The following is a 51595-nucleotide window of genomic DNA, read 5'->3' as shown; positions in this document are numbered from 1 at the left end:
GGGAGGCGAGGACACCGCCATGTTTCGTACACCACAAGCCGTTTTGAGAGTTGGAAAACTTAAATCGATCGAATGTTTGAGAACAGCGGCCAGACATAACAGCCGAACCACAACCGTACCCAATGCTGACGAAAACAAGACTGTTGAAATCTTGCAAGGTCAGACTTCGCCCGAAGCTGTCATAGAACTAGCGCAAGTAAAAATTGGCTCTCAAAAAATCAGAAAAAATGCAGTAATTGCCGGAGATATCCTGCTAGGGGCTTCCCCCAGCTACTTCAGACCCTCTTGCCCGGAAAACTACGGGTACTGGCAGCAAAAACAATTGGTTCTATGGACAGAAGCTTCAACTAACTGGCTCGAAGAACATATAGGGAGTAACATTCTTCAAACCGCCCTGCACCTCGATGAAGCCACACCCCACATCCACTGTCTCTGGGTGCCAATCAACAATGAGGGAAAACTGAGCTACAGAAGTACGGAGTTTGGAGGAACAAGAAGTAGCTTGAGCAAACTTCAAGACAGCTATGCCGCAGCCGTTGCCGACTTGGGCATCGAACGTGGCATCAAATTCTCGCCGGCACGGCATCAAAAAATCCGACAGTATTACACTGCTGTGAACTCGCAAGAAACTGTATTGGATTTAAACTTGTGGCTGTCCTCACCAGAACCATTCGAGACTGCCACCAATTACAGGTCTAGGTCAATTGCTTTGCTACAGCCCGGTTCTGACGCCATCAACCAGATGCTTGCAGAACGGCAAAGGGCCATAGCACAACAAGAACTAGAACGGGAGAAAGCCATCCTCGCTCAAAAATATAGAGAACAGGTAGAGCAAGAATTGGTTTCTGAAAAAGCTACATTGATTGCAGAGCAAGAAAAAATTTCTTTGCTTTCGCAATTAGCCGGCTGCTGCTTCGTTCTGGCGAATTGTTTGCAAGCGGATCTAAAAACCAACGAGGTCATAGGCTCAGAATGGCAGTTCCGAGTTCAAAACGGCTGCATAGAAATTAAAAACCAGCACGGGTTTAATTTACAAGCCTCACGCACGGATTTTACACGGTCGATCGCTTCACTTGCTCCAGCCCAATTGCAACAGTTGGCTGACTTCTCTAATTTGTTGCAAGCCACGGTGTACGATCGACTTGGAAAGCAGAAAAATGCGAATTTAGAACTTTAAGCCGAATCAAGGACGATCGCTAAACTCTAACTCAAGACGATCACCGGATACTTGCCCTATGCCTAGTTGAGATTTCGCTCTGGCAACACCTGTTTCACACGCATGGTTCCTTCCATTTAGGCAAGCTCAAGTTTTAGGTTTTTAAGCCGAGCCGTGTTTCCCAATCTCTTCTCTAATTCGCTTTTGAGATCGATCGGCTAAAACGCACATCTGATAGTATTTCAATCTGGTTATCGCAAATTTTCTCATATATCGATATATGACTTACCAGATCGCTCTACAATCTTTAAATCATTTACCTCAATTTAACACCATGCAAATTCGATTAGCAGTCATCAGCAATGCTGGGGGCAGTGGCAAAACCACACTTTCAGTCCACCTCGCCTACGAACTAGGTTTGAAGGGTTTCCAGGTAGCCATCATGGATCTAGATCCCCAAGGATCGCAAACCCTTTTTTGTGGGCTGATGCCACCAGAACCAGAACACACACTGTCCGCCGTCCTCCGAGACGGCTTTAATGGCTCTTGGCCCCTCACTCCTAGCTGGACTTCCCACACCAATAATGTAACAGTTTGTCAGGGTGGAATGACGCTGACACAAACAGCAGACGAGTTAGTTTTGCACAAGCGTGGCGCTTACCTTCTAAGCGATTGCCTGACCGACTATCCCCTGGAACATGACCTGATAATCTTTGATTGCCCCGCCACGTTGGGCCCTTTGCCCCTAATGGCCCTAGCTGCCGCCACTCATATAGCAGTGCCAGTACAGTTAGAACCAAAATCCATTCAGGGCGCAGCTCACTTATTGGAATGGTACTACCATCATTGCAAGCACTTGCGCCTCAAGCCCCAGCCAGAAATTATCGGGTTTGTACCTAACCAATACGATGCAAAACGAGCCACCCACCGACAACTTTTAGAGTCTTTGCCAGCTCAATTAGAGCAGATGAATATCCGCACTTTCCCGGCAATTCGGGACAGTGCAGAATTTATCAACGCCTGTGGGCAGGGATTGCCTTTACATATTTATCGCCCGCTTCATCCTGCCCTGGGCGACTTCAAGGAAATTGTTAAGCACGTAGCCAGTTTGATGCCAAATAAAGTTACTTCAACAGACAGCCAAAAGACTAAAAAGAAGAAGTAGCAGGACTTACGCACAGGCTACATCCCAAGCCAACCAAAGCCGAAAAAACCGCCAAGGTATAGCAACCGTTTGGGCAGCGCCGGACATTGATGATTGCTGAAATTTTTGATATGCAAACGTTTTACTTCTGAGTGTTGACTTCTGACTGCCGAACTTTAACTTCTGACTGCCGAACTTTAACTTCTGACTGCCGAACTTTAACTTCTGACTGCCGAGTCCTGGCTTCTGACTGCTGAGTGTTGACTTCTGACGACCGAACTTTAACTTCTGACTGCCGAACTCTAACTTCTGACTGCCAAGTTCTGACCAAAGCAAACTTATCGCTTCTGTAAATAAAGCAAACTTTTTTTTGTTCACTCCCAATCAAAAATCTTAAATCCCTATGGCCCGTAAAACTCCCGACTTGACCAGTTACTTTTCAGCAGCCAAGCAGTCCATGCAGCTATCCGAGGCTGAGGAAGAAATCCAAAAATTAAGAACCGAAGTTGAAGAGCTGCGAAAGTCCGGTGCTGCCGAACTTGAAGCGCAGCTAGCTGCTCTGCGAGAGCAATTGCAAGTAGCCGGAGGGGTTCTCTCAGTTCCCCTCGACCAGATTCTACCCAACCCCGAACAACCCAGGCAGACATTTTTATCATCTAGTATCGAATCAATGTCCCGCTCCCTTACGAGCGACGGACAGTTAGAACCCATCATCTTAATTCAGCGGGGAGAGTTGGTAATCTTCGACGGAGAGCGACGCTGGCGTAGTGCTAAAAATCTGGGCTGGCCAGCTCTGGAAGCTGTGATTATTCCAGAGCCAGCATCTCTGCATCGCAAGGCGCTACTTACCTCTCTGCATAGAGAAGACCTCAACCCCCTAGACAAAGCTGAGGCGATTGTCCGCGAGTTAACTGCTTCTTCTGACTTAGAGCCTGCAAATATCCCCCGCATTCTCTCGACTGCTGTGCGACGGTTGAACGTGCAAAAGCGCATGAATTTGGTTTCTGAGTTGGTGAGGGCAACGCCTGAAGAACAACGACAAGGTTTGGAGGTTTTAGACTTAGATGAGCAAGAGCGAACTGTAATGGAAGGTTTACTCGATTTGCAACTCAATCCGGCCTCAATTGATGCCAATATTTTTCCCATGCTGTCAATTGCGGCGGATCTAAAACTGGCGATTCGGAGCGGACTCAAGGGGGTTCACGCTATGGCTCTGTCTAAACTCTCTGCTAAGAATTTGGGAGTTTTACCAGAAGAGGCGGAGTCCATTCGAGTGAAGACAACTAACCAAGTTTGTGCCGAGAAATTGTCGGCTGCTCAAACTCGTAAATTAGTGAAGGAAATTATCAGTTCTAATCTCGCTAAGTTTCCAGCGTCTACTCGGCAACTCAAGCAGGTTAAACTGGCTGCTGGGAATTTGAAGAAGCTGTCACCACAGGTATTGGAGGAGTCTGAAGTTGAGCAACTTGTGGAATTACAGGAGGTTTTGCGTCAGAAGTTAGCGGAAATTGAAGCTGTTTTGAAGCAAAATGCGATCGCCCAAAATTCTAAGTAAACTACTTCCACGCTCGTTGAAGGAGTATTTTTAGTTTTTCATACTGCTTTCAACATAAAATAGTTGAGATTTTTAATCGTAACTCAACAATCACTTTCTACAATATAGACTTACGCAAAAACCGCAAATTATCGCTCTTCCATCACTCTAAGAAAAAAAAAATCTGACCATAATTTGATAATGCTTATCTAGCAATAGTTCGGACAGTTTTTTAACGACTCTGTAAGCGTTACAGAATTACAGAATTTGATAGTACAACTTTTAACCAAAACGAAGGTCAATCAAATGAGTCAACTTTATGAGATTCTCGCACAAATTAAAAACCAACCCACCCAATATTTAGGGCAAACTTCCCTGCCTCACCTGTTTATATTTTTAAATGGTTACAAAATAGCAAGGCGAGATTTAGGCATTACAATCACTTCCGAAGAACAGGAGTTTTATCGAGACTTTCAACCTTGGATTCAGAAAAAATTAAAAGTCAAAACCGTTAACTCTTGGGCAAACATCATTCAACTTTTTTGCATCAATGATAGAGAAGCCTTCAATTACTTTTTTGAACTCCTTGCAGAATTTAACCAAGGAGAAAAACTCTCAGAGCCCACCTCCCTCAACGAATATGCCTGGAAAAATCCTCAAGCTACACCCTCAATTACAGCAGACAACAATTTTTATCAGCTTTTAGATAAAATCAAAAGTAGACCCGCCCTTTATCTAGGCAAGCGTTCTATCTTTAGTCTGCAAGCTTTTTTAGATGGTTACACTTTTGCCTGCCGCCAACTCGCAATTCCTGTTACTGAACAGGAACAAGAATTTGCCGAATTTCAAGACTGGATAGAAAAGCAATTTAACCAGCCATCTACTCAATCTTGGGCGCGAATTATCCTTTTTTATTCAAAAGATGAATCCCAAGCGCTTGATACATTTTTTCAGCTATTTGAAAATTTTTTACAACGCGAATCCTCGCTTGATGCCGACACAATCTCTCGCCACCAGCAGCCCCGAAAATGGTAATAAAAAGCAGCTAAATTCAATGCTTGAAAACTTATCAGAAGAAGCGCTTGCCCAACTTCGTGAATTTGCCGAATCTTTGCACCAACAAGAAAAAAGCCCAGTCTAACAATTTTCAAGGAAGTACAGATTAGGCTGCTGAATGTCAGTCCAAAGGCTGTGTCACCTTGCCAATTGCCCAAGTTTATAGATATTCCGAAACCGACAGCATTCAGCATCAAACAGCAACTTAACCGTTCCCGTCCCGCTATTCCGTCCTTTCAACGCAATAATTTCAGCCGTTCCCCGATCGGGAGAATCAGGATTATAATAGTCGTCCCTGTAAACTCCAAGGACAACATCCGCATCCTGTTCAATTCCACCAGAGCCACGCAAATCCGATAAACTCGGACGTTTGTTCGCGCGAGCCTCTACTCCCCGATTAAGCTGAGAAAGCAACAAAACAGGTACATCAACCTCCCGAGCCAAAATCTTCATCTGCCGCGTAATTTCGCTGATTTTATTGACAACATTTTCATCCGCCGAATTCACCATCAATTGCAGATAATCAACAATTACCAAACCCAAGGGGCCGCGCTCACAAACAAACTCCCTAACTCTGGAACGAATCTCCAAAGGAGATGGTTCCAAACTTTCGTCTATCCAAAAATCAGCATCGCTAACTTTCCCTAAAGCCGAAGCTAGCACTTCGTACTTACCAGCTAGGTTAACTTTCCTGATATCTTTCACCGACACCCCACTCTCAAGTGCTATTAGTCGCGCTGCCAAGTCCCGACCTGGCATTTCCATCGAAAACATCAAAACTCGACCGTTCGTGGGAAGGGAAGCAATATTGTAGCCAAGGGCACAAGCCAAAGCTGTTTTGCCGCTGCCGGGGCGACCTCCTATGACAATCAATTCACCTCGGTAAAATCCCCCTCCCAGTAGGTCGTCGAGGTCGTAAAACCCTGTGCTGATTCCAGGAAAGTAGTTAGCAGTCTTCAAGCGCTCTTCCTCAATTTCATCTAGATATCGCCAAAGCTCCCCGCAGTATTCCGAGAGAGGCTGAATAGCTTTTTGTCGCTCTTCTTTGTACTTATTGAGGGCAAAAATCTTTTCCTCGGCTTTATTTAGTATCGCACCTAATTCGCTGGAAGTTTCGTAGCCAAGCTGTACGATGTCATTACCAGCTTTGATGAGTTCGCGCCGGACAAACTTGTCCACAACTAGCAAAGCATATTGGTCGATGTTGACGGCTGAAACAGTCCGGTCTACGAGCATTACCAGTTTGGTTAGACCTCCTACTACTTCCAGCAGGTTGTGGTTGTCGAGGAAGGTAGTGATGTTCATCAAATCTGTGGGCTGATCCTTAGAGTGCAGCGCTAAAGCGGCCCGATAAATATGTTGGTGAACTGTAATTGCCAATGCTTCGGGATGTAGAATATTTGCGACTCTTTTAATGGCAATTGGATCGATCAGAATTCCGCCTAAAACTGCTTCCTCTGCATCAATATTGCTCGGCATAATTTTGTCAACTAAACTGACTGCCATGTCTGGTATTCTCCTTTAATTTTGTTGCTAATTGAACTGTGGGAAAATGGCGTTGCTGATTTAATGTATGAACAACTCAATGTGAAAAAATGAAGCAAGCGAGTCAGTCAATATAGCTGAATTTTCAAGTTATTCATTTTCATACCCTGATTAAGCAACGCCTCGAAAAAGTTGTGTAAAGGATTAAAAGCTGTCTAGATAGGTTGGATAATCACTGTTTTCACAACTAAGCTATGGCCCAATACGGTTTACTTAAGAAGAATCTGAGTTGCAAAAAATGTCTATATTGCTTAGAAAATCGTCAGATGAAATTCCTAAAAAAGCGTTAAATCAACCGTATTGAGCTATGGCTTTCCTCAAAAAAGTGAGGTATACCCACGGAGTCCTATGCCCTATGCCCTATGCCCTATGCCCATGAGTACCTCATCTTTCTGAACAAGGCTATAAATAGCTAAGTAGTAGACAATTTGCTCAGAATTTGTTTTGCTTGCTGAGGAAATCGCTGTATCCACTGCAAGTAAACTTGCTGCTGAATACCTAGCGATGCGAAAGCTTCTTCGCCTAGTTCTTGGAACTGTTTGAATAACTTTTGGTGAGTTTTTAATGGCATATAGTGAGGGTCAATATAATCCTCAGTTATTCTTGTTGTATGTGCAGAAGGAGAATTTTTTGGAACTGGAGAGGAGCCTGTTGAAGCTGGAGACGAAACAACATTTGCTGGGTTCGAGTTTGGAAAACCGTTAGTTTGTTCCCACCAACGACCTCGCAAACAGTCAACGATCCATCCAGAAGGGTTAGATATTTGCTTTGTTTGGCTTCTGATTTGCAGCAGGTTTACGGCTGCTTGGATTTCCTCTAAGTTGTACTGCAAGACGCAAACTCTCAATTCGGGATTCATCCCTCCTGTGGCTTGCATAACTATCTCGACAATCTGAGTCGCATCGGGGTTGGTAATTGCAACCGCTTCAGAGTTAGCAATTGCATTAGGGTCGGAAATTTCAGTCGTTTCGGAATTAACATTTGCAACCACTTCGATAATTTCAGTTACATCAGGATTGGCAATTACAACCGCTTCAGAAGTGGAAATTGCAACCACTTCGACAATTTCAGTTGGTTCGGAGTTACCAATCGCAACCGCTTCGACAATTTCAGTTACATCAGGGTTGGCAATTGCAATCGCTTCAGAAGTGGAAATTGTAACTACTTCGACAATTTCAGTTGCTTCGGAGTTAGCAATCGCAACCGCTTCGACAAGTTCAGTTACATCAGGGTCGGCAATTTCAGTTGCTTTGGAATTGGGCATTACAACTGGTTCGGCAATTTTAGGGACTTGAGAATTAACAAAGGAAGATGTTTCGGGATTTAACTGGACAGCTTTGTTGGTTATTGTTGGTTCGGCGCCAGAGATTCTTTGATCGTGGAGGCTGTCGAGTTTTGTGGGTAGTTTTTGCGGGGGTTCGGAGGTCAAACCTGTTTGTTCTGAACTGCAAGGTATTGTCGCATCGTCGATCGCTTGAATCTTATCTGAATTAGTGTTCAGACATTCAGTCGTTGGGGCGGAACATTTATTCTCATCCAGAATTTCTAATTTTTCTTGTAAATTTTCATTTGACTGACTGGTTTTGGTCTGGACTTGAGTAGCAACTTTTGGTTCTACATTTTTTGGTTTTATATTTGCCTTTGCTAAATTTTCTTTTTCTTCAAAAAGATTTAAAAAAACAGCAGCAACATTTTCAGTGCTTTGCTGTCCTTTTTTATCCTTTGTAAAGAGTACGGCACTATCAGGGTTTGAACCCTCTGTTTGCTCAATTTTTGACTGTTGGCGTTGATTTTTTGATTGATTGCTCAGTTTTTGGAATTTTGGGTGGGTATGAATGAAGGGGCGAACTTCGCCCAGGTGCTGTACTGCTATGCGGAAAATGCCACGCCCATAGTTTTTGAGGATTTTGACCAAGCCGAATTTTTCGAGCTGTCTGAGGGCTGTCCGCCTGGTGTTGGCGCTGTAAGGTTTGCCGTTGCGGGCTCTTGTGGCTCGTTTTTCGCCTAGGGGGATGCAATGGATGTCGATTTCCTCTGGTTTGCCACCGATGCAGGTTCTGTACAGGTAGAGGGCGAGTTTGATGGCGCTGGGGGTAGCGCCTTCGAGTATGTCGGCTAGGTCTTCGTAAACTGCTGCGTGTCTGGCGAGTGGCGGCTTGTGCCAGGTAGTTGTAGCTACAACCATTTTTTCCTCCGACGTAAAAAATGTAAATGTCAGGAATTGTGGCAGTCGCAAGCCACACCAAAGAGACTGCTGTTAATTGGGCAGGGGGTATTGACCGCTGTTCAGTCATTTTCGACAGAAAGGTGGCATGGGTTCCGCAGCGCTACGTTTGCACGCTTATTGGTGTGCGACTGTCTTTTCCATCTTGTCAGGTCGATCGTTGCGGTATCTGGCAGCGGATTTAGTCTTATTAGACTACTAGGAGTTGTAATCAAAACCTGAAACCCTGGCAGAACAAAGGTTTTGAAAAATCGTTGTCCTGGGATGTGGATAAGATTGTCCTGGGATGTGGATAAGATTGTCCTGGGATGTGGATGTTTTTGTAATCAAGCTTAAACCTATACTCTATAAAGCTTTAAGCTTGATTTTAAAGACTTTTTTTGTGATTACACGATTGCTACCAACTTGATTACAAAAATGTCGGCTGAATGCCTTGGCTACAGTCAAACGAAAGAGAAAGTCTAAATGGTGAGGTTTGGCATCCTACTGCACTAACCCGATCGAGTTAGTGCAGGAGGATGTCAAAAAAACTAGCCCTTTAGGAAGGCTAGTGACATGATGAGTCAATTTACTGCTTAACCTCAGTCAGGAATGTCCAGCAGCGTTAGCAATTTAGCCTCTAATTCTGGGCTGACAGTCCGCTGTGCGAGTTCTATCTGAGCAATCAGCGATTGCGAGACTCCCAACCAACCAGCCAATTTTCTCTGGTTCCATCCCTTGCCTTCACGGGCTTTTCGCACGGAAGCACCTGTTATCGGGACTGGTTTTGGCAAAGCAGGCTTTAATTGTTGAGGCTCAACCTTGCTTGCTAGCAGGACTGGGATAGGTTCTGGCTGAAGTATGATAATTTTGGCCACCAGCCACCTATCCAGGTAGCCTTTTGGGTTTCTTTCTTTGTTCTCAGGCTGAAGTTTCTCTGGGTAAGTTTCTGGATCAAATTCAATTTGCCACCCCAGAGTCATTAATAGTTTTAAGGCACTATCCCACTTCTGCTTTAATTTGTAGGCTTTACGGTGAGCACTACGAGCTAAGTCAATTTCTACAGAGGGTAAAATCGTATTTAGCAGGGTCAAGACTCGGTATTCACCGCTGGTGTGAAATCGGCTTTCTATAGTGACATGAATTGCTAGTCTCAGGGCAAATTCGTTATGGTATGGATCAATTCTCAGAACTTGTTGGGAAAGGTAGCCAAACTGATATAATGCTTCCCGTGATTTTGCTCCAGCTCGGTTCAAAAAATCTTGAGTCCACAATCCGGGCTGGACTGTGATGTAAATTTCATGGGGGCTGTCTATCTTCCCTTCAAAATTTAACTGACCTTGGGGTTTGATGTAGACATTCCACATTCTTCCTACAGGAGCGCTAGCTATAATTTGCCCTTTCTTATTCCTTCCCTCAACCCAAACGGCTTTAACCAACAGACAATCAAGAGCAAAGGCTGTATTAGCAATTTCTAGTAGCTTTTCTATTTGATTTTTTTTGTGATTTTTATCCCATCCCATTTCATTGACAATATCGCTAGCTTTTAGCGTGAAGCTGCTGTGCCAAGGAGTCTCCTGTTTCATGGTGTGAGCTGCAAAAATAATGTGTAGTTTGGCACTGGTAAACCCAAACTTATCAATGATTTGCTGAGCTTCGCTCCAAGGTAGCAGGGTAATGTCACCTGGGCTGGAAATGTAATGCTCAATATAATTGCTTGAGTTACCCTTTGCTTCATGTTGGAAAACAGCAATACTGCTGGGAGCTTCCCACCATAAGTCTGGACGAATTTGTGCGCGGACACTGGAAGCTATCATGGCTGCTGTTGGAAAGGCTTCTACAGATTTATTTCTGAATAATAGGGATTCTGTTACTGGAACTGGAAAAGGTGCAAGTTTTAAGATATTTACTAACTGAGTTGCGGATAGGTTTTTTATACTTCTTTGTTGTAATAATTTATCGGTAGCATGATATACACACGCATTAATTATCTGAGATTCTGTCCATGATTCGGATTGGGGAAAGGATGAGTCAGGGTTAAAATTTAATGTTTTAGGCTGAATATCTGATAGATTTTCTCCTTGATTCCAGGTATCTAATTTATTCAAAATCCACTCCGCATTTTGTTCCCAAAAATCAGATGTAAAGTATTTTTCAAATTCTTTTTCTAGATCTACTATCAATTGTGGGGTAATTTTTAATTCCTGATATAGAAATTTTTCTATTTCATCTTCTTGGAAAATTTTTGTTTTCAAATTGTGATATAATCTGGTAGCAAGATTCACTAATATTGAATATTGAAGTTTACCTTCTCTATTGAGCTTGAGAGCGTATTCTTGGATGCGAGCGTGATTTTTCATAAGGATGATGTGTTGTTATGTTACTACATATGCAATTAATTCTCCTGGCTGTATTTAATAAGCCGTACATATAGCCTTTTTTACAAAGGTGAAGTATGCCAGATTCTATATACATCAAGGTTTTTGACCTTTGATATATATAGAATCTATCTGAGAACCGCTATATTTTGCTTGTGGCAGATAGTGCTTTGCATACAGCCCCCTAATCTATACTTTCTTACCACAACAATACGAGCCTGAAAATAATTTCCCAACAATACCTTTAACTTTTTGTGTACGCGAGTGAGTTCAGAGGTGTTTTTACTGGGGTTCCAGTTTATCTTTTGCCTTGTTTGCCCTGAGTCGATCGTTGACCAAACGTTTGTTGCTCTGTTCGGTATAAGCTGAAAAACCTAGTACCCAGAGCATCCGGTGTAATTCGGCAGGCTTCCAACCCTCATCTTTTGCTAATTCTTGCATTTGCTCTAAAAGCGGAGCAGGCACGGAAAAATCTATGCGTACCATTTTAGGAGCATCAATTTCGGGCATTTTCAATATTTCCACAATTCATATATTGCTTATCCTACAAGGATTTAGGGACTTCTAAGTCCTTCTAGATTCCTCATGGCACATAATTACCCCTCTAAGGGACCACAAAGGGACTCAGAAGTGGTATATTGGGGAAATTCATGCAACACCAAAATCAAACCCCGCCCCCCATGACTCGCAATCTCAAAGGGCGGGGTGTGACACTCACAAATAAATGGAGATTTCTTCTATGTTCGCAGACTACGGGCAGCAACCACCAGCCGCCCAACCAAGCTTTGTCGAAATCCCTAACCCCTGCGTCACCACCACAATGGGACCCATCGAAGTAACAAATGTTCGTTCTGAAACCGTCACCGGTCGGCTGCTGGATGACCAGGACAAACCGATACAAGAAGACGGACAGCCGGTTTACGTGTGCGTCCGCAAGTTAGAGATTCTGTGTGGCATCGAACAAGCCAACATGATGAGTTGGTGGCAACTGGGAGAACAAGCGATTACGGGATACACAGCACCCAGAAAATATTCTCTGGAATCCTTAATCAACCGATTAGACGGACTCAACTCGGATGAACTGTATGCTTTGCGAACCTTCGTTTGTTTGGAAAGCGATCCATTCCAAGCGTATTCGGGTAGCGTCAACAACGACTTATCGCATTTGCAGCCTTGGTTCCCCACAGTGCGGGCTCTTTGTCGTGTGGAACAAAACGAATTAGCGGCAGAGCTGTGTACCCGCATCGCGCTTGCTCAATCCAACCAATCCGAAGCACCGACAGCATCTACACCGGGCGACGGGAGGGACGAGAGATGAGAGCGCTCAGGAGCCATCAATTTCAGTGGGTTGTTACCGTAACTCGCAAACACAATCCACCTCGAACAAGTACCATCCGCCTCGAAAGATAACAGTTTTTGGGCGATCGTCCGCCGAAGCAGTTCAAAGTGCCGTATCTTCTGCCCGAGAAGTTTGGGGTATTTGGGATGCCAAATCGTTCGGTGTCCCGGAAAGGAAATAGTTTTTTTTAATTTTCTCGTGGTCGCTAATCAGTTGATAAAAAGTCAGTAACCAAACAGCGACTTCATAACAACAGTTTAACGGCCATGAAACCGCTATCAACCATAATTCCCGACAGCGTTGTCTGGATAAACAACGATGGGCTAGCCGATGCCATGAACACCTATCGAGCATTGGGAGATTGCACGGCTGCTTTTGAGCTTTTCAAACTAATGGTTGCAGATTCGGCTCAGATAGATTGTCCTGTGCCGATTCCAGACAACCATCCATGATATCCCAATCCATCGCATCATCGGGAAATAGCGATAACTGCCCGGGCGAGACGTTGGATTGACCTCGATTATGATACGACAGATGGCAGGCGGTACAAAGAGCGATTAAGTTTTCTGGGCGGTTGTCTTCCGGTATTCTGTTGCGATGATGCACGGTCAAAGTTAAGGAACAACGCTCGGATTTAGTTAAGTTGCTGTTGCTTTGTTTGTCTGGTCTGAGGCATTGTTGGCGGCACTTAGTACAGCGCCAAAGAGCGCTTTCTTTTACGGAAAGCGCAATCTCTCGCCAATTGTTGGGGTATCTTTTTGGTTTTGCCATAACCGTAAAAGCTGATTTTTTCATAGTATGGCGATTGTTTTTGTTGCCACTACTTAGAATACTGCCCGATCCGGGGAGAAAAGCGATCGCCCTTTCATCCACCATGCCCTCTGGGTTTTTTTAGTTTAAGCCCTGGACTGAAGGTCGATACATCTTACCGGAAGCAAGTGTAAGATTAACGGGTGCGGGCATGGACTACACTTGTCCACGTCCGTTGGTTAGAAGAAGTGAGGTACGCGTGCAGACTAGGTGTTTGGAGTCAAGGGTGGTATTTGCTTCGAGCGAGGAGCTATTTCAGATTAAGGTGCTTGCCGATGCCCATCGGCAAGAGATAGGCTTTGTGAATCGGGCAGTTCTGGCAGAAGCGATCGCCAGCGGTGAAATTCTTTACCACCCCTTCGGCTTTCTCCATTTTCATCACCGTCGAGACAAAATCTCTACCCTTTACCATCTTTGCGTTTCTCCAAACCACCGCAGGCTAGGCATGGGTCGTCAGCTCATTTCTGCATGGGAAGAACACAGCAGGAAGTGCGGCATTACAAAACTGCGCCTAAAATGCCCGTTGGACATAGAAGCTAACGGCTTTTACAACAAGATGGGATTTGATCGAGTACAAATTGAGCCTGGTAAACGTCGCTCTTTGGTTGTTTGGGAAAAGATATTATGCGGTAATGCTCTGACAACTCCCAAGTTTGTGGCGGCTGTAAGTGCTGGTGGCCCTGAAATTGAACGCAGTCGGCAGTTGTGGAATTCTGGTGGCGATCGGCGTAATCCCTTTGCTCACGTTCTTTACTCACCGATAACGTGCCCAGCTTCTACTACAGAATACTTTCGTCAACAAAAAGATGTGGGAAACATTTCTGAAGTCTGGCTAGATTGCGGTGCATATCAGGTGCAACAGGGGAAATTTACTTACGATCAGCTGCTGGAATTTTTAGATAATTTTTATCACAATAATACCTGGGCAGATGGGTATGTATTGCCCGATATCGTACCCATCTCAACTGATTCGGATGAAATAGTGGAGTATAAAGTTCGCGAAACGCTTTACCATTGCGAAAAATTTTTCAGTAAAATGCCCGTTCGCGTACAAGAACGCGCGATCGCCCCTGTACACGGACGCAATATTAACCAAATCAATCGCTGCATTGAGACCTATGCAAAAATGGGCATTACCCGTATCGGCTTCGGCTCCTGGGGAACATCAGGCCCAAACGGCAGCGTTAATGTGATTTCTCAATCCAGTTTGGCATTGTTTAAGATTGTTTGCAGTATCGCCAGCGAAAAAAACATGAAAGTTCACTGCTTTGGCATTGGTGGCCCAAACAGCTTTTATCGCCTCCGCAACAACTCCCTTGTACCCCATAGCTTAGATAGCTCAACCTGGTCAAAAGCAGGAGCCTTCGGCAGCATCTTTTTTCCGGGTACTTCTCAAATTCAAATAACCGTTAGACGCAGCTTTGAAACTACTAAAGCTGGTCTAGAGGAACTCAAACAATCTACGCAACATTCATGTTATTTTTGTCAAAGTATTGATAAATTGAGAACCAGTCGAGAATATCGGATTATGCACAATTTGACAGCTTGGTTGGATACTTTAGATCGCGCTTTATGAGCAACAAATTAACTTTACACATTCAGCAAAACACGACGCTAGAAAGAGTAGCTGCAATTCTTGATTTTTTAAGAAATCAAGAAACAAATTTTGAACAACTTGCGTCTACTTGTAATTTAGGACTTTCCGTTCTCCAAAAGGTAGTATTCCCATTCTTGCGGAACCTTTCAATTATTTCAAAAAAAAATCCACCCTTACTGACACCTCTTGGTCAAATAGCAGCTAAAATTCAACAGTCTAACCCCGAATTGCTAGGAGATTTTTTACATTTGGTAATTTATAATCTGCACCAAGAAGAAGTTGAAAAAAGGTTTTCTTGGACTTATGCTACAGTTGTACAACAACTCTGGTTGCGAAAAGAAGTTGTTTTATCACCGCCCGAAAAAAAGTCCCTAGTTGGAGAAGTAATTGAAAAGGCTGCTGTGAAGTTTGAACTACCTACCAGTGAAATAGCATTCAGTGATACGAGTGTGGCGGGTGTCCTCAATTGGTTGCGATCGCTATCACCCAGTGTCATAGAACCAGAAGGCAAATACGAGCACTTTAGCCGCCGCTACTTTACCGCTGCTCCTATTTTACTTAAGGCAGTAGACACAATCTACAAGCAACGGCAACGAACCTATGGAGTCAAGATTTTCTTGCGAGAAGAAGTTCAAGACGCTATCTGTCAAATGTTGTTGCTAGATCCGAGCGGATTAGATGGTAGCATAGATAATGCTAAATGCACCTATGATTATGACCAAGGTGGCTTCTTTGACTGTGGCTATGAAGGGGGGTACGGACAATGGGTAATGCTGACCAAATCCCCTGATTGGACTCAATTGCTTTAAGTAAGTATTGACATTCTCCGAGACAAATTTTATATTTACAATCCATGAAAAGATTATTAGAACAACTAGACTTGATCCAAGCAATTGTCGATACAGTCAATCCCTCCCAGATAGAAAATGATCCTCAAGAAGTAGCCAGAGTTTATGATTTATATGCAAGCAGCTATAACCCAATTGAACCCGTAAAAACTCTAAAAGACCATTTGATTGAGGAAATTTGTAAGGGTAAACCTGTCAACGGTTACCTAAGTGCTGACTATGGTTATGGCAAGACAGCAACACTAATTTATTTATGGCAGCAGTGTCAGAATCATAAGATAGTAGCGGTGCCGCCGTTCAAGTTCAAAGAACTGGGAGACTTGATGGTTGCCACTTATGGCTGGATAAAAACGTGCGTCCAACCAGAACTTATTCCTCAAATTGAGACGCTGTATCGCAAATATGGCTTGAAGTCTCAGCAAAATATAGCAGCAGAAATAGCGCTCAAGTACAAGTTATCTGAAGACAAAGCTTTAAAAATTATTCAACAATTAAACACTGACACCACAAATACTGATAATGTTTTAAATTTTTGGCAGGAGACAGTTCCCATCCTCCGACAAGCAGGTTTTGCTGGTTTAGCAATATTTGCAGATGAAAGCCAAGAATTCCTGCGAACAGAAGAAGGTGCTAGCGTTCGCATCCAGATTTTGAGCGATTTAGTTAAAGGAATGCGAGCTTTGGGTTCTGCGCCTGTTGCATTAATCCTAAGTATGCCGACTACTCCGACTGAATCAGCTATTGAAGAACAAGCTGGTGATATTATTCACCGTATGAAGGAACAGAAAGTTTCCCTCAGATTAGCTGGTGCGTACAACTCTGAGTTCCCTGGAAAACTTTGGAATTCTTTGTGTACTAATTTTCTGGAAGATAAGGCGCAGCAAAATCACCTGGCACATCCAGCAACAATTGAAAGTTTGGGGCAATTATGCGATCGACAAAACCTCAGCAATGGCCCCCGCACCGTCATTGAAGTATTTAAACGCATCGTCCATTTTGCCCAAAATAATCAGCGTCCCTACACTCCTTTAGATTTGATTCAGGATTATCTAGAAGGACAAGTGCAGTTATATGGCACTGAACAACACAAAATTAGCAATACTATCAAAACCTTGGAGCCGTTGATCTCCTTTCCCAAACACTCAAAAGGACGAGAAGTAATCAAGCTACTTGCTGGTTTTCCGTCAGGTGTTTCAGAAACTGTAGCTAAAGAATTTAACCTCTTAAAGGAGTTGAAAAAACTAGCCGAAGATGACAATTTTTACGGTCTGCACATTATACAACCTACAGAGCATAGCTTTGCTTTAGTCGCTCTTCTTCAGACAAGCATCCCCACAGTTGTAGATAAAATTCTTAATCGATTTCGTCAGCAATGGTTGGGAGAGTGGAACGATGCTAAAAAAGAAGAGATGGCAACAACCATTATCAAATCTGAAATTACACCTTTACTTTTTCCACTTTCTAGAGCGGGTCAAAAAGCTAATTGGTCTTGGCGTTATAAAGGGGAGTGGAAGGAGGACAGATTTGGATTTTTTAATTTATTAACAGGTGCTCCTGAGAGATATAATGCTGAATTTCCCAAGCGTTCTATTGTCATTAGTGTCGGGAGTAAAAATTCCGGTTTGATGAGGTTTAAACCCCCAGAAGAAACTCACTTAGATTGGCGATTTTACTTGACTTATGACCAAAAAGCAACTATCGTCCCACAAGTTTTAACTGCGATCGCGGGAACCAATCAAGTAGACTTCCATCTTCAGTTAAGTCGAAGTTTTACAGGCGAATATCCCACATCCTTCGGCTTACTCCGCAAAGTCATGCCTTCCGAGCAATGTTCGGTTTGTACGCTGTTGAGTTTGTCTCATTATATTCAAGACTGGCTCTCGAAAAATCCTGAAGTCAGCAAAGCCGATCGCTCTAGATTAGAACACCATCGTCAAGAGTGTCACCAGTATGCCATGCGATTACTGTTTCCCGCGATTGCACCTCAAAATTGGGAAATTGTAGGTCTAAAGGGTGTAAATGGTGCGGAGAATAAACTTATAGAATCCGTTTTCTATCAGAAATGTAAAGCTTTGTTTCCCGATTATAACTCTTTCTACAATAGTCTGCGTCCGACCTTATTAAAATATAAGTTACTGCTAGAAAAAGTACCTCTATCTGTTCGCCGGGGTCGTCAGTTGTATCAAGTTTCCAAAGAAGGATTTGAAAATTTGTTTGAAATGACGAGTTCGACGCTGCCTAGTGTTTTAGCAATTTTCAAGCAGCACAGTCTGATGACTGGTGAGAAAATTGCCAAACGGAAAGAAGGAAATTCCCACATCAAATTTACAGAACATCCTCTGGAATCATTTATTAAAGAGAAACTGCAATCAAAAGGGATAATACAAACACTTGAGACGGCGTGGGGTCAGCAAGACATTAAAGTATTAGAGTATTCAAAGTTATGGAAAGAAGTAAAACTGCTTGGCTATCTTGAAAATGAGTTTCAAGAAGCTCTTGAATGGTTGCAACGGCGACGTTACATAGAGTGGGAGCGTTCGACGGATGTTGTCCGCGAAGCCAGTTTGGAATTAGAGCCAGATGAGTTAAATGGTCAATTAAATGAACTTTTTGCCAGGGTTTCTTCGTTAATTGAAACTTTTGATGAGACGCTTTTACATGAAATCAACGAAAATATAAATGAGGAGCAAAAAATTCTTGATACTAACTACGAGTCAGATGTAGCTCTCGACCAAGTTCATCGAAATATACAAGCGAATCAGGAACGTCTGGAAGGATTTTGTAATGAGAAACGGTCAGTTATGCAAAAAGAACTGCGCGCAATTAAACTTAGGTTAGAAAAGTTCACTAGCGACTTGAATGCTTCTAAGGTTAGTCAGATAATTCTTGGCAATAGTGGTCTTGAAGCTTGTCTAAATGACCACAGAACGAATTTGGCAAGGCAATTAAATCAGCTAGATAAAGATTGCATAAGTCTAGCTAGTTCGCTTAAAACAAATGAAACCGATATACTGGCATTGCATCGTCAGCTAAACCATTGTCCGCAGTTTTTGCCAACTTGCGAAAGCACTAAATTAAGACTTGAGGAGTTGGTAGACGGTTTAGAGAAGTGGCGGATTATTCTAAATCGGGCACAGATGTTACGAGAGAATTTGAATAACAACCCAGAGCGCCTGATGCGTTATGATGATGACTTTGTTGACCGGGTTGTTACGCATTTTAGTAATAATCAGCTTGAGAGTTTTAGACAGTATGAGATTCTGCAACAACCTTTGGTTGAACTTGAAGAAGAAATTAGTGGTGAGCGGCGATCGCGTCGAGAAGCTTTCGAGCAAATACTAACTCGCTACGAAGCGTTACTGGCTCTAATTTCAATTAATGAATCTCCTTTGAAAAATCTATGCAAATTTGATGATGAAGACCGGGATGGCTCTTACCACATTCTGAGACGAGTTTTTGAGGAAAATTTGCAAAAATTGTGCGAAGGTTGGATTTCAGAATGGGAGCAACTAGAACGTGATTTTTCCTTTATTTCCCAAGAACGCGACCAAGATGTGACTGAGTTTTTGAGTCAACTCACTGATTTAAAAACACAGCTATCATTACAAAGAGATCAGTTACCATCTGCGCTCGCGTCAGCGTTGCGGAGCAATATCGACAGCTTAGCCAACCTTGAAGAACAGATAAACGAACTCAAATCTATTTTTGAACGTGGTCAGGTTCTTCAGGATAAATTGAAAGAAATTAATTTTAAAAGAGATGAAAGTCTTCTGGAGCAAGAAAGACAGCTTTTAAATGTCATTAGCTCTGACAACGGTGCGATCGCCATTAGCCAACTTCGTCAAAATTTGCCACATAATCAGGAGGTATGGGAACTTTTAAAGACTTTGTACAAAAAGGGACATTTAGAGATTATGCTTCGCCGTCGGGATTAATCTTTAAAGGGTGAGGACTCCGGCTCATATCAAATCCTCTCTTCATCGGAATTACTCATCTCTCTATTCTCTGTGTCCTCTGCCCTCTCTGCGGTTTAATCATTCCGGTGCAGCCGGAATTGATATCATTTGTTAACAGACCTGAGCGATCAGCCTCTTCCGGCGGATGGTGTTTCTACCACTTATGTTCGCTCCAGGTTGCGTTAGCAAAGCTTACCGAGGATCTGAGGTTTATGGGTTCTCCTCTCAAGGCGAGACCCTAACGGTTTAATCGATTACCTATTTGCCAGATTTGGTGATAACCTTGAGAAGGTAAGTTGCATTCAGGAGGTCTTAACCCATATAGCAGAGAGCAGTAAAATATTGTGACATTAGTGTTTACTGCAATAGACTCAACCTTTTACTTATACGCTTAAAGGTACTATGTCCAAGATAATTCCAGTTTTTTACTTACCCAAAGAGTATTATGAAGAGGACATGAGGATACTGGCAGAGGGGCTTGTAGCTAATCAAGGTCTGACCTTAAAGGCTGCATTGTCTTGGCTGGAAGGTAAGCTAGTTACTCATAAGGCACATAAAGGAAAGCCAGCAGGAACGCCCATGTCGGCTACAACTATAAAAAACTATTTAGCTGGTTTTTATGTTCTCGATATTTATAAAGCAGATGGTCAGTTATATTCAGAAACTAAGCCTGAAAAAACCAGAGCATCAATTTCTGTTCAGTCTCAAATAGAAGTTATTAAACCCTTAGAGACTCTGGCTAAAAAGTCTTCTTCTCTTGAAGTGTTTAATGAAAATTTAACTCAAATTTGTTCTCAGTATTCCCAAATTGTTAAAACTTACAGTAACGATAGATTTTTACTTTTTGAAAAGTATCAATTATCAGAAAACCCTGAACTGGCTCAACTTCAAGAATTATTAATACAACATTGTGGCTATAGCTATGTTGGTAATCCAGGGGTGGGTTATCTCGATCTGTTTTATAGACACAAGATACAAATTGACAATTACTTAAACCTTTTAGACTTTATTTTAAAAAATTACCGCGATATTGCCCAGAAAAGTCTGGGTCTAGTTCCAGTTGCTCAGATTCGTGATAGAATTATGACGCAAGGATCAGATTATACGGAAGAACACTTTAAAAAACATCTGATTCAGTTGCAACTGACTCACCGCATCGAATTAAGGACAACCAAGTCTCAGCTTGCCCGTAATATGGGAATTGAGTGTATTGACATTCGAGGAGTCAATTACGGATTTATCAAACTTCTAGAACCTGCTATTGCTGTCTAAGTATGTCCTATCAAGATGTTAAGGGAAACCTTGTACCGCCTGCTCTAAATCCCTACGTCGCTTCTGGCTCTGCTATGTCAGTATTAGAGCAGAAATATGACTTTACAATTGTTCATACAAAGTTTATTAACAATCTCCTGGAAGAGGTTAGACAATCACTCAATATAAAGAGACCAATAAAACTATTTTTTGTTGGAGATTATGGATATGGCAAGACAACTTTATTAAATCTTATAGCCAAAGAATTTCATGATAGAAACGGCATCTGCATACCCATTAAATTCTCTGAGATAGTTACGCCTATTGCAGCGTCCAGCCAGCCAGATAAGCACTTTGAGAGTCTTCTTGGAGCCATTTTTACCAAGATGTATAACGTTTTGATTAGAGAAGGATGTTTGACTAAACAAGATGAAGTATTATTCGAGAAGATAGAGTTTATCGATTTATTTGAAGTTTTTTTGGAAATGCTGAATCGAACGCAGAAACAGAATATATTAATTGCTTTTGATGAAGTAGAGCTCCTCTTTTCCAACCTAGAACTAAAACTTTCATATTTTATGACTTTTTTGCACGGGTTGTCCGAAAAATTTTCAACCAGACCGGGTTGGGGATTGTGTATAAGTGTCACTCAAGAATACTACAGTCAAATTATTTCAGAAGCTAAACAGTTACAAGAGGCTAGGTTTAACTTTAAAATTATAACTCCTCTACCTTTCTCAGAAGTGAAAGAATATATAGAAACAAAAAACAGTTCAGTTACTTTTAGAACAACTAATAAAATTTATCCTTTTGAAGAGGAAGTAATTGATTTTATTACAGTAGTCTCTGGAGGAGTTCCAAGATATGTAGAAACTATTGGCCAATTGCTTTGGGCAGAAGCAGAACCCCACCACACTTCGGTTAGTATTGAAACTGCTAGAAGAATTTTCAGTAATACTTATCGAGTTTACGCCTTATCATATTTCTCAGAGTTACGGGACAGTTTCAAGTTTTCGGAAGAATCTGAGGCTTTTTTGAATATTCTCTTTTTTAGCGGTGGGAGAAGGCAGTCTATTCCAGAGCTTTTGAAATTGAAGGATGCTTGTTCAATTTCATATTTTTATGGACTGTCCGATGAAAAAGCTGATTATAGGTTGAATAGAGCACGTGTAGAACTTAAAAATAAGTTAGGATCGGAGTATTTAGAAGTGTTTGGGCAAAGACCATATAGGTACACCCTCACTAGCTTAATTTTCCAAGATATCTTCCGTTCCCGTGAAAGAATTTAATAAGAAAAAGCGTCGAATATATGACCCAAAAAGATTCTAATCAGTACCTCAACTTAAAGGGAGATAATATAACGAAGGAAATTAAATTATTGCGAAGAAAACAGTCAGATATAATGAACCCCTATAGAAGACCTATATCTTCTATTTTGCCAGAAGAAAGACAGGTAGAAAATACTTTATTATTTGATGAAAAAACGGACAGCGAAGCTTATTATGATAGGTTTTCTAACTGGGAAGGTTCTATATCAACGAAAAAAATCCGAGACTGGCTGAATCAATTTGAAACTACTATGGATAAAAACATAGCACATATACTTTTGAGTAAGTTTCAGTTTTTCTCGAAAACTGATATTGAATCAGCTACTCGAAATTTACAGGAAAAATTACTTGACTTACTTCTGAGAAAAGAGAATCTTTGGAAAGCTTTTCGTGACGATCCTAAAGTTGCTTTGAAAGATAATGAAGCTGAATTTAAAAAATGGTTGAGAAATAAGATTATTAGATATGCTATGTTGCCTTCACCTTCAGATACATCTGTTGAAAGTCAACATCGACTGTGGGCAATTTATGAAAGATCGGCTCTTACGGCTACTAGCTCTACTGATGGCAAAAAAATCAGACCTCTGAGCGAGTATTTTCAAGCAGGTAAAGGAGACCATGAAACATCAGTTTTTGTGTTTATGGACTATACTAACGGTTCTGGTAATCAACTCGCCAAATGTATTCGGAAAATCAATAAGTTACTCGAACAATATCCTGCATATCAACAGTCATCGTTTATCTTTATGTATGTAGTTCAAGCTACATCATTCAACTTAGCTAGTATAGAATTTGCTCCTGAGAACAGTGAGATTATCTATTATAAACCCATGCTTGGCTATAAAAGCCAAGAAATTATGGATATTCTCGCTAACCACCAAATATCTGAATCAGAATATGGTGATTTCATAGAAAAATATTGCCTGCGTGCTTCTGGAAAATCATCCGTAGGCTATCGTGAGTCGGGAGCCTTAACCTGCCATCATTATAGTTGTCCCAATAATACATTACCTTTTTTTCATAAACCCAGTACAAATTGGGAACCGCTTTTTAGAAACAGTCAAACACCAAGCGCCACTCGCTATAAGCAAAAATGATTTGCTAGACAAAAATCTACGCACAATCTCCCGGTCTCCGCAGTACCATAAACGGGTTAGCAGCCTCCACCTGATAACCAGGATACTGCGATCGTGCGATCGCCACCGCTGCAATCCACTCTGGATGGTCATCATTCCATAAAGGATGTCGAATCATTTTGATTGTCCGCCGTCGAGCATTCTGGTGAACGTAGCCAGTGAGAGTCCCAAACGGCACCGACGCACCATAACCCAAGCGTTGAAGTGCAGCAGGAATTGGGCCTTGGACTAAGTTGAGCCAAGGATTCTGAAAATTGCCCCAAGAAGAGTTGAGATCGATCGCGGACGCAGGATTAGACACCAATCGTGCCATATCTAAAGCCAGTCGCCAATCCAATAACCCGTGATAAGCAAGGTTTTGATAGTCCCGCAAACACAAATTGCAGGAAGTATCACATTCACTTCCATGTGCTTGAGGATTCATCCACTGACTGGCAATACTTCCTGGAATCGTTGGATCTGCCCGTTCCATCAGTAGTTGAAACTCATTCGGTTGGGCGAGAAACCGACAATAACCCGCCCCATTTTCTAACTGATCGCAAAGAAAAGCTTGACCTATAATCGCTCCATTTTGCTCTAGCGATCGAAAACCGGCCTGCAACTCAAGTGCATCCACATCAAGCAGAGAAGCAGCCGCTACCCGCAGCCAGAAGGCAAAAGAATACCAAGCAGCACGGCCTTCAACTGTAGTTGGATTGGCAAATATGCCATTAGGCCATTGCACGAGATTAACTAGCAGAATATCCGTTTTTCGACGAGACAATAACGCTACTCGGTAGGCCGATCCAGACGTACCGACCATGCTAGAGGGGTCAGGAGACACAGCATAAGCTCCGGGTTTCTGCCGTCCAAAAACAGTTGCCTGCTGAAAGTCGAATCCCCCCTCGCCACCATTATCATTAACCGAAATGATATTGTCATTGAATGCAGATACAGAAGCATTAAGGACAAATGCAGGCGTGCCATTATTTGCACGCCTGCCATCATTCGGAGGGATACTCAAAGAAGGTCGTGTTGATCGCGGTTGCCACTCAAATTGCCCATCAAAGTCCTCTGGTTGCAAGTCTGTAAAAAATGCCTTGGGTTCCCTGGCATCAATGCAACGCATCGCATCATTTACACCGCAAACTGGACATTGAGTTGTTGGCGATCGCTGACCGCCAGGGAGTGGTTCATTTAAGGTTATGTGCGGGTAGATTACCGCTTGACAGTTACTACAAAGTCCGAGAGATTGGTTGCCCTGAGTGAGTGCTGGGACTAAGCCTGGTGCGGTCGCAATTGTGTTGCCTTGAGGATATAACTCAACTACACCACAGGCAGTGTGAACAGCTTTATCTTTGACAGTTTGCGACCCTGGAGCAAATTGGCTAATAGCTACATCGAGGTTGCGATCAACTATTCCTGTTTCTGGTGGCCATTGAGCGCCAGGTGACGGCCAGCGTGTGTAAAGCAAACGCACTCGCGTTGGAAAACCAAACATCGGTAATAACCCTGCATTTGCCAAACGTTCGCTCAGTGCATCTTGCGTATATGTGGGTTCGTTGACAACATTTTGAATGTCATTTATCAAGTCTTGGCGGAGATAATCCAACATTTGAGAATTACTAGCATTCGGTAATGTTGTTTGCACCCGCAAAATATCTAAAACTGACAAAATTGCTGGCTCATTCGCTTGGTCATTCAACCAATTGGCGATTTCCGGTGCGTAATGAGTCCAATCAGTAACGGTGCCAAATTCACCATGTACGTTGTCAGTGCCATCAGATGTTAAACTAACTCCCATTGCTTCTAAATGCAATTTGGCAAGCGGGAAAGCTTGCCGCAAAACTTCTTTAGTGAGAACGCGCTGAAATATTTCTTCACTTTTCATCTCAACATAAGGCGGTGGCGGGGGGTCGCCTGTGATACTTTCAGGACGCTGGAAGTAAAAGTCATCGTGACTTCTGCCTCGACAGAAGGTAACAGCTAATGAAACTCCCGCAGAACGTCTGCCAGCACGACCTACCCGCTGTTGATAATTAAAGCGACGTGGTGGCATATTTGCCATCATTACTGCTAGCAATGCACCGATATCAACTCCCGCTTCCATTGTCGTTGTGACGCTCAGTAAATTAATTCCCTGAACCCGCCCAATTTCATTATCGATAAAGATGTCTTGGAACCAACGCTGGCGTTTAGTTCGCTCTTTTTTGTCAGTTTGACCTGTTAATTCCTCTGCATTCATGCGGAAGGGCTGACCTGATTGTTCTGAGAGATAGGTATAGTAATCAAAGTCAGTGGTTGTCTGTCCGGGTGTTAGATGAATTGTGGGAATATTGGGTTTGTCAAAACGGCGATCGCTGTTACATTCTGGGCAAACTCCAGCAGCAGGTTGAAGAAAGAAAGTATTGCATTGCAGACAACGGAATCCCGGACGCGAACCATCAGGGTTTGCCGGGGGTGGTAAAACAAGATAGAGCCGATCGGGATCGAGTGCAAGTCCTCCATTACTGGGTATGCCAACTTGCGACTGGATTAATTGTTGCTGGATGTCGGCTGGTGCTAAACCCGTTCTCGCAATATAACGTTGAGCAAAATTTGATAAATCCGAGTTATTTCCCAGGCGGAAATAAGGAAAATAGCGGTGCAATTTCCGAGTCCCTAATTGTCGGATAACTGCCTCAGTTGCTTGAATAAGAGTAGGCGTTGGGTTCCCTTGAGGTTGATAGCTAACCCAACCCTGTCCTAGTCCTTCAATTGTCCGAGCTATGTGTGGGAAAATAGCATACATCAATTCAGCGGTTAGCAAATCCTCTAACCGATTAATGTGATTGCTCTGTTGCGGTGTGGGAGAGACAATTGGTGTGACTGAATTGCTTCCCCAGTGATAACAATCAAACCAAGGTTGCCAATTTTGACCGCTTCCTTGTCCTAGTGAATATTTTAAAGCCCTAAAATCCGTCCCCCCCGGACAAATCCCGTATTCTAGTAGCTTATCTCTAACTGTTCGCCGCAAATCTAAAAGAAGAATTCGCCGTGGGAAGCGCTGGAGTAAATCGACCCATTGGTTGCGAGCCTGCGGGTTGAATGGGGGTGAATCCATCACCCAGCAAACAGCTTCATTTACTTGGGTAGAATAGGCATTGCCAAATCGGTTGCGCCTTTCCATATCGTCTGGGCGACTGGGTGATGTTACCGCAGCGTTAAGATTAGGATTTAAAGCCTGCAATCTAGCCAGTGCTGCTTGGTTATTCGCACAAGTGATGCGGAGAAAGGCTACCAGGTCATTCCAGTAATCTTGGAAAGATTGAATCAACAACATCCGAGCCATATCGCGATAATGATCTCGCTCCATTCCGGCTGCCAACTTCGCAGCATCCTGGCGGCTATCGGAGAAGATAACTAGCTTGCGAGATGAGCTACTCTGCTGTTGAGATAAGCTGGGTGGTGCTGGCATTTCTCTAAGCAAACCACTGGCAAGTACCTGACAAGCTTTCTGAAATCCGGTTCGGTGGAAACGCAGGGGAGTAGGAAATTTGTCTCGTCTTCCGTAGTCAGCATCACAGCGAGGACATTTACTTGGCAATGCTCGTTCTTCTGGATGATTGCCAGCAACGTGATATAGCCACCCTGGTATTTCTTCATCGACTTGTGGTTGAGTGCTATTCTGCGTAAGTGCGCCTGTAGTCCGATTTAACTTGGCACGAACCCATCGGCGTTTTATTTTGTCAAGCGTCCATTCTGGGTCTTGTGGCTGCGTATCCCAAACAGGTGTCTCTCCAGGCAAAGGCCAAAAAACTCTATAATTTCCGTAGCGTTGATTGAGAGTAATACGGTCAGGGATTCCCTCTAAATCTGGTTGATCTGGTGTAAGAATTTCTACATTTGTGTTTCCTATTCGTTGAGTAGTTTTGTTGTAGCCGCCAAGAAAAACCTCTCCACACACTTCACAAATAATTAAGTCCAAAACACGAGAACCACAGGAGCAGCTAAGGCGATGAGTGGCATGAATTGCCCCAACAGTCGGAGTATTCGGAGCGTTCTGCCTGATATGGCGATCAACTGCTGAATCGGTACAGTTAGGATTACAGCAAGCCCATAAGTTTTGCAAATTGTGGAAAAATAAATGACCGCGCACGGGTTGGGGCGATCGCCCCGTACTCACTCGTTGAGACATTCCCAATCCTAGAAGTAGCCCCCGCATCGCATCAGATACCAACCCATTACTCGCAGCACCAGAGAAAATTTGACGGTCTAAATCTGTTGGATTATTTGAGTTATTTGGGTCTATAACTTTCGTAGCCCTCACTGTAGGGTTAGGATTACTTGGATTAAGCAGACGATCGACTTCGCGGCAAGCATCCCTCAGTACATCTGCTGCGCCTAAAGTAGCCAGTGCTTCGCCAAGATGTTGTGGAGCACTTAGTCCAGATGCCGCCGGTTGTCCCAGTTGCATAACCAAATTAGACATAGCATTCCGCACCTGATTAGATACTGGATCTGGCGGTTGCATTTCCTGCAACGGGTCAGCTTGTACTGACTGAGCAAACTGGGCAAAAGCATTTTGATAGGTCGAAAAATTGAATCTTGCCCCTGGTGTTGGTGGGGTTTGTTGCCCTGTGATGAAGGCAAAATTATCGCGTCCAAAAAACTCACGCAAAAAGTCTCTACCTTGCTGATTTCGATCGAGACTTGCCGTTGTTGTCAAAATCCGTAGTTGTGGCGAGTCGGGTGTCAATCCCAAACGCGAATACAACAATCGCAGAATATAAGCAACCTCTGTCCCCGGCGTACCGCGATAAGCATGAAGTTCATCAATAATTAGGAAAAATTGGTTTTCTGGGTCGCTTGCCAGCCAGTTACGAGTTTCATCAAAGATATTGTTTTCGATACTCCGCATCATCATAATGTTGAGCATCGAGTAATTAGTAATCAGAATATCCGGCGGACTATCTTGCATATCCCACCGAGACCACATTTCACCGCCATCAAGTCGCGGGAAGTAGTAAGGCAAATCGGGCATATCCTGAAGCAGAGAAGGATTATTTTGAATTGCTATCTCTACCTGTTGCCGCTGCTGTTCAATTTCTCTTAATTCGTTCCTCAGTCGTTTGATGCTATCGTCTTTTTGGATTCCTGAAACAGGCGTTTGTCCGGTATAACGACCAAAAGTAATTCGGTTTCTGCCACGTTCTCGATCTAACCACTGATGTACTGACGGTGCTTCCAGTGCTTTTCTCAGCCGACGCAATTGGTCTTCAACTAGCGCATTAAGAGGATAGAGAATCAAGGCACGGAGAGCTTTTGGTCGGGGTGTATGCGCCAATTGAGATACGCGATCGACCTTAGAATTTACATCTTTATCCCACCAACGATGATTTGATGGCGGTTGGGGATTAGCCTCCCAAGTTTGGGATTCCCTTGCTAATTGTGCGAAAAGCGGTAAGAGGAAACATTCGGTTTTACCGGAACCCGTACCAGTAGTCACGACTAAATCTCGTTGGTTAACCAGCACTTCCCGCAGGCTTTCCCACTGGTGTTGATAAAGCTGGACTCCCGGATCGAAAATCATTTGCCCAAGTTGTGCCAAGTTGTGGTATTCGGAGGGCAGTTGATTGGCTGCGGCTGACAAATTCATCCCCGATGATGGATAAATCGGGACAGGCTCAACTAAAGGAGGCTGACTCAAGATGCCTGGTTGCTGTAGGAGGCGATCACGTTCATCAGCCAAAGCGCGGTAACGCAGGGGAAAGGCACTTTTGATATATAGCTGATAAATGCGATCGAGTCTTTGATACGCCCCAACTAAGTCATGCACTGGCAGGCACCTCTGAGCACTTTACATTAAGTTTATCAGTTATCAGAGAAATTACTTCGATCGGCACGTTCTCGTAGAGCAACCAGGAATTTTGATAAGTCGGGAGTTGTCCAGATGCCAGCACTAGAGCACGTTCGTAAATTTCAGGCCAACGCTGGGAGATAGGTATTGCTAAACGCCAGTTAGCGCGATCGTAATGTGCAACGCATTCAAAGCCACTGTGCTGCAACGCCAGAAATCGCAAGCCGTACCAGTCTCCTTGTAGCCAGATCGCGCTTTCTTGGTCATAAAAGAGTGTATAGTGGGGGCGATCGCGATAGCTCTCCTCCCTCATCCACATCTGGTACATACCTGTTTGATTGGGAGAGATGCAGCTAACAAAATCATTACTATTAAAGCGCTTCCATTCGTATAAACTCGGCACAATTCCCTGCAAGCTTCTGAGACTCTGCTTCCAAGTAGCAAGATTGGGTAAAATTTCAGCAAGTCGGCTTGATACTTCCCCAGCGTAAATGATAGAAAACTCGCTGGTCTGGCTTGTAATTATATTAAAGTCACTCACATTCAGACGAATACAAGGCGGTGCGTCTCCTCTTGGTTGGTGACTGGGAATTATATCTGTATATTTTTCCAACTGCTTCAGCAACTTGATGCTGCGTTGACCGCAAAGAAGAAATTCTGGAGAGTGCGATTTAATTTTAACGATAGCTGTAGGAGCAATAGACCATCGCGCACCGTCTGAAGAACACTCAATATGCCCAAGCAACCTAAGCCTCCGTAAAATGCGTTTTGGTTCCTGAAGTTTCAGAGCATCGCAGGCTTTTTTGAAAGATTCCCACGTTCCGCAACCAAGGGCAGATAGCCAGTAGAGGAGGTGTTCGTAACGGTCGGAAAGTGCCTCAATATCGACGAGTGACGATTGATTGATAGGCGATGAGGCGATCGCGTCAAATGGGTTGTCATAGGTGACTTTCTCTACAGGCTGATAAGGAATGGGGTTAGTGTAATCTTTAACATCATGGGCAGCGCCAACCATAGGTTTTATCTGTTCATAGGTAAAGCTCTTATTGCCGGGAACTGCGGAAATTTTAAAACACGGAAACTTGAGCAAACTTGAGTTGATGATTTCTGGAGGTATTTCTCCTAATGTGCTACTTTCGATTGCGAGAAAAAAATAAAAGTTTTTTCTCGATTTTACTCCTTTTTCCAGCCGCAAAAGTGGCACATATTGACTGATATTTTGTTTTTGTATTTGCTTGGAAACTTGCTCGATAAGTTCTTTAGGGTTCCCCTTGTATGAAAATCCTATGTACCAACGTTGAATTTTAGCCATTTTACCTCTGAATCTATTTAACTTTATTAAGTCCAGGACTAAATTCAATTACTGAATGACGCTGCCACAAATATTATGCCGTGAACCGATAGGCATCAATTCACGGCTTGAAGGTTCTTCTATTGACAGACAACTCCAATCAACAATTCTGACAAAGCGCTCGCTCGATTCACCTCCACAAGTAGCTTTTACGAGGTAGTCACCTGTACTAGGAAAGTTAACTAAAATGGGAATATTTGTACTTTGCTGCAACTTTTCCAAAATTTTGGAATCATCCGATAATCGAGTTACCTGTAAATCAACTGTGGGGTGGAAGCCAAAAACAGTTACTTGAGGGCTATGTCCCTCTAGCCATGCACCCAGTTGGGGTACGCGCAAACCACCTGAAAAGCTGATAGATAAACGGACACTGGGTTGCAAAGCATCTTTAAGCTCTTGATTTTTGATAAACACTCCCTCCCAAGCCTGGGAAATAACCATGCACAGGTGAATTTCAATCCAACTAGAATTTTCAAATACTGGTTGTGGTTCAGCGTTCCATTTTAATAACTGCTCATCTTGTAAACGTTGGATGTCTGAGAGCAGTTCTTGTTTGCAAAGTAGGATAAATGGCGTACCGAGGGATGGCGTTCCCCAAGATGCGTAGGCTCCTGAATCTGGATTATCGGGATCGGGAATTAATATCCAAAAGTCACGATCGGGCAAAATCAGGGAATCCAAGTCTGTATGGCAAGTAATTTGATATCTTGCACCGCGATCCAATTCATTTACATTGATTGGATAATCTAGAGGGAAATACCATCCAGGGCGTTCCTTCCGAAGCTGCTGAACATTATTTCTGTACTGAACTTGTACCGATTCTAATTGTCGTCCTTTGAGCTGTTTCGGGTAGAGATAGTAATCAACTTGACCAAAAAATAGGTCTTCAGTGCGATACAAACCCGCAAAAAGGTGACGGCTCCAAGTGCGTACCCCTTGTTTGAGAGTTACTGGTTTTCCCTCATTTTGCCACTGTTCGTAAACTTCGTAAATTGCTTCGGCAACGGCTTCATAGCGCTGCCTGTTGTCAGTCAGTAACTCTTTTAAGTGTTGGCAAAGCCTCGGTGTCTCGCGGCGGACATGAGTAAATAAAGTTTGGGCATCCCATTGGGATGTCCATTGCTTTTCGTTAAATAGGTCTAGAAGTCGGTCTTTATCAGCGTGGCGCAGAAGAGATTGCGAAATAGGATAATTTATATAGGTAGTTGGGCCACCACGACCCCGATCTGCTGAAGGTAAAAATCCCTGTTGCCTTAGCCAAAGATTCCACTCTTTCCATAGCGGTTCTTCAGCAGCGGAACCAGATTCCATGCCCGGTGGACGACGAGCGTCGGACAGACCAAAAATTTCCTGCAATCGCCGGAAGTAGTTTAGTTCTGATATTTTTTCTTCCTCAGCCATCTGATAGGCGGCTAGGACTGTGGCACTCAGAAAGGCAATACTTTTGGGTAAACCGTCAGAATCACACCCTCGCAAGTTGCCCAAATTAACTTGTCGGTCAACAATAACTTTTTTTCTTACGGCAATCAGAAAGTCATCGCGACTGTTGTCGGCGACGGCTTCCCTTCCGAATTCTCGGCCAATGCGATCGAGTACATCGTCGTCAACGCTCAGGTAGAGTTTAGTACCGCGCGGTACGCCACTGGTGAAGTAAGACACTAATGCCCGGTTCCAATCTCTGTAGCTTGCCATTATTGCTGTTTTCGATCGCTTTTCGCTTCTTTAGCTTACCATCTGAGCCGTTTGTTAAAATTATCCCTGGTTTGTGCGACTATTGGTAGCTAATGAGATCGAGCCAGTCTTTGTGCCGTTCAAATGTGCCGTTATAATCATTTTTTGTGGCAGATAATGTACGGTATAAAAGTATAATTTATAGCTTTATTGCTTGATAAAAACATGAATACATTTTACGATCGCACTCTACGAGCAATCGCCAGTTTCAAAGGCATAGACTTCTTAAAGAAGGCTATACAGATTTCTTTGACAAGCGGAAACTATAGACTTTCAACGTTCAGGTAGTCCAATTTTAGGAATCGAGAGCAAGCTGCGTCTGCGACTCTCAATTTGAATCGGATAAGGCATCAATGAAGCCAGGAATTCCATACTAACTTATTTTTGACTCTGCAACAAATATACCAGAATTTTTTGAGTCAGGTATTCTGCCGATACACGTAGGGCTTTTGACGGGGGTGACAACCCGTCAAAAGCCCTACTTCATCCACCAGATTGCAAAGGTTCGCTCCCGGACGGCGAGGACTCACGAAATAAGAGCCAAATCGATCGATATTTTGGGCCGTTAAAGGCGTAAAATTTAGTATTTATAATGCCACTTTGAAAGAGTAAATGCTCGACTTACTCCCAGAGCAACAGCCCTCAACCTTGAATTTGCCCTATCCGGTACCCCTGACTCAGCATCCAGCAGCAGTGTACCTCGACAGTTTGGGGAGCGAACGGTCAAAGGCAACCATGAGAGAAGGACTCAATATCATGGCCCGAATGCTGACGAGCTCTGAGTGTGACGCAATGACTTTGAATTGGGCGGCATTGCGCTACAAACATACTGCGGCTCTACGCTCAGCCCTTGAGAAAAAGTACGCCCCCGCGACGGTGAACCAAATGCTGTGCGCCCTGCGGCGGGTGTTAAAGGAAGCTCTGCGGTTGGATTTAATCGACCCAATAGATTACAGTAAGGCGGTGGATGTCAGGAGTATCAAGCAATCGGGAAAAGTTAGGGGGCGGGCGCTAACGCTCTCTGAGATTGCTGCATTGATGCAAAGCTGCTCTGGTAAGACTCCTATTGATGTTAGGGATAAGGCGCTGATTGCTATCTTGCGAGGGGGTGGCATCCGTCGCGGTGAGGCGGTTAATCTGTTGAGGCGAGATTTTAACTTATCCACGGGAGCGCTGTTCGTCCGAGAGGGCAAGGGCAAGAAAGACAGGACGGTTTATCTCCCGGAGTCTGCTTGCGTTTTGGTGTCCGAGTGGCTGGAGTTGAGGGGAGAGGCTCCGGGCCCTCTGTTGTACCCGATTCGGAAAGGGGGAGAAATTCAGCGCCGGCGCATGACGGAGGATGGTGTGTTGAAGATTGTGCAGCGGCGGGCGTTCCTCGCTGGGGTGGAGTCTTTTAGTCCCCACGACTTCCGGCGCACGTTTTGCTCGGACCTCCTCGATGCTGGGGTGGATATTGTTACGGTGCAAAAGTTGGCGGGTCATGCTTCTCCGGTAACTACGGCAAAGTATGACAGGCGTGGGGAGGAAACTAAGCGGCAGGCCGTGCAGCATTTGAAGTTTTAGCGCTTTGTGACGTTCTCTCCCGTTAAGTGCTGACGCACTACAAAACAATACGGTTTACTTAACGTTTTTGACGAATTTCTTTTCACGAGTTTATAGGCAATACAGGCATTCTTCGCCAGTCAGATTGTTCTTAAGTTAACCGTATTGCACTATAAAAGGTGGACAAGACTGACATCTAGGACTCTGATGAAACTTATAGCTCCTTTATCAATAGCCTCTGCTAATTCTGGGTTGAAGCTACAGAATAATTGGCTGTTGTCAGGTTTTTCGTAAGCTACTTGAACAACATAATACCAGTTTAAAAAGATCGTGCAACAGTAGTGGCAGTAGGTTGAGCGATATGAAGTTTAATCCAATAGGGAACCAAGCTTGACTTGGTAGTTCGTTCCAAGCAACAAATAAAGTATTCAACGGAGTTCCGACCGCAGTAAAAGCAGCCGACGCTGGTTAATTTATAATATCTGTTGGGCAAAGGCAATCGCCGCCTCTGAAATGCGTTCCCTTGGAAATTGTCTATAACTTTCGCCACCGCGCATCCACTCCCCGTCCCACACATTTAATCCTTCCCTCATCCCGTTCTTGACGCAAAATGCGACGAATTAAATCTACAGAAACCACCGGACAACGCTGCTGTAACTCTCGCATCGAAAAATCCCAAGGCAAACTCTCAATTGCCTGTAAAACCATTGCCGTTTTCGTTCCTTTTGCTCCTCCAATCACCCCAACCCGCTGCTCAAATTCTCGATAAGATCCTAGTAACATTACGCCTAAAAAATACTCAGACCAAGGTAACAAGCTATGCTTACCCTCATGCCAATTTTGAGAAGATTGGTATAAAGCATCATAATAACTTTCTTTCGTGTGCTCCACAATTTGTTCTAAACTAATAAACTGCCCTACTTCATAACCCGCTTGATACAACAATAATAGGGTCAGCAATCTTGCCATTCGTCCGTTACCATCCAGAAATGGATGAATGCACAAAAAATCGAGAACATAGCTAGCAATCAGCAACAATGGTTCAATCTCACCTTCACTGGAAAATAGATTAAATTTCTCATGCAACTCTTCCATAGCCTGAGATGTGGCATAGGCGGCAACAGGAGTAAATCGCACTATTTGTCTACCATCAGTTGTGGTTGCCGTAATTAGATTTTCTGTTGTTTTCCAACAGCCACCTAAACCGACGCTAAATTGATATAAATCGCGATGAAACTGCAAAACAATATTCGGAGTAAACGGAATATAACCATAGCTAGCGTGAATTGTATTCAGTACATTCCGATAGCCTGCGATTTCCTGTTCCGAACGATCCCTTGGTGCTGTGCGTTCCGTTACTAATTTGCGAATTCGCGCCAGAGGAACGGTAATTCCTTCAATGCGGTTAGAAGATTCGGTACTTTGAATAATCGCAGTTTGCCGCAAAGTTTCTAGCACTTGTGGCGCTTGTTGCTTGTATAATTCCTGCTTGCCTTTGTACTCCCCAATTAAGCGAATCGTTTGTAGCAGTTTTTGGGTAATCGGTTGCTGGGTTAAAAAGGTCTGTTCAAAAGATTTCATTGATTAAAAGCACCACTGTAATAGCCATTGAGCCACTTAGGTCTATTATATAAGTATTTTTAATATAGGTACTACCCTGGTCACAGTACCTATATTAAAGGTATTGTACCCGATCCATCTGTATAGATGCGTGTTTAAAAAGGCGCGGCGCGTGTTTAAAAAGGCGCGGTGCGTGTTTAAAAGGCGCGGTGCGTGTTTAAAAGGCGCGGTGCGTGTTTAAAAGGCGCGGTGCGTGTTTAAAAGGCGCGGTGCGTGTTTAAAAAGGCGCGGTGCGTGTTTTCTCGCTATGAAACAACATAAGCTGTAACGCGCACGCTGACTGGGGGGTTGGTGCGGTTGCCAATCATGGCGGCTAGGGTGGACAGGTTTTGGTGTTGGGGGTGCAAACCTGTTATTTGACCGTCATCTTCAACGCCGAGGTAAATGAAGCCGCCGTCGGTATTGGCAAGGCAGAGGACGGTTTCAATCAGGTCTTTGTCTGGCCGGCGAGTGCGATCGCTTTTAAACTCGACGGTGAGGGATTCTTGTTCGGGAATCGTGCGATTCATTTAACAATATAAAATAGGGGCGACCAGACGGCATTTACAATCTTACGGCAAATTAGTAGATAATTCTCAAATCGTCGTAAAAGCGGAATACTACTTTTTTACTTTTCTTGGCAAAATCTCGTCAAATTAGCATCTGTTTCTGCATCTAAAACAACAGCAGAATGGTAGCGAGTCTGCGGAGTTTTAGCTAGTTCGGTATTTAATTCCTTTAAGAAGGTAGAATTGGAAAGTGATTTAGTAGTTATAGCAATTGAACAACTTGATTAAAAGCGCTTCGCGCTGGAGCGAAAACCACCAGTTACGAATTGGAAGTGGCTCAGGTGGGACAACCCCAGAACAAGGAGTCAAAAGCTATGTTAGGAGAAATTTTTTCTGACGAAATCGTAGTATTGCAAGAAGAAATCCGCATCAAAGAAGCGCAGGTATCGTCGCTGCAAGGAGCAGAACTTAGCGTTATCGATGCGATGGCTGCATTGAGTTCCGCCATCGCCACAGCAACCGAAATAGCACCACTGGCGATCGAGAAATTGAAAAAGTCGGTAATGTCCTTGTGGGACAATGACCCTAACGACAGAGCCCCTGACGATGGCAACCAAGACAGCAACAGCCATCCCGAAAACAGTGGCAACGGCAACCAAGACAGTGACAGCCATCCCGAAAACAACGGCAACAGCAACCAAGACAGCAACAGCCATCCCGAAAACAGTGGCAACAGCAACCAAGACAGCAACAGCCATCCCGAAAACAGTGGCAACACGGAAAACAGCTTCTTGACAGAAAAACAAGCAAACTTAACTTACTGTGGCGACAACCGAATCGGTCAAGTGTATTCTTCTGACGGAGAGATACAATTTTCTTACCTGAGAGGGAATAATAAAGCAAAACTTGAATCATGGGGCAGATACTTGATTAGAGAAAAATATGCTGCTGGATTCCAATTACGCGCACCAAATTGCGTTACAGCCTGCAAGCACGAAATCAAAATCTGGGGGTTAAAAAACATCCAAATACTGTACTTGATCAATCTGAACAAACAGCCTCCATCCCCTGACTTTGCAGAAATAAATCCAAGTACGCTTACCTTTCCCAAACAGTACGAAGTGCGCAGGAACACAAAAGCTGTATTTGCAACTTCTGACTATCAAGAAGCTCTCGATTTTTACAAAAGCGAAATCAAAAACCCAATAACCGTTACGGCTACTCTAGTAGACCCGGAATACCGAGTATTAGAGCAGTTCCACGTTGGTGTCATAACCAATACAAATCGAGTTATTTTGCTTGCCTAAAAATCTGCTTATAACTGCATTTTTTGGCATTTGTACGGAAAACCTACGGCACGAATCCTGACAATTTACAGCCGGGTTTTCTGTACAAATACTATTTAAGCGCTCCGCGCAGAAATTCTCGAACTATAAAAATAGATCAGAATTTCCATGCAACTAATCCATCTTAATTGGGAAAGCCTCAGCATCTTAGATAAAGAAGAGTCTTTCAAGTTAGAATATTCGGATTTTGAAAAAAGACACAACCCGCACCGATACGTAACAATGTGCAAAAGCGAAGCAGGTCAAATGCACCTTTTAATGAAACAAATTCCCTTGAATGTTCCAGTGCAAAAGATACTAGAAAATTATCCTAAACTTGCTAACTGTATAAAGCTGATACAGTTACAAATCCAGGAAATATTTCGCCTGAATACATCGCAACAAGTACACCAAGATTATACGGTGCAATTACTCTGGGAAAACTGTCTAATTTGGTCGGAAATAGACCTCATAGTTATCAACCCAGAAAAATCTCAATTTCGCTGTATTAACTGGACTTGGAACGAAGGAAATGTTCCAACAGAAGCGACCATACAGCAGCACTGGAAAACACAACTACCTCTCTTTCTTCTAACAAAAAGCTACAATTTAGCACCAGAAAGTCTCAGTTTTACTAACTGGTTTGTGAACGGTTGCAGCAATACAAGTGTAGAGTACAACTTTGACTACAACACTGCACAGTTTAATTCGTTCTTTGAACGCCTGCACAAAACGCTGCAAAAGCTATCAACAACGCAGCCAGAAATAAAGAATCCAAACGAATACTATTTGCGACTGGCTGAGGAAGCTCCAGAAGTTGAAATTTAACTGGGAATTACGCTATGGCCTCTGCACAAAGGTATTTTGTAGGGCAATTGCTCGTAAAAATATCTTTGTGCGATCGTTCATGATAGGTGTTAGTGGCAAGGGCGATCGGTGGAATTCCGGCAGAGCTTTAATAGTATATGTAGGACTTACGCAAAAAACCCAGTTTCTGAAATTGCTGGAAGAAAGCGCTAGTTACCATTTAAACAAACGGGAGCCAAAATTAGAGTTAGTTAGGTAAGGTCGTTTTTAGGCAACAGCAAAATCTGTCAAAGGGCGATCGTCTGGATGATGAAAAGCCAGCACTATATCGATAAGCTCGATCGATTATACAGGGTTCCTGACTATCATTTCTACCAACTACTCCCAACTATGAGCGCGAAGTCCCAATGTCATCACAAACATGGCGATTTTGGTCATTTTCACTCATACCATTATTGGGGTTTTTCAAATAGTCATGCAGCCAATTACAACCCCGCATTAGCAAATCATCCAGATTCAAGTTCCATAGAATCACGGTTTTGTCCCGACTAGCAGAAGCAAGCGTCTTACCATCTGGACTGAAACTGAGGCTTGTCACCACATATTTATGACCCGTGAGGGTGGTAATCAAGCTGCCATCTGGCTTCCACAGTTTTACAGTGTTGTCGAGACTAGCAGAAGCAATTATCTGCCCATCGGGGCTGAAACTGACGTTTGTCACTTGATTTTTATGATCTTTAAGAGTATGAATCAAGCTGCCATTTTGTCTCCACAGTTTTATGCTTCCATCTGAACTAGCAGAGGCGATTATCTGCCCATCTGGGCTGAAACTAATGCCAGAACTCTGATCTGGAAGAGCGGCAATCAACCTGCCATTTTGTCTCCACAGTTTTATGGTTCTGTCCTCCCGACTAGCAGAGGCAATCACCTGTCCATCTGGACTAAAGCTGACACCTTCAACCGCACCACTATGACCAGCGATAGTGGTAATCAAGCTGCCATTTTGTCTCCACAGTTTTATGCTTCCATCTCGACTACCAGAGGCGATCGTCTGTCCATCTGGGCTGAATCTGACATCTGCAACCCAACAACTATGCCCAGTCAAAGTTTTAATGAAGTTGCCATCTTGATTCCAGAGTTTTACAGTTCCGTCCTCATGAGCAGAGGCAATCATCTGCCCGTCTGGGCTGAAACTAACACCACTAACCGTATTACTACTACCATCAACTGAGTTATCGGGTGGCTCATCACCTGAGCAATTATTACTTAGTGACTTATTACCTGGGACATCATTACTAGGAGCAATGAGGGTCTTAATCAAGCTACCATCTGGCTTCCAGAGTTTTACGGTTTTGTCCTGACTTGCAGAAGCAAGCATCTTACCATCTGGGCTGAAACGAATATCTTCAACCCCACTGGTATGAGCAGTTAGGATTTTAATTAAGTTGCCATCTCGCTTCCACAATTTGTTGTCCCCAGCAATGATCTGACTATCTGGGCTGAAACTAACACTATGAACGGAAGTATTATTGCTAGTGAGGGTAGTAATGAACTTGCCATCTTGTTGCGTCCAGAGTTTTATGCCTCCATCCCAACTACCAGAGGCAATCATTTGCCCATCTGGGCTGAAAATAACGTCTGCGACCACACTAGAACCAGGGAGAGTTTTAATTAAGTTGCCATCTTGCGTCCACAGTTTTATACTTCCATCTGAACTAGAAGAGGCAATCATTTGCCCATCTGGACTGAATCTGACGCTATTAACCCCATCGCTATGACCTGTAAGAGTTCTAATTAAGCTGCCATCATCTCGCTTCCAGAGTTTTACAGTTTTGTCCCCACTAGCAGAGGCAATCATTTGCCCATCTGGACTGAAACTGATACTACTAACCCCAGCACTATGAGCAGTGAAAGTTTTAATTAAGCTGCCATATCGCGCCCATAATTTTATAGTTCCGTCCCAACTAGCAGAGGCGATCGTTTTCCCATCGGGGCTAAAACTGACGCTACTAACCTCAGCACTATGTGGGAGGGTGGTAATCAAGAGGCCATATCGCGTCCATAATTTTACGGTTTTGTCCCGACTAGCAGAGGCAATTATCTGCCCATCTGGACTGAAACTAACGCTTTCAACGTTAGCATTATGCTCGGTGAGAGTTTTAATTAAACTGCCATCTCGCTTCCATAATTTTACACTTCCGCTCGAATCACCAGAAGCAATCATTTGCCCATCGGGACTGAAACGGATGCTATTAAACGACTCCGCCTCTAGCCGATTTTGTTCTCTTATTTTGTAAACCACTTCACGCAAGTTGGCCACAACCAGCATTTTGGTATCAGCTTCTGCTCTCCCTGACTGTTCCAGTTTTTTCAGTTGCTTTCCTGCATCTATATTGTTGATTAAAGCCTCAAGTTGTAGACCTGAAGAAAGACTTGCTATTGAATTTATACTCAAAGCTTTGAGTGTGGTATTGTCGTGTTGCTTTTGAATCTCTTGTTGTTGCTTTTGAACCTCTTGTTGTTTGATGAGTACAAGAACAATTGCTAAACTCACTATAACTGTAGAGACGATCGCAATTACAGTCCTCGTCTGAGCAGATTTTCGCACTTTTATTTCCTGTTCTTGCTCTTTTTGGATTCGGCGATCGCGCTCCTTTTTCTCCTTATTTCGTAGTGCTAAACTTTGCTTAATATATTCTCGCTCATTTTTCAAGTCTGCTTCGCGCTTTTGTAACCAATCTTTAGCAATAAATAGAGGTTTGTCTCGTAATAATACCCCCTGATTTTTATTCCATTGCGCTATCGTTATCCGCAGTTGATCCCGCCAAGCGAGAAAAACGCGGTCATTATCTATCCATTCCTGCAACGTTCCCCATTCTCGAATCAATGCCTCGTGGACAACCTCAACCGTTTCTTCCCCCGTCGCCTCATTCATTCCAGTCACCACCAGACGCGCCGACTCCCCCGCCAACTCCTGCACCAAATTCCAATTATCCTCTCCTATCTCAGCACGAGTAGCTAAACGGCGGGTATCCTCTGTACCTTCCCCCGGACGTACCAATTGCACAAAAATACGTTGTGCCTGTTGCTGTTCCACCGGACTAAGTTCGTTATAAATCGTATTAGCCTGTTTAGCCAAAGCTTGCTTAACACCGCCCATCTCCAGATATGCTGCATGAGTTAATTTTCCCTGTTGTCGTGTCTGCCATAATCGAGTTAAAGCAAACTCCAATAACGGTAAATTTCCCGGTTCCGCCGCCACATCCTCCAGAATGCGCTCAGTTAACCCCGACTCCAATTCCACCAAATTCTCCACAGGCTTTTCTATCGTCGCTTGTAACTCTTGAGGAGTCATTGGTCCCAATGGTGGCAGGGTAAACTTTCCAAGAGTATCCACTAACCCACGGTAAGACAGCACATATCCGTAAAAATCAGCCCGCAGAGTGAAAACAAAGGTAAAACTAGGTGTCCGTTGAGCCGATGCTACCTCAACTGCGCTTGATAATTGATCTAAAAAGCGCCGACGTTCCTTCTCATCCCGACACAGCGAGTACAATTCCTCAAATTGGTCAATTACTAACAATATTCGTTTGCCTGGATTACGCTCCAAAATACTTGCCACAACCTGCGATATCATCAACCTACCCTGGTTCATATCATCCGCCAGTTCCGCTGCACGTCCAGGTTGCTCAATTTCATCCAATTCCGGCTTCAGTAGACGCACCAAAGCAGAAGCTAGCCCATAAAACGGCTGACTTTGTGGACGAAAAGACTCAATTAGCCAAGTTCCCTCTGCCCGCAACCGGGGAATGAGTCCAGCCAGCACAACAGAAGACTTGCCACTTCCAGACGCACCAATGACAGGTACTAAAGGATATTTGTTCACAGCATCCACTAACTGCTGTACAAACTTATCCCGTCCAAAAAATAGGTCTTTATCTTTTTCTGTAAATGCTGACAAGCCCTGATACGGGCAATCTCTTTGATCTTCATCATTCTTTTTTGTTTCATTTTTCTGAATCAAACATTTTATAAACTCTTCATCTTCCAGAGATAAATTTTGTTCGCTCTGAATAAAATATTCTAATAAAATAACTAATGCCAATTTTTCTGCCGAGCTTTCATTATCTTTTATAGGTCTAAGTTTAGAAACCTCAGTAATCAGGTGATTGAAAAAACCATTAAAATCCCTTTGATCTGTACGAATCAAATTAAGAACACTACTTAGAGGACTTGCTCCGATAAAATCAATGCGAGAGTCAGCAGTTTTTAGTTGTGAACTATTAGCTAAAATTTCCTTAAGCTTTCTTTGTTCTTCGGAATTTAACGACTTCATAGTTAATTACCACAATTAATTACTCTTAGTTTATAATTTTCACAACTTTTGATCTTCAACATTAGCTCAGAAAAACGCTTTGACTCATATTGATATCGCATCCCTTTCCATAATTCTCTAGAACAAGGTAAGTGTCCCTTCTGGGCATTCAAGTCGAAAGAAATGTTTCTGTATTGAACCCAATCTGCTTTTCCTGATTTATTGTTTTTACACCATCCTACACGCTCACTAAAACGATACCAATTATCTTGGTTATCTTCCTCTACTGTATTTTTTCTCCAAAATTCCCAAAACTTTTTTTGATTACGTGTTAATAACTTTTGCCAAATCTGTTGCTGAATACTGAAGCCAAAGTGACCATTACTATATTTTATCCAAAGTGCATCAACAGTAGATATAACTTCACAAGAAAAGTTTTTAATTTCATTAACTCCAAGACCTTCTTTTTCTTCTTTGTCAGACAACTTAAGTAAGATTCTCTTGGTTTCTAAATCAGCTTCTTGCCATTCGCCTACGGCTAGCAGTTGTTCTAAATAAACATGATAATTAGATTGATAGTCATCTTGATCGATCGATAAACCTGAAGCAAGTAAAAATTGATTTTGTGGCTGTGAATTAGTTCTTAGTGATGTTTTCTTATTGCATTTTAAAATCAAATATTCTAGGGAGTCTTTGTCTTCTACAGATAAATGATGTTCAAACTCAATAAAGTGTTCTAAAAACAACACTAATTCTAATTTAGATTCTGAATTTTTATCTTTGATATTCACTTGAGAAAGTACAGCAACCAGGTTCGTAAAAAATTTATCAAAGGTTTGATCTACCTGGATTTTACTGCAATAACTATCCAGCCCACATAGTTTAATAAAATTAATTCTATTATCCGCTGTTTCCAGTTGAGAACTCTTGGACAAAATTTCCTTAAGTTTTGCTTTTTCCTTGGCATTAAGAAACTTCATATTTAGCTACAAATGAGTTATAATTTTTCACACTGAAATCCAGCATATCACTATTAATTTTCAGGAGACGGGAGGATTGGTTCAAGTTTAGTTACAAGTTCAGGAAGCTTACTTTGTACAACATCCCAGATTACATCAAAATCAACTTGGTCATATTTATGGATCAACATATCTCGCATTCCAGCTATCTCTCTCCAAGGGATTTCTGGATGTTGCTGACGAAAATCTTGAGATAGCCGTTTGGTTGCTTCGCCAATAATCGCAATTTGGTAGAGAATGGCTGATAATTTTTCATCATTCATTTCCAGTTCAGCTCGACTTATCTTGTCAGTGTAACGCAATATTCGTCTGGCTGCTCTTTCTATATCAATCAGGGATTCGTTATCGCGTGGCATAAATCACTTGTGCTGAATCTAAAATAATTTGACGACGTAACCAATTCTCGCTTTTTTCCAGGGCTTTCTTGATGATGAAATCTACTTCACGGGTAAACATTGCTTTTAACTCATCTTGCATTTGTAAGGTTTCAGTCAAACCCCGTTTAGCATCTGGTGAAAAGGTCACTAACACATCGATATCACTATCAGGACGAAAATCCGATCGCAAAACCGAACCGAATACTGCAAATTCAATGATCTGCCAACGTTGACAAAACTCGATAATTGCTTTTTGTGAAACTCCGAACCGTCTCTCCAGAATATTTTTTTTGTCCACCTGGGTAAGAACTTCTATAGTCATTGATTCAAACTCCTAAATTTTATTTTATTCAAAAAGTGTTTCCAGCGATCGCAATTCTGCCTCTGTCTCATCATCAATTGGCGGTAAAGGGCGCTGCATGATCGAATAGAGCGATCGCCTTTCTCCTTTGCTTTGTAAACCGATCTCCCGCAAATAATCTTCGATTTTCAACACCATCGGTTTTCGATCGGATTTCGCGACATCAGGGCTGCGGTAAATCGCCGTTTTGATCGCAGGCAATAGCAATGTTTTTACTGGTTCATATTTCCCTGCACTGATCGCATCTTGTGCTTGCTCAACCAAATCTTTAATACTCGTCAAAGACTCCCAATCTTGAGCTGTTCGTTTTTCTAATCGAAATAGCATATAGCTATAACCTTCTAGAGGTTTACCATCCCGCATAAAAACTTTCGTACTGCCAGGAGAACCAATCTTAAGACTGTCATTAACTACGCATAGTTGAGATGTATTAATCTCACAATCTTCAGCTAAAATCGCGACAAAATAACCATCTTTTAGAGTATTACTTCCACCCCCATCCGCATCAGAGAAAGTCTGATGATAACCCAGTTCTAAACGCCTTTCTCCCAGGTCGAATAAATCTTCAATTCCCCGATATACAGGGTCTGCTAAATCTATAACTTTTGATAGTTCTGGTACTGGCAATAGTTTGGAAAATCTCCCGATCGTCTCAATCAACTTACCAATTGGATCGCTAGCAGCAATACTAAATAATCCGGCTTGTAACTCCACTAAACCTTGATTGAAAGGAAACAGAGGAGTCAGCGGGTAGTTGTATTGAATTACTCTGTCTAAATTATTTTTTGCTAGTTCCTTCAGATTCCCCGGTGCAGCAACATAGGGAATAGTAACGGATTTCCCACCGTGATCAAAGCGCACTGCCGCATGAACTATGGGATAACGCTGCTTGAACCAATCGACATCTTTAGCAAGACTCATTTCTACCAGCCAAATGCGACAATATGCCTCACCAGCCTGAATTGGAGTACCGCTGCTACCCACATCAACCCGATCTTCTGGTAGAAACAGCGTTTTATATTTTTTTGCTTCGCGATTAACACTTTCAGCAACAGACTGCCAAAGTTTCATTTGGTTTACTCCTAGCTAGAATTAAGCAAGATGGGGTGAAATTTTATCCCAGATAGCACGAATGGGAATTCCTCCCATTGTACCTGATTCAACATTACGACCTATACCTGGATGCCCCTGATGGATAGCAATCAATTCCCACTGACGGTTAAAAATCGGTCCACCAGAGGAACCATTGTCAGTACGAAGGTTATGGTCAATATAATCTTCTCCTTGCTGAACGATCTGACCTATGCCGGAAATCTCTACAGGTTTACCAAGAGGATGATGGATTAGATGAATTTCTTGATTTTCATACAATGTAGCATTAATTGGATTTTTTGTCAGTTGTTGAGGTTTACCCTTAACTATAAGTAGGGCATAATCTAGATTGTTAGAATAGCTGACAAGATTGAGGTCTAGTTCAAATAAATATTTGTCTAACAAGAGGCTTCCAGATTTGTAATTAAAACGCACCCATGCTTCTTTTACTTGACTTTTAACAACATGATTGCAGGTGAGTAATAAATCTGGCTGAATTAGCACTCCAGTACCGATACCAGTTCCTTTTGGTGATTCGATCCTACCTACGGCATGACGACTCGCTAAAGCTTTAAGTTTGTCCTTTCCCTCTTCTAGTAACTTGCCAAATAAAGCAAGATCTTCTTCAGGAAATTCATCTATTTCTGATTCAGCGCGATCGCATAAATGTTGCAGCAAGTTAACGAGCGGATGATAATCAGCTTTTTTATATGAAAAAGAATATTTTTTGAGCTCTGCTACTAAACTATTAACAAAAAGTGGAGCCTTATTTTCAAATTTAATCTGGTTTAATAAAGCCTGATGAATGCCAGAATTATTCAACACATCTTGGCGATCGCTCGCAATGATAACCTGCTGCGACCAGCGAGTCAATGCTGGTATCAAAAACGGAACTTCTTTCTGTTCCAAAAATACGTCTGGATTCATTGAATTTTTCTCTAAATCAGTTAATAGGCTACTTGGGGTACTTTGTGATTAATCCTTTTCACCTTAAGTCCTTCAGCAGGAACAGCCGGATGTTTTTGAGTTTACCATATTCCTAAAGACATACATATTCTAAACGATCGCCCCCACTCTCCCAAACCCATAAAAAAGCCCGTGAAACCCAGCTATCCCGTCGGGAATCGCCCCCCAACCACGAAAATGTCACCAAATCAATCAGGGATTTGCGCGCCTCACTAAAATCAATTCAGAACCGGGCTGTACGCCTAATTCCCTTAAAGTACCTGCCCTCAATTCCAAAACTGTATCCACCGGATGCGGGTAATAAACGGGTTCGCCTCAATTCAAGCTGGGTAATTAAACTTGACATTCATATTTTGTAGTTTCTTTTTTGTACTGCATCCAGGTATTAACCATAGCTGTATGCCTGTAGCTATCAAGGGCGCGGTAGTCATCCCAAACGTTGTTTCCAAACCCCTTACTATTCAGTTAATTCCAGGTGTGTATCGCCCACTCATACATAAATTTATCAACTTTAGAAACTGTATTAGGCTATAATCTAGTTATCGAGTTAGGTGTTGCAATTGAATCGCTCCATCCAGCTTCTTCGAGTTCGAGATATGCAGGTGGTTGACGCCATCCTGACATCTGTTACCCAAAAGCATTTAGAAGATGCCACTACTCTCTGGGAACCAATCCTTAGAGGGAGTGGAGAAGAAGATGAATACTGGGATTGGGTGAGCAAAAGCTATAGAACTAAATTTTTACCGGGAGATGAACTATATGCCATTGAGTGCGATGGCACAACTCAGGGTTTAATGACAATTGATATCCTAAAAAAACGCTGCTATATTGAGTCTCAATTAAGACGTAGATTGGTGTATATCAGGGCCCTAGCAACGGCTCCTTGGAACCGACTTGCTATCACCAATCCTCCTACTTATAAAGGAGTAGGTGGAACTCTGATAGATTTTGCGATCGCCCGCAGCGAAGAATTAGGATACCAAGGGAGAATAGGCTTGCACGCATTGCCCAATGCGCTAGTATTTTATAGAAAATTGAGAATCGGGCTGCTAGACTGCGGTCCAGATCCTGAAGAACCCGACAATCTTAATTACTTTGAAACATTGAGGACAGACAGATGAGTAAATCAATTCCCTCCGAGCCTCAACCCGCAACAGACGATACAACCCGCCACCAGCGTTTGATGGAACTGGTAGAAGCTGAAGATGCAGCTAACGGAGAAGTCGGCTGCGGCCGGAATTTAGGAAATAAACCTTTAGTGTATCTAAAAACCTGTGGCATCAATATATCTGATGAGAAGTTAAGAAGTTTGTTGAGGGAGTATTTAGGTCATTTATTGATGGAGGTAGATTTTGACTCGATCGTCACCCAAGTGAGTTATTTTGTAGAATCGCTAGTAGTGCAAGAAAGCACTCGATCGTCGAATCCCCAACCGAAATTAACGCCCTCTGAATCAGTTGCAGAATGCATTCCCACGCCAGAACTCAAACAGTGTATTGAATCGGAATTGGGAGAGTTTTGTTCGCCAAGTGCGATCGAGCAAATTGTTCTGTATGCTCGCCAAGTAATTCACAATTCAATTCTACAACCCCGGCATAAGTGGCCCCAACCTATTTGGGTGCTAAGCGCTATTCAAAAAGTGTATATTGCTCAGGCTTCTACTTTAGATGCAGCAATTGCCCGAGTGAAAGCACAGTACCCTCACGAAACCGGAGAATTGCAAGTCATTAAAGTCGGAGGCCTTCTCGCGCCCGATCGAGTTATTTCCTTGGACTTGAATGATGATTTTAGATAAAAAAATTGCCTAGTTAACCGCGACAGAGTATCACGAAGCTCATCACTTCGGGCATATAAAAAACTTTTGCTTTGCACCGTCTGGAATTACTGTTGACTAAGCCCTGAGATATTAGTTGACTCGCGTTGATGGGATGTAACGGAGTCACTGCTATTCAAGTTTCCATAATGGCAAATGCAGCATCCGTAATAGAACTAGCTGGCACATTAGACAGAATGGTCAGTAATTCTTGATTAGCAGCGATGCGGACGAAGGTATCTCGTGCAGAGATGCCAGTACCTCGGATGAGGTATATATTAAAGCTCGAAAACCTTGAGCTTCATAGAATCTGGCGTACCTCATCTTTTTGAGAAAGGCTATACACTGACTATTAATTTTTAAGTTTATGTAAAATACCCCGTAAAATCGGGGTATTTTATTATTAAACTCAATAAGGATAAAACTCGGAAGATGGACGAGAATTTCCAGAATTAGCAGGAGCAGCACCGCCGCTTTCGACTCTACTGTTACCGATACCCGCAGGCAAAGAAGCAGGATTTGCCGTTGGGGGAAAAGGGAATGAATTATTAACTGGTTGCGGTGAAGCAACTGTATTTGAGGAAGCAGGAATAGAAGGACTCGCAGTTGGAGAAATTGCCGTTGGCAACAAGCAATAAGTATAATAACGCGCTGCCATTGCACCGACAAACATCACAGTACCCGCCGAATATGTGCGACAGTTTTGTCCTACCGTTGGTGGAGAACTAAAGGTGCTGTTGCTAGAATTTGGAGGCTGACTAACAGGTCGCTCCAACCCCCCTGGTGAACTGAAAGAGTTGCTGAAATTAGTTGAGACGCTTGCTCGCTCCAATGACTCTACAAAACCGCCACCAAAACTGGAATTGCTACTTGGAGCGGGGGTATTGGTAGCAGGAAGAAAAGGTACTTCTCCAAACGGCTGAGCGCTTAAAAAACCTGCAACGTCAGAACCCAACCCATCGGTCGGCGGCAAATTAGTCGGCTGTGTTGGCGAGATACCAGGAACTGCTGAAGGCAAATTCGACGGCTGTGTTGGCGAAGTCGCAGAAACTGCTGTAGCCCGCAGCGAATAGCGATTTGGAACCATCGAAGGGTCTTTAGACATCACGATTACTTTGTAATAACCGCTCGATGCTGGCAAAAACGTAAAATAGGGATACTGACTGAAACCCACCTGTCGGTTTGAAGAATCAAAAATTGCAAAAACTGGATTGAAACCGCGTACCTCGGCTCTAAAATCAAACAGAACTTTTTCACCTGTATTCGCTCCAAATAAATGCTCCTCTCCTCGAAGTTGCTGGACGGGATTGCTGCTTTCCCAAAAGTTGGTAAAACGATAAATTGGGCTAGTCGCTCTCACCGCACCAACAACGGGTTCGTTATTCTTCAGTACGGCTGCAACAACAGGCTTAGCAACTACTAAGAAAATCGATGCAGTTAAAATGGTTCCCCAGAAAGTTGAGAATTTCATGATTTTTGTCCTCAAAAACAACCAAAAATTAATGATTGATGCAGTCTAATGACTGCGTTTGACTACAATTAATTCAGAACCCGGCTGTACGCCTAATTCCCTTAAAGTACCTGCCCTCAATTCCAAAACTGTATCCACCGGATGCGGGTAATAAACGGGTTTACAATCAGAATGCGCCGCACCGCGACGAAGCAAACATGGTTTAACATTCGATGCCATTTTTACAACAGTCCCAGAACGCAAAAACACCACATCAAGAGCAGCTTCCATGTTCGGCATGACCACTGCTACAGATACTGGAGGGTCTACAACAAACATCATTCCCCGGTTGCTCGGAAGTGGCGGTCGAAACTGCAAACCCTTCTCTTTTTCCTCAGAACTGCGGGCTATTTCTAATTCAATTCGCCTGCTTCCCAATATCAAATAAGCTCCTACTTGCAGGTACTGTGCCTGTCGTTTGCTGTACTGTATGAATGTTCGCAGCGCCACAACTGAAGGCAGTAAAAGCAGCAAACTCCAACCCAAAAAAGTGTTGGCTATAAACACTTTTTCTGAAAATTTTTGCCAATCGAGCTTTAACCAATTTATCAACATTTACTTAATTCCTCGTTTCCTGCTGCTTTGTACGTCGGTATAGGTGAAGTTGTGGAACCAATTTCCTCGCTCAAGATTTACTAGATACCTCCTCTCCCCAAAAAGTAGAAAGTACAGGTGCAAATAAACTCGTATCGGGACTGGAAGCAGGCACGGAAACGTAGCGCGATGAATTTTCCATTGCCAGGATTCTATCTGTATCTCTCACGAATAAAGGCGTTATTTTCTTCCTCTCTTCTAAGAAATCATTCAATTCTAATCTGACAATGCCATGTAAAGTTTTAGATTCGATTGACATAGGCAAGACCAACAAATCGCTTTCGGGTAAATTGACCAAACACCTCAATTCTTGAATCTGCTCTCTATCTGTTTTATTCCACAGCAAAAATTCCGAGTTTTTACCGCTCAAGATATTCGCTATTTCTCTAGCTTTTTTTTGAGCGGCGGCTTCTACCATGCGGGCAAGTTCTGCTCCAACAAAATTGTTGGTCATGTTCAGCAAAATCTGCCAATCGCGGTCAGAAAGGGGAGATTCTGAAGTATTTTTGTATCTGTTATCAAAACGAGCAGCGTGGAGTTCCACAATTTGCTTTCGCTCGCAGGCTTGCGGAAATCCCACGTAGAAAATCGCATCAAATCGGCCAGAACGGGTTAGCTCTGGGGGTAGCGCTGCAAGGCGGTTGAGAGTGGCAATTACAAAAGTGTGACCCGTTTTATCTTGCAGCCAAGACAGCAATTGACCGAGAATTTGAATGCTGTTGCCCGATTCGCCAGAAAGAGAACTGGAATTAGAAGAAAAAAGCTTATCTAACTCATCAAAATAGAGCACGCTAGCTCCTATTGCTTCTACTCGCTGTAAAACACAGGACAAATACGCCGCTCCCCCAGCAATCAGAGCACCCACATCTACGCTCACGAGGGGTACGCCCAATTTAGAAGAACAAACAGACGCGGCAAATGTCTTGCCGGTACCGGGCGGCCCTACCAACAGCCAACCTTTCGGCAAGGGAATAGAAAAGCTTCTCGCCATCCCAGAAAATTGAAATTTTACGTCTTCTAAGGCATTTCTCAGCAAATCTAAACCCCCGAATTCGCCTAAAATTGAAGGTTCCTTAAAAGTCAATCCCAATTCCCGAAACTTGCCAATTTTATACTGACGCAGGCTACTAGATATGTCGGAAGATTTTCCGTAATAACCTTGCTGCCAAAGAGTTACTCCCCTAGCAATTTCTTTCAAAAACAAACCAGACATCGCACTAATCAACTGTTCCGAATCGGCTTGCTCCAAACCAAATTCTGCGGACAATCGAGATGCTGACTCAACCAAATGCTCTCTGTCGGGCAGTGGCAAAAAGACTGAAGGTACTAAACCTTTTAAATAGTCGTCTACCCGCAGCCCATTTGTAGAAAGCAATACTAAAAAATTACTACCACCGCTGGCTGCAAATTTAAAGTACAAATTGGCAACTATTGCGGATAGTTGCAGTTGCCTTTCTTCTGAGTTGAAATCAGAAATGCTGCGAATTTGCATGAGTTCCTGCATATTCTCGATTACAAATATACCCGGAGTGTCTGTTATGCACAAATACTTCAAAATATCAAAAATGCCGCAGCAATCGGGAGC

At 43.1% G+C, this 51595-nt stretch carries 36 protein-coding genes (1 of these 36 running past the window's edge); 17 read left to right on the top strand and 19 right to left on the bottom strand.

Annotation, left to right across the window (positions count from 1 at the left end; translation table 11 throughout):
• On the top strand, positions 1-1177 hold a 1177-nt coding region (mobV, locus tag JGK22_RS01290), incomplete at its 5' end, for a MobV family relaxase (RefSeq protein WP_293312182.1).
• Between the two features lie 313 nt (positions 1178-1490).
• The gene (locus tag JGK22_RS01285) at positions 1491-2321 is read left to right on the top strand and encodes a ParA family protein (protein WP_293239998.1); all 831 of its coding nucleotides are present in this window, start codon (positions 1491-1493) and stop codon (positions 2319-2321) included.
• A gap of 6 nt (positions 2322-2327) precedes the next feature.
• Here JGK22_RS01285 and JGK22_RS01280 read toward each other — a convergent pair whose 3' ends face one another.
• On the bottom strand, positions 2328-2678 hold the full coding sequence (locus JGK22_RS01280) for a hypothetical protein (RefSeq protein WP_293312180.1): 351 nt from the start codon (positions 2676-2678) through the stop codon (positions 2328-2330).
• A gap of 25 nt (positions 2679-2703) precedes the next feature.
• Here JGK22_RS01280 and JGK22_RS01275 point away from each other — a divergent pair, with 25 nt between their 5' ends.
• Complete coding sequence (locus JGK22_RS01275; RefSeq protein ID WP_293312178.1) at positions 2704-3855, top strand: ParB/RepB/Spo0J family partition protein; 1152 nt, start codon at positions 2704-2706, stop codon at positions 3853-3855.
• 285 nt (positions 3856-4140) lie between these two features.
• Entirely contained in the window at positions 4141-4869 is a 729-nt protein-coding gene (locus JGK22_RS01270) for a hypothetical protein (RefSeq protein ID WP_293184783.1), read from the top strand.
• Between the two features lie 159 nt (positions 4870-5028).
• Here JGK22_RS01270 and dnaB read toward each other — a convergent pair whose 3' ends face one another.
• The 4 genes from dnaB to JGK22_RS01250 form a co-directional block, all read right to left on the bottom strand.
• The gene (gene dnaB, locus JGK22_RS01265) at positions 5029-6396 is read right to left on the bottom strand and encodes a replicative DNA helicase (RefSeq protein ID WP_293184785.1); all 1368 of its coding nucleotides are present in this window, start codon (positions 6394-6396) and stop codon (positions 5029-5031) included.
• A 451-nt stretch (positions 6397-6847) separates the two neighbouring features.
• Positions 6848-8620, bottom strand: a complete 1773-nt coding sequence (locus JGK22_RS01260; RefSeq protein ID WP_293184787.1) for a hypothetical protein — start codon at positions 8618-8620, stop codon at positions 6848-6850.
• A 620-nt stretch (positions 8621-9240) separates the two neighbouring features.
• Positions 9241-10998, bottom strand: coding sequence for a helix-turn-helix transcriptional regulator (locus JGK22_RS01255; RefSeq protein WP_293204117.1), 1758 nt, complete (start codon positions 10996-10998; stop codon positions 9241-9243).
• Positions 10999-11298: 300 nt separating this feature from the next.
• Complete coding sequence (locus tag JGK22_RS01250) at positions 11299-11526, bottom strand: hypothetical protein (RefSeq protein ID WP_293204119.1); 228 nt, start codon at positions 11524-11526, stop codon at positions 11299-11301.
• Positions 11527-11755: 229 nt separating this feature from the next.
• Here JGK22_RS01250 and JGK22_RS01245 point away from each other — a divergent pair, with 229 nt between their 5' ends.
• The 8 genes from JGK22_RS01245 (at position 11756) to JGK22_RS01210 (ending at position 23242) form a co-directional block, all read left to right on the top strand.
• Positions 11756-12334, top strand: coding sequence for a hypothetical protein (locus JGK22_RS01245; protein WP_293204121.1), 579 nt, complete (start codon positions 11756-11758; stop codon positions 12332-12334).
• Between the two features lie 287 nt (positions 12335-12621).
• On the top strand, positions 12622-12807 hold the full coding sequence (locus JGK22_RS01240) for a hypothetical protein (RefSeq protein WP_293204123.1): 186 nt from the start codon (positions 12622-12624) through the stop codon (positions 12805-12807).
• Positions 12808-13391: 584 nt separating this feature from the next.
• Complete coding sequence (locus JGK22_RS01235) at positions 13392-14741, top strand: GNAT family N-acetyltransferase (RefSeq protein WP_293204125.1); 1350 nt, start codon at positions 13392-13394, stop codon at positions 14739-14741.
• Positions 14738-15571, top strand: a complete 834-nt coding sequence (locus tag JGK22_RS01230; RefSeq protein ID WP_293204127.1) for a hypothetical protein — start codon at positions 14738-14740, stop codon at positions 15569-15571. The genes JGK22_RS01235 and JGK22_RS01230 overlap by 4 nt, the downstream gene beginning before the upstream one ends.
• A gap of 689 nt (positions 15572-16260) precedes the next feature.
• The gene (locus JGK22_RS01225) at positions 16261-19545 is read left to right on the top strand and encodes a hypothetical protein (protein ID WP_293312176.1); all 3285 of its coding nucleotides are present in this window, start codon (positions 16261-16263) and stop codon (positions 19543-19545) included.
• A gap of 423 nt (positions 19546-19968) precedes the next feature.
• Positions 19969-20838, top strand: coding sequence for a hypothetical protein (locus JGK22_RS01220; RefSeq protein WP_293204131.1), 870 nt, complete (start codon positions 19969-19971; stop codon positions 20836-20838).
• A 2-nt stretch (positions 20839-20840) separates the two neighbouring features.
• The gene (locus JGK22_RS01215; protein ID WP_293204133.1) at positions 20841-22106 is read left to right on the top strand and encodes an ATP-binding protein; all 1266 of its coding nucleotides are present in this window, start codon (positions 20841-20843) and stop codon (positions 22104-22106) included.
• A 20-nt stretch (positions 22107-22126) separates the two neighbouring features.
• The gene (locus JGK22_RS01210; protein ID WP_293204135.1) at positions 22127-23242 is read left to right on the top strand and encodes a hypothetical protein; all 1116 of its coding nucleotides are present in this window, start codon (positions 22127-22129) and stop codon (positions 23240-23242) included.
• Between the two features lie 16 nt (positions 23243-23258).
• On the opposite strand, the gene JGK22_RS01205 is transcribed toward JGK22_RS01210, so the two are convergent.
• Genes JGK22_RS01205 through JGK22_RS01195 form a run of 3 tightly spaced genes read right to left on the bottom strand, consistent with a single transcriptional unit; the run spans position 23259 to position 32142 of the window.
• Positions 23259-29078, bottom strand: coding sequence for a DEAD/DEAH box helicase (locus JGK22_RS01205; RefSeq protein ID WP_293204137.1), 5820 nt, complete (start codon positions 29076-29078; stop codon positions 23259-23261).
• Positions 29071-30411 carry a hypothetical protein gene (locus JGK22_RS01200; protein ID WP_293204138.1) on the bottom strand — a complete coding sequence of 447 codons (1341 nt, stop codon included), beginning with the start codon at positions 30409-30411 and terminating at the stop codon, positions 29071-29073. The genes JGK22_RS01205 and JGK22_RS01200 overlap by 8 nt, the downstream gene beginning before the upstream one ends.
• 48 nt (positions 30412-30459) lie before the next feature.
• On the bottom strand, positions 30460-32142 hold the full coding sequence (locus tag JGK22_RS01195) for a hypothetical protein (protein ID WP_293204140.1): 1683 nt from the start codon (positions 32140-32142) through the stop codon (positions 30460-30462).
• Positions 32143-32793: 651 nt separating this feature from the next.
• Between JGK22_RS01195 and JGK22_RS01190 the strand changes: the two genes are divergently transcribed.
• Positions 32794-33744, top strand: a complete 951-nt coding sequence (locus tag JGK22_RS01190) for a tyrosine-type recombinase/integrase (RefSeq protein ID WP_293204142.1) — start codon at positions 32794-32796, stop codon at positions 33742-33744.
• 513 nt (positions 33745-34257) lie between these two features.
• On the opposite strand, the gene JGK22_RS01185 is transcribed toward JGK22_RS01190, so the two are convergent.
• Together JGK22_RS01185 and JGK22_RS01180 are read right to left on the bottom strand one after the other, a co-directional pair.
• Positions 34258-35304, bottom strand: a complete 1047-nt coding sequence (locus JGK22_RS01185) for a Fic family protein (protein ID WP_293204144.1) — start codon at positions 35302-35304, stop codon at positions 34258-34260.
• A gap of 284 nt (positions 35305-35588) precedes the next feature.
• A complete protein-coding gene (locus JGK22_RS01180) occupies positions 35589-35852 on the bottom strand; it encodes an ATP-binding protein (RefSeq protein ID WP_293204146.1) in 264 nt (87 codons plus the stop codon).
• Positions 35853-36205: 353 nt separating this feature from the next.
• Between JGK22_RS01180 and JGK22_RS01175 the strand changes: the two genes are divergently transcribed.
• Both JGK22_RS01175 and JGK22_RS01170 read left to right on the top strand, forming a co-directional pair.
• Positions 36206-37138, top strand: coding sequence for a hypothetical protein (locus tag JGK22_RS01175; protein ID WP_293204148.1), 933 nt, complete (start codon positions 36206-36208; stop codon positions 37136-37138).
• A gap of 147 nt (positions 37139-37285) precedes the next feature.
• A complete protein-coding gene (locus JGK22_RS01170) occupies positions 37286-37984 on the top strand; it encodes a hypothetical protein (RefSeq protein ID WP_293204150.1) in 699 nt (232 codons plus the stop codon).
• Positions 37985-38351: 367 nt separating this feature from the next.
• On the opposite strand, the gene JGK22_RS01165 is transcribed toward JGK22_RS01170, so the two are convergent.
• The 6 genes from JGK22_RS01165 to JGK22_RS01140 are packed head-to-tail and all read right to left on the bottom strand — an operon-like array spanning position 38352 to position 46054.
• Entirely contained in the window at positions 38352-42299 is a 3948-nt protein-coding gene (locus tag JGK22_RS01165; RefSeq protein ID WP_293204152.1) for an AAA family ATPase, read from the bottom strand.
• A gap of 2 nt (positions 42300-42301) precedes the next feature.
• Positions 42302-43258, bottom strand: coding sequence for a GUN4 domain-containing protein (locus tag JGK22_RS01160; protein WP_293204154.1), 957 nt, complete (start codon positions 43256-43258; stop codon positions 42302-42304).
• 53 nt (positions 43259-43311) lie between these two features.
• On the bottom strand, positions 43312-43653 hold the full coding sequence (locus JGK22_RS01155) for a DUF86 domain-containing protein (protein WP_293204156.1): 342 nt from the start codon (positions 43651-43653) through the stop codon (positions 43312-43314).
• A complete protein-coding gene (locus JGK22_RS01150; RefSeq protein ID WP_293204158.1) occupies positions 43640-43996 on the bottom strand; it encodes a nucleotidyltransferase domain-containing protein in 357 nt (118 codons plus the stop codon). The genes JGK22_RS01155 and JGK22_RS01150 overlap by 14 nt, the downstream gene beginning before the upstream one ends.
• A 24-nt stretch (positions 43997-44020) precedes the next feature.
• Positions 44021-45106, bottom strand: coding sequence for a hypothetical protein (locus JGK22_RS01145; RefSeq protein WP_293204160.1), 1086 nt, complete (start codon positions 45104-45106; stop codon positions 44021-44023).
• Between the two features lie 21 nt (positions 45107-45127).
• A complete protein-coding gene (locus tag JGK22_RS01140) occupies positions 45128-46054 on the bottom strand; it encodes a trypsin-like peptidase domain-containing protein (RefSeq protein ID WP_293204162.1) in 927 nt (308 codons plus the stop codon).
• Positions 46055-46653: 599 nt separating this feature from the next.
• Between JGK22_RS01140 and JGK22_RS01135 the strand changes: the two genes are divergently transcribed.
• Both JGK22_RS01135 and JGK22_RS01130 read left to right on the top strand, forming a co-directional pair.
• Positions 46654-47214 carry a GNAT family N-acetyltransferase gene (locus tag JGK22_RS01135; protein WP_293204164.1) on the top strand — a complete coding sequence of 187 codons (561 nt, stop codon included), beginning with the start codon at positions 46654-46656 and terminating at the stop codon, positions 47212-47214.
• Positions 47211-47888 carry a hypothetical protein gene (locus JGK22_RS01130; RefSeq protein WP_293204166.1) on the top strand — a complete coding sequence of 226 codons (678 nt, stop codon included), beginning with the start codon at positions 47211-47213 and terminating at the stop codon, positions 47886-47888. The genes JGK22_RS01135 and JGK22_RS01130 overlap by 4 nt, the downstream gene beginning before the upstream one ends.
• A gap of 427 nt (positions 47889-48315) precedes the next feature.
• On the opposite strand, the gene JGK22_RS01125 is transcribed toward JGK22_RS01130, so the two are convergent.
• The 3 genes from JGK22_RS01125 to JGK22_RS01115 all read right to left on the bottom strand — a co-directional run.
• The gene (locus tag JGK22_RS01125; protein WP_293204168.1) at positions 48316-49377 is read right to left on the bottom strand and encodes a hypothetical protein; all 1062 of its coding nucleotides are present in this window, start codon (positions 49375-49377) and stop codon (positions 48316-48318) included.
• Positions 49378-49422: 45 nt separating this feature from the next.
• Positions 49423-49971: a DUF192 domain-containing protein gene (locus JGK22_RS01120; RefSeq protein WP_293204170.1), complete on the bottom strand. Its 549-nt coding sequence runs from the start codon at positions 49969-49971 to the stop codon at positions 49423-49425.
• A gap of 70 nt (positions 49972-50041) precedes the next feature.
• Positions 50042-51595 carry the 3' portion of an AAA family ATPase gene (locus JGK22_RS01115; protein ID WP_293204172.1) on the bottom strand. It continues 195 nt past the right edge of the window, so only the last 1554 of its 1749 coding nucleotides appear in the window; its start codon lies beyond the right edge, outside the window; its stop codon occupies positions 50042-50044.

This window comes from Microcoleus sp. PH2017_08_TRC_O_A (assembly GCF_020738665.1).
Classification (GTDB): domain Bacteria; phylum Cyanobacteriota; class Cyanobacteriia; order Cyanobacteriales; family Microcoleaceae; genus Microcoleus.
Note: the sequence above shows the minus strand (reverse complement) of the source record. Positions and strands in the feature narration are given on the sequence as shown.

Excerpts from the sequence above, each read along its gene's own strand:
- JGK22_RS01130 (WP_293204166.1), top strand. The coding sequence starts at position 47,211 with ATGAGTAAATCAATTCCCTCCGAGCCTCAACCCGCAACAGACGATACA.
- JGK22_RS01150 (WP_293204158.1), bottom strand. The coding sequence starts at position 43,996 with ATGACTATAGAAGTTCTTACCCAGGTGGACAAAAAAAATATTCTGGAG.
- JGK22_RS01285 (WP_293239998.1), top strand. The coding sequence starts at position 1,491 with ATGCAAATTCGATTAGCAGTCATCAGCAATGCTGGGGGCAGTGGCAAA.
- dnaB (WP_293184785.1), bottom strand. The coding sequence starts at position 6,396 with ATGGCAGTCAGTTTAGTTGACAAAATTATGCCGAGCAATATTGATGCA.
- JGK22_RS01175 (WP_293204148.1), top strand. The coding sequence starts at position 36,206 with ATGTTAGGAGAAATTTTTTCTGACGAAATCGTAGTATTGCAAGAAGAA.
- JGK22_RS01215 (WP_293204133.1), top strand. The coding sequence starts at position 20,841 with ATGTCCTATCAAGATGTTAAGGGAAACCTTGTACCGCCTGCTCTAAAT.
- JGK22_RS01275 (WP_293312178.1), top strand. The coding sequence starts at position 2,704 with ATGGCCCGTAAAACTCCCGACTTGACCAGTTACTTTTCAGCAGCCAAG.
- JGK22_RS01245 (WP_293204121.1), top strand. The coding sequence starts at position 11,756 with ATGTTCGCAGACTACGGGCAGCAACCACCAGCCGCCCAACCAAGCTTT.
- JGK22_RS01250 (WP_293204119.1), bottom strand. The coding sequence starts at position 11,526 with ATGCCCGAAATTGATGCTCCTAAAATGGTACGCATAGATTTTTCCGTG.
- JGK22_RS01200 (WP_293204138.1), bottom strand. The coding sequence starts at position 30,411 with ATGGCTAAAATTCAACGTTGGTACATAGGATTTTCATACAAGGGGAAC.
- JGK22_RS01180 (WP_293204146.1), bottom strand. The coding sequence starts at position 35,852 with ATGAATCGCACGATTCCCGAACAAGAATCCCTCACCGTCGAGTTTAAA.
- JGK22_RS01230 (WP_293204127.1), top strand. The coding sequence starts at position 14,738 with ATGAGCAACAAATTAACTTTACACATTCAGCAAAACACGACGCTAGAA.
- JGK22_RS01185 (WP_293204144.1), bottom strand. The coding sequence starts at position 35,304 with ATGAAATCTTTTGAACAGACCTTTTTAACCCAGCAACCGATTACCCAA.
- JGK22_RS01170 (WP_293204150.1), top strand. The coding sequence starts at position 37,286 with ATGCAACTAATCCATCTTAATTGGGAAAGCCTCAGCATCTTAGATAAA.
- JGK22_RS01125 (WP_293204168.1), bottom strand. The coding sequence starts at position 49,377 with ATGAAATTCTCAACTTTCTGGGGAACCATTTTAACTGCATCGATTTTC.
- JGK22_RS01195 (WP_293204140.1), bottom strand. The coding sequence starts at position 32,142 with ATGGCAAGCTACAGAGATTGGAACCGGGCATTAGTGTCTTACTTCACC.
- JGK22_RS01165 (WP_293204152.1), bottom strand. The coding sequence starts at position 42,299 with ATGAAGTCGTTAAATTCCGAAGAACAAAGAAAGCTTAAGGAAATTTTA.
- JGK22_RS01270 (WP_293184783.1), top strand. The coding sequence starts at position 4,141 with ATGAGTCAACTTTATGAGATTCTCGCACAAATTAAAAACCAACCCACC.
- JGK22_RS01260 (WP_293184787.1), bottom strand. The coding sequence starts at position 8,620 with ATGGTTGTAGCTACAACTACCTGGCACAAGCCGCCACTCGCCAGACAC.
- JGK22_RS01255 (WP_293204117.1), bottom strand. The coding sequence starts at position 10,998 with ATGAAAAATCACGCTCGCATCCAAGAATACGCTCTCAAGCTCAATAGA.
- JGK22_RS01160 (WP_293204154.1), bottom strand. The coding sequence starts at position 43,258 with ATGAAGTTTCTTAATGCCAAGGAAAAAGCAAAACTTAAGGAAATTTTG.
- JGK22_RS01140 (WP_293204162.1), bottom strand. The coding sequence starts at position 46,054 with ATGAATCCAGACGTATTTTTGGAACAGAAAGAAGTTCCGTTTTTGATA.
- JGK22_RS01240 (WP_293204123.1), top strand. The coding sequence starts at position 12,622 with ATGAAACCGCTATCAACCATAATTCCCGACAGCGTTGTCTGGATAAAC.
- JGK22_RS01190 (WP_293204142.1), top strand. The coding sequence starts at position 32,794 with ATGCTCGACTTACTCCCAGAGCAACAGCCCTCAACCTTGAATTTGCCC.
- JGK22_RS01210 (WP_293204135.1), top strand. The coding sequence starts at position 22,127 with ATGACCCAAAAAGATTCTAATCAGTACCTCAACTTAAAGGGAGATAAT.
- JGK22_RS01155 (WP_293204156.1), bottom strand. The coding sequence starts at position 43,653 with ATGCCACGCGATAACGAATCCCTGATTGATATAGAAAGAGCAGCCAGA.
- JGK22_RS01145 (WP_293204160.1), bottom strand. The coding sequence starts at position 45,106 with ATGAAACTTTGGCAGTCTGTTGCTGAAAGTGTTAATCGCGAAGCAAAA.
- JGK22_RS01120 (WP_293204170.1), bottom strand. The coding sequence starts at position 49,971 with ATGTTGATAAATTGGTTAAAGCTCGATTGGCAAAAATTTTCAGAAAAA.
- JGK22_RS01220 (WP_293204131.1), top strand. The coding sequence starts at position 19,969 with ATGTCCAAGATAATTCCAGTTTTTTACTTACCCAAAGAGTATTATGAA.